The organism is Massilia sp. Root418 (assembly GCF_001425265.1).
Lineage (GTDB): Bacteria > Pseudomonadota > Gammaproteobacteria > Burkholderiales > Burkholderiaceae_D > Rugamonas.
Genome location: NZ_LMEC01000023.1, coordinates 340,432 through 386,054, shown reverse-complemented (window position 1 = coordinate 386,054; position 45,623 = coordinate 340,432). Strand labels below are relative to the sequence as shown.

Sequence of the window (45,623 nt, the reverse complement as noted above, 5' to 3'; positions counted from 1 at the left end):
ACCCACCACGGCAAGGACAAGGACTGGTATGGTCCCGCGCTGCGGTTGTAGCCCAGCTTCTGCTCGTATAGCCCGGCGTTGGCATTCATGCTCATGGCTTCTCCTCCATGCAATTGCGGGTAGCGGGATTCGCAAGTAGCCGCGCCTCCTCCAAAGTGGGCGGCTGCTCACCGAGAACGCCACCCGGATTCTCATATCCATGGAATCCGATACCGGCATTGATCTCGTGCCGCTCGGATTGATCGTCCGGTTCGATTGCGTAACGCTGACCATTGGCCAGTTCAAGCTGATATGCCGATTGCGCCTCAAGGTCATGCTGAAACACCAGCGCGCCCCCGTCATCGAACTTTCCTTGCTCGATCAAGGCCTCCCCTTTGAACAGCTTGAAGGGCTGGCCGGAACCCGTAAATCCCGCAGCGCTAGCATGACTGGCCAGGTTCAACGCACCCTGACCGTCCAATTTGGCCAATGGCGGCATGGCAAATTCGACCTTCAAATTCTTGGGTCCCGGCAGGCTGTGTTTGGCCGCATGGGCCACGTAGTTGCCATTGGTGCCATGCTCAATTCCATCAGCCGTGAACTTGGCGTAGCTGCCGCCGCCATTAATCACTACTTCTTCCTTGGCAGTGATGGTGATGCGGTTGGCCATGTGCGTGATCTCCAGCTTGGCCAGAAGCTTGATACTGTCGGACAGCGCCTGCAAGTCGATATCGCCCGCAGCTGCGACCATGCGCATTCCGGCCTTGTGAGCAAACAGCCGCAGTGCCCGGCGCGCGTTGGCGAAGATCCCGCCGCCGCTGGACAACGACAAGCTTTGGCCGCTCGTGACTGCGGCATGCCGCGCACTCGCCCAATGCATGCTGCCGCCGCTCGACGCCTCTATGCCGACAGGGCTGGCAAGCACGAGATGCGGAGCCGATAGTTCATGCGGGCCCGCCTTGCCGCCCTTGCCCTTGATGTTTTCACATTGTCGTTCGATGGCCTTGACCACTTCCGCCTGCTGCATTTGCGCATCCCGTGTATCGTGCGGATGCGACAACGCAGCGCCATCGACATGGGAACGATGTGCCGCGCCCAGCATGCGCGAGGTTTCGTCCATGCTCGTGATATGGGACCGGGACGCTGGCCGGGACTCTGTAGTTACCAGCATGCCGCCGGCGGCCCGCACCACGCCGTGGCCGTCGGTGCGCAGCTCGAATCCTTCCCCGCGCGCCTCCTGCCGCCCGGCGGTTTCGTCCACCCGCACGATGTGGCCCAGCGACAGCTGGCTGCTGAGATGGTCGCTGCGCAGCTGCGCCTGGATCTGGCCGCTGGTGTCGTCCAGCAGCAGGTGGTTGCTGCGCTGGCCGCCTTTCAGTTCGCGGCTGCGCCAGCCCGTCAGCGCGCGCTGCGACGGCAGCTTCCATGGCGGCTGGTGGTCCGCGTTGTAGGCAGCGCCGATGATGATGGGATGGTCCATATTCCCTTCCACGAACTGCACTACCACTTCCTGCCCCACACGCGGCAACGCGACCTGGCCCAGGTTGGCGCCCGCCATCGGCATCATCACCCGCGTCCAAGGCGTGCCGCCGGCGTCGTACTGGCCGACGCGGTCCCAGTGGAACTGGATCTTCACGCGGCCGTAGCTGTCGGCATGAATCTCTTCCCCGGCCGGGCCGACCACGAGCGCGGTTTGCACGCCGGAGAGCAGGCACGGCTCGCTGTTGTAATAACGCCCCGGGTGCCAGCGCCGGTCCTGGCGCACGCATTCGAAAGAATTCTCGTAGTGGGATGGAGCGCTGGCGCCGGCGTGGTAGTTGTTGCTGGCCGTGTGGAGTACCGACAGGATCAGGTAATCGCGCTCGCCGATGGAGGCGCGGTGCGGCCGGCCTGGCACGGAAGGCCTGGGCCCGGCGCTGAAGTGCCCGTCCAGCTTGAAGCTGCGGCCTGGTTGCGCGGCGCGGTCGTTGCCGCAGGCTTCGAAATACTGCGTGCCGCGTTCCCGCTCGTCCATCCTTTGTTGCGCCAGGCTCTCGCCATCGGCGCTGTCCGGCCAGGCAAAGGCGCCCGCATTTTCATACACTTCGTAGGTGGCCAGGTCGCCCTGCCCGTCGCGCGCATGCCCGCTGGCGCGCTGCGGATGGGGATTCTTGTAGTCGAAACTGGCCAGCGTCAACTGGCCGGGGCCCACGCGCCGCACGGCTTGCCATTGGTGGATGCTGTCGTCCTCGCTGGACCCGGCTTCGCTGCGGAAGGGCATGGCGTCCGCTGCGATGGCGCCTTCACGCGGGTCGATGGCGTCTGCCAGGGTACTGTCGTCGCTAAGGCACAGCGTGTGGCCGTCTGCGCGGTGCTCATACCAGTAGTACAGGCCCAGCGCTTCCCAGCGGCGATGCAAGTGGTTGTAGTCGGTCTCGTTGTATTGGTGCGCGCAGCGCAGTTCGGGGTCGCTGCCGTACAGGCGCATTTTCCAGTCGCGTTGCAGGTAGTGCTGCAGCGTGAGCTCGGTCAGTTCCTGCACAGTGCGGCCGTAGAAGGCGGCGCAGTTCTTGCGCAGCCGCGCAAAGACCAGCCACGGTTCCAGCACCATGTGGTAGCGGGCGAATCCGCCGTCCGTGCCGGCGAGACGGAATTCGGCCACGTAGCCGTTGAAGTAACGCAGCGAGCCGTCGTTGCGCACCAGGGATATGGTGACCATCCGGCCCATCATGGCTTTCAGTGGGATGCGCGCGTCGTCCGACAGCACCCCCACGTCGAAGCGAAAGTCCCGCGAGACTTCTTCGCGCGCGGTAAGCGTGTTAACCAGCAGGACGGCGTGCTCAGGACCGTCGCCACGAGGGAAGTCCATGCGCAGCAGGCGTGCCCCCTGGCTGTTGGCGCCCAGCGCGGAGAGCGACTTCAGTACGGCGAGTGCGGTGTTTGCATCCATGTCGAGTCTCCGGTCATAGCTGAAGCAGGTAGCGCACTTCGGGGCGCTCCACCTGGCCGCCGCAGCCGGGCAGGAAGCTGTCCCAGCCCAGCCGGCGGCGCGTGCCGGGCGGGCCCAGCACAATGGGTTGGATGGATGGCGTGTTCAGGATCAGGCATACCTCGTAGCGCAGAGCCGGCGCGGCCAGCATGGCCAGCATGCGGACCATAGCGGCAGCGCAAGCGCCGTACGGCAAAAAGCGGGCCAGCGCGGGCCGGTCGAGCGGGCCGATGGTGAGTGTGGCCTGCCGGTCCTGCCGCCATTGGCGCACGCCCAGCACGGCGCCGTAGCCGAGTGCCGGGCGCGTGCGGCCCAGCGTGCTGCGGCGCGCGGCGGGCAGATAATCCCAGCTGCCGGCAAACTGGCCGATCCGGACCGGCACGCCGAAATGCCTGGCCAGCACCCGCGCCATGTTCAAGGCGGAGACGGGACGGCTCCACAGCTGCGCTGCGTAATAGGCTGCGGTGTGACGATCGGTATCGTCGGCCAACCCGCCAGCGCCGCTCAGGGCCAGCAGCAGCGGCAGCTGGCCGTCGTTGCCTTGCAGGTCCAGCGTGGATTCAAGCCGGTACTTGCCCCACGCCTGGCAAAACAGCGCCACCATGCGGCTTGAGAACAGGTTCAGAAACGCCTGCGCAGCGTCCGCGTCCTCGCCGGGCGGCAGGGCGGCGATGCGCTGCGTGTCGTGCAGGGGCAAGGTGCCGCAGCCACCCAGCAAGCCAATGAAGGCCGGCGTCAGGTGGATGCGGCGGGGCACGCGGCTGCCTTCATCCGTTTCAACATGCAGCGACAGGATTTCGCTTGCCGGAAAAGCCAGCGATGTGCTGCTGTCGAACCGCAGCACGCTGGCATAGGCCTGCTCCGGCGGCACGCCATGGCGGCGCAGCCAGCGCAGCAGCAGGCGCACGGCCTGGCTCCACTGGTAGCGGTGCGGCGCGCCAGCCAGGCCGCCGATCAGGTCAGGCAGGTGTAGCCGCTTCTCGGTTTGCATCGTATCAGCTCCTTTCCTGATTTGTGCGACAGCGCCACCAGCTCGATAAAGCTGTTTACCTGTGCGTACATGCCCAGGAAGTGGTCAATCACCTGGACGAATAAATGGATCCCGCCCCCGACAAAGGCGTCTTCATCCAGCGTCATTCGCACTTCCAGCCCATGCGCCAGCGACGCGCCGCGTGGATGGCGCAGCCATGCGGTGGCGGGGACGTGCCGCAAGCCGGTGATACCGGCGATCTGGCGCTGCGACGTGGCGCTCTGCTGCAGGTCGTACAGGGCCAGCATTTCGCGGAACGCGGGCAGGCCTTCGTGGGTTAAGGTGTGGTGGTTCAGCGCCAGATGGGAGATCAGGCGCCATTGCAGCCCGGCGCTGAAGGCGATCCGCAAAGGCGGCGCTGGATGGAGTGCGAAGAACAGTTTTGCGCCGCCGGCGCCTGAGGCGACCGTCAAGCCGGCGCCGTGCGGGCAGTCGCGCAGCAGCAAGGGCAGGTCGCGGTTGGTGCAGGTCAGCTCCAGCGACAGTGTGTCCTTTCCGAGCGCTAGCGGCGCCAGGTCGGCGTCAACCAGCGACAGCCTTTTTTCGTAGCCCGGACTGCCGGCGGCGATGATTTCGTCGTGCCGCAGCACCCAGTAGTTCCCCTGCTGCGCGCCATCCTCGCCATGGCGCATGGAATAGAAGGGCCGGAATTCGGTGGCAGTGCCGTTCTTGCCCGCATGGCGCAGCAGCCTCACGGAGTCGACGGAGTACACCTCGTACGCCGACGCGTGATGCGCACTGGCCACCACCGGGTAGTCGCTGCTGCGCTGAGTGACCGCGATCGGTTCGCCCGGGCGGGAGAACAGGTTCACCACCGGTGCGCACCCCAGCCGCATGTTGGCTGCCGACAGGGTCTGCAGCATACGTGCCGCCTGGGAGTCCGGGCGGACGCCGGACAGGATGAGATGCAGCGTGAAGCGCCCGCAGCCTTTTGGCAAATGCGGCAGGATCGCCGCCAGGTCCAGTGCAAAAAAATTGAATTTCTCCGGGTAGGCGAAGTACTCGGTGAGCAGCCGGTACGCCGGCTGCGAGCGCGAGTCGAACGGAATCAGCGCGTCCTCTTCCGCGAAGCCCACCGGCGACAGCGGAATGCCCGGCAGCGCCGTCCAGCCGCCCTGCTCCGTCTCAACGCAGGCGCTTGCCACATGCATGAACAGCGCATCGCGCAGGGCGGCGCAGAACGACGGTTCGCCGTCCATGAACACGCGCAGCGCAACGGGCGCCGGGCAGGCCGCCGTTCCCTCGAAGGTGATGCGGATGGCGGCGCCGGCTTCGGCTGGCAGCCGCAGGTCGGCAGGCGCGCGGTGCAGCGCAGTGTACCCGGCAGCCGTCACCCACAGCGGCCCTGTGGCGATGTCATACGCCGAGCGGAATTTGCAGCGCACGCCTTGCACGGCGACCGACTCCATCTCCGTACCGCGCGGGATGCGCTGCCAATGCGTCCCTCTTTCAGCCGGCTCCGCGCAGACGACTGCGCAGGCTGGAAACGGCCGCAGATAATGGGGCAGCAGCATTTCCAGCAGCGATTCGGTAAATTGCGGATAGTCGTCGTCCAGCCGCTTGGAAACCCGCGCCGCCAGCAGCGCCACCGACTGCACCAGCCGCTCGACCTGCGGGTCGTCACCGCCGCCGCGTCCCATGCCCAGTTGCGCAGCCACCTTGGGAAAGCGTACGGCAAACTCGCGGCCGTAGTGCCGCAGCAGCACCAGCTCGCGTTCGTAGTAGGGCAGGAGGTCTTCCATGTACGCCTTTCGCCACCGCAGGAGGGCCCATTATTCACGGCGAAACGCGAACTGGTGTTGCGCCTGGTCAATAACCGGGCTGGCCAACGCGGCATGCTCCGGTAATCATCTGCGAAGGGAGCGCGCCATGAGCTTGCCGTTGAAAGTACTATGGTCGGAAGGGTTGACACTGGGACCGCAGCAATTCCAGCAGCTGGACCGCTATCACGAAGCGCGCCTGCAGCGCACGGCCGCCGCGCTGCAGCCCAACCTGTGGGGCATCCAGTCGGCACGGTGGAACGAAGACGCGCTGCGCAACAACCTGCTGCAGGCGGACAGCATGTCGCTGATCTTCCCGGACGGTGAAATCTACGACGCGCCCGGCGCCGAAGCGTTGCCGCCGCCGGTGGACCTCGGCAAGCTGCCCGGCGACGTGCAGGTGTTTACCTTTCACGCCGCCCTGCCGGCCCTGCAGGCGCACGGCGGCAACCTGTCCGCGCCCGGCCAGCGCGAAGCGCGCTACGCCGTGGTTGAAAAAGAGACACAGGACCTGTTCAGCGGCGCGGTTGAAATCGACGTCACCTATCTGGGCAAGTCGGTGCGCATGCTGTCCGATCTCGATACGCGCAATGCCTTCGTCAGCTTGCCGGCGATACGCCTGCGCCGCCTGGCAGCCGGCGGTTTCGAGGAGGACCGGAACTTCCTCCCTCCATCCGTCTCCATTGCATGCGGCTACCTGCAGCGCATGCTGGACAGCCTGCTCGCCAAGCTGCAGGCCAAGATCGCCGCGCTGCAGCTGCGCCACCGCCAGCCGTCGCGGGACATCCTGGAATTTCACAGCGGCGACATCTCGTCATACTGGATGCTCAACACGCTCAGTACCGCCGGCGCTGGACTGGTGCACGCGGCACGCCACGGCCAGCATCATCCCGAGCAGTTGTTTGACCGTCTGACCGCCCTGGCCGGAGGCTTGATGACCTTCTCCAGCAAATACACGCTGAGCGACCTGCCGCACTACCAGCACAGCGACGCCGCGCCCGCCTTCGCCCGGCTGGACGCCATCATCCGCGACCTGGCCGACACCGTCCTGTCCTCGCGCTATTTCCCGATACCGCTGGCGCGGGATGCGCAGAAGAGCACGCACCACCGGGCGCGCCTTGACGTGGCCCAGATCGACAGGTCTGCCACGCTGGGCTTGGCGGTGAGCGCCGACATGCCGCCGCTGGAACTGGTGGCGGCCGTACCGCTGCGCTTCAAGGTGGGCAGTCCGGACGACGTGGAGCGCATCATCGCCATGGCCCTGCCCGGCCTGGAACTGGTGCACATGGCCCAGGTGCCGCCGGACGTGCCGGTGCGGCCGAATACTTACTACTTCCTGATCGAGGGCAAAGGCAAGTTGTACGAAACCATGCTGGCGGCCCAGGCACTGACGGTGTATGCGCCTTCCGGAATGGCGTCGCTCAGGCTGGAACTGTTCGCGCTGAAAGGGAGCTAGGGCAGCTGCAGCCGGTAGCCGACCGCCGTTTCGGTCAGCAGGTATTTCGGCTGGGCGGGGTCGTCTTCCAGCTTGTGGCGCAAATGGCCCATGTAGATGCGCAGGTAGTGGCCGTTTTCGCTCTGCGACGGCCCCCACACGGCGCGCAGCAGCTGCGGGTTGCTCATCACGCGGCCGGCGTTCCCCACCAGTACGGACAGCAGCCGGTACTCGGTCGGCGTCAGGTGCACGCCTTCGCCGCCCTTGGAGACGCGGCGGTTCTGCAGGTCCACTTCCACCGCGCCGAAACGCACCACGCCGGCCATGTCCGCCTGCGGCTGCCGCTGGCGGCGCAGGGTGGCGCGCACGCGGGCCAGCAGTTCGCCCACGCCGAAGGGCTTGGTCAGGTAGTCGTCCGCGCCGGCGTCCAGGGCACCGATCTTGTCCGCTTCGTTTACGCGCGCCGACAGCACGATCACCGGCACGGCGGACCATTTCCGCAAGTCGTGCAGGAAGGCCACGCCGTCGCCGTCGGGCAGGCCCAGGTCGAGCACCACCAGGTCCGGCTTGCGGGTGCCGGCGTCGATCAGGCCGCGCTGCATGGTGGGGCATTCATGCACCTGCCAGCCTTCCTCCTCGAGTGCGGCCCGCACGAAGCGGCGGATCTGCGGTTCGTCTTCCACCAGCAGGGCGACGGGCGCGCTCTCGCGCGGCTTTTCGGTCGGTTGCGTATTCATCATTCCATCAATTCCGTAGGCGGGTCCGGCGGCGTGCCGAGCGGCAGTGCGATGGCAAAGGCGGCGCCGCCCAGCGGGGAAGGCTCCGCGGCTATGCTGCCACCGTGCGCTTCGACGATGGCGCGGCAGATCGCCAGCCCCAGGCCCACGCCCGGCTTGGCCGATTCGCGCTCGCCGCGCGTGAACTTCTCGAACAAGGCTTCCTCGCGGCCGTACGGCAGGCCCGGCCCGTCATCGTACACCATCACCTTCATCCACTGGCCGTGCAGTTCGCCGCTCACCACGATGCGCGAGCCGGGGGGCGTGTACTTGACCGCATTCTCCAGCAGGTTGCACAGCACCCGCTCGATCAGCACGGCGTCGTAGCGCAACAGCGGCAAGCCGTGCGGCAGCGCGGTGCCGACGGCGTGCTGCCCGAGCTGGGGCGCACTGGCGCGCAAAGCGCTGCCCACCACTTCCTCCAGCGGCTGCCATTGCAGGTTGAACGTCACTTCGCCGCTCTGGATGCGGGCCATGTCCAGCAGGTTGGACACCAGGGTGCTCATGCGCAGCGATTCGGCATGCAGCGCCTGCGCCTGCGCCAGTTGCTGCGGCGCCAGGTCCGGCTTTGAACCGGCCAGCGATTCGGACAGGCCAACCAGCGACGTGAGCGGCGTGCGCAGGTCGTGCGACAGCGCCGCCAGCAGCGAGTTGCGCAGCCGTTCGGACTCCATGCTCACCAGCGCGGCCTGCGCCACCTCGATATAGTGCACGCGTTCCAGCGCGATGGCGGCCAAGGCTGCGATGGTGTCGAGCTGCTGCCGCTGCTCGGGGATCAGCATCCAGCGGCGGTGCCCGGGTTCGATGGCCAGCACGCCGCGCGTGCGCATCGGCGCCACCAGCGGCAGGTAGAAGATGCGGCTGGCGGGCAGCGTGTCCGTGCCCAGGCCGGCGCTTTCGGCGCGCTCGTAAGCCCATTGGGCAATGCCGATGTCCAGCACGGACAGGTTGACGCCGCCGCCAGGCGCCGGCGCTTGCAGGCGGCCTTCCTCGTCCGGCAGCAGCAGCACGGCCCGGGCGCGGAATGCGGCCTGCACGGCGCTGCGGGTGCTGTCGAAAATCTGCCCGGTCTGCAGCGCGCCGGACAGCTCGCGGGCAAATTCGTACAGCGCGCGTGAGCGGGCTTCGCGGTGCGAAGCCACCCGCGCCTGGAAGCGCAGGCCGGCTGTCAGGTGGCCGGTGATGAGGCCCACCGCCAGCATCACGCCGAAAGTGATCACGTACTGCAGATCCGACACCGCGAAGCTGAAGCGCGGCGACACGAAAAAGAAGTCGAAGCACAGCACACTGACGCAGGTGGCCAGCACCGAGGGTCCGCGCCCGAGCCGCACCGCCACCAGCACCACCACCAGCAGGAACAGCATGGCGATGTTGGCCAGGTCCACATAAGGCAGCAGCGGCGCGGTGATCAGCGCGGTGGCCACGCTGGCGCCTGCAGCGCCCAGATAGGACAGGCCACGCCGCTTCGCAGCGCCGTCAGGCAGCACCTCTTCCTCGGCGGAGGCTGAGCCGGGGGCCGACGCCGGGGCCGCGCCGCCGGTGCGCGCGGCAGCCGCATCGGGCGGGTTGAAGGGGTTGACCAGGGTGCGTCCGAACGGCGACAGGCCGGCCAGTCCTCCGGCCTGCACCGCCTGGGAACTCTCGCGGCTGGCATCGCCGATTTCAATCAGGTCGACATCCGGCGCCAGGTCCGCCATGCGCTTGATGTGCGCGGCACGCCAGGGCCAGCCCGAGTGGCCGCGTCCCAGCGTGATCTTGGACAGGTTGTGGCTGCGCGCGTAGTCCACCGCGATGGCGGCGATATCGGCGCCAGCCAGCACGGCGGTGCTGGCGCCCAGCTCCTGCGCCAGCTTGAGCGTCTTCAGGATGCGCTCGCGCTCCGCTTCGGGAAGGCGCTGCAGGGCCGGCGTTTCCACGTACACCGCATGCCAGGGGGTTCCCAACTGGCCCGCCAGGCGCGCGGCGCTGCGCACCACGTGCTCGCAGCCGGGACGCGGGCCGACGCAGCACAGCAGCGAGGCGCCGGTTTTCCAGATGGCGTCGATGGACTGCTCGACCCGGTAGGCGCGCACGTCGTCCTCCACGCGGTCGGCGGTGCGGCGCAGCGCCAGCTCGCGCAGGGCAATCAGGTTCCCCTTGCGGAAGAAGTTCGTCCGGGCGCGCTCGGCCTGCTGTCCCATGTACACGCGCCCGCTCTTGAGGCGCGCCAGCAGTTCATCGGCCGGGATATCAACCAGCACCACTTCATCGGCCTGGTCGAACACCGTGTCCGGCACGGTCTCGTTGACGCGGATGCCGGTGATACCGCCCACCACGTCGTTCAGGCTATCGAGGTGCTGGACGTTGACGGTGGTCAGCACGTCGATGCCGGCTTCCAGCAGTTCATCGACGTCCTGCCAGCGCTTGGGGTGGCGCGAGCCGGGCGCGTTGGAGTGCGCCAGCTCGTCCATCAGGATCAGCGGCGGACGCCGCGCCAGCGCGGCGTCCAGGTCGAATTCCTTTAGCACCTTGCCGCGATAAGGGATCTCCTTCAGTGGCAGCACGTCCAGGCCGTCCAGCAGGGCGGCGGTTTCGCTGCGGCCGTGCGTCTCGGCCACGCCGATCAGCACGGACTCCCCTGCAGCCACCAGCTTGCGGGCGGCAGACAGCATGGCGTAGGTCTTGCCGACACCGGCCGAGGCGCCGAAATAAATGCGCAGCCGGCCGCGCGCGGCCTTGCGCTCCTGCGCCTGGACTTGCGCCAGCAGTGCATCCGGGTCGGGGCGTTGACTGTCTGTTGGAACCATGCTGTTCATATATCGATATGTCGTAGGGCGGGTTAGCGCAGCGTAACCCGCCGGGATTCGCGGCGGCGAACCGTCAGCGAGTATGCGCGGTTTTGCCATCCAGCGCCAGGTTCAGCGCCAGCACGTTCACGCGCGGCTCGCCGAAGAAGCCGAAACTGCGGCCGTGCGCCTCGCGCTCGATCAGCGCACGCACCTGTTCCGTGCCGAGGCCGCGCGCGGCGGCGATGCGGCCGGCCTGGTAGCGGGCGGCCGCCAGGCTGATGTCGGGATCGAGGCCGCTGGCCGAAGCGGTCACCAGGTCCACCGGCACCGGCGCGGTATTGCCCGGATCGGCGGCCATTAGCGCGGCGATGCGCCCTTTCACCGCGTCCGTCAACGCCGGATTCATGGGTCCCAGGTTGGAGCCGCCCGAGCCGGCCGCGTTATTGGCCATGGGCGCGGTGGCCGAAGGACGGCCCCAGAAGTACCTGGGCGAAGTGAAGGACTGGCCGATCAGTTCCGAGCCGACCGCCTTGCCGTCCACTTCAACGATGCTGCCTGCCGCTTGCGCCGGGAACACGGCCCGGCCGATGCCGGTCACGGCCATCGGGTACAGCACGCCGCAGATCAGGGTCAGTGCGCCGAAGATGACCAGCGCGGGGCGAATTGAGGTTTTCATCATGGTTCCTGGTTAAACGAAGTTGAATGCGGCCAGCAGCATGTCGATCAGCTTGATGCCGATAAAGGGCAGGATGATGCCGCCTACGCCGTACAGCAGCAGGTTGCGGCGCAGCAGCGCGGTGGCGCCGATGGCGCGGTACTGCACGCCCTTCAGCGCCAGCGGGATCAGCGCGATGATGATAAGCGCGTTGAAGATCACCGCCGACATGATGGCCGACGACGGGCTGGCCAGGTGCATCACGTCCAGCGCCTTCAGCTGCGGATAGGTGCCGACAAAGGCCGCCGGGATGATGGCGAAGTATTTGGCGATGTCGTTCGAGATGGAAAAGGTGGTCAGCGAGCCACGCGTCATCAGCATCTGCTTGCCGATTTCAACGATTTCCAGCAGCTTGGTGGGGTTCGAATCCAGGTCCACCATGTTGCCTGCCTCCTTGGCTGCCTGGGTGCCCGAGTTCATGGCGACGGCCACGTCGGCCTGCGCCAGCGCAGGCGCGTCGTTGGTGCCGTCGCCGGTCATGGCCACCAGGCGGCCTTCGGCCTGGTAGCTGCGGATCAGTTTCAGCTTTTCCTCCGGCGTGGCTTCGGCCAAGAAGTCGTCCACGCCCGCTTCGGCGGCAATGGCGGCAGCGGTCAGCTTGTTGTCACCGGTGATCATCACGGTCTTGATGCCCATGCGGCGCAGTTCGGCGAAGCGCTCCTTGATGCCGCCCTTGACGATATCCTTCAGCTCCACCACGCCCATCACACGGCCGGCATCCGCCACCACCAGCGGCGTGCTGCCCCGGCGCGACACGTCGTCCACCGCGCGCGCCACCTCGGCCGGGTACGGCAGGCCCAGCGCTTCCACGTACTTTTTCACCGAGTCGGCCGCGCCTTTGCGCACTTCCCTGCCCTGCAGGTCCACGCCGCTCATGCGGGTCTGCGCGGTGAACGGCACGAACCGGGCCTGCAGCGAGACCATGTCGCGCTCGCGGATATTGAACTTCTGCTTGGCCAGCACCACGATGCTGCGGCCTTCCGGCGTTTCGTCGGCCAGCGAGGCCAGTTGCGCCACGTCCGCCAGCTGCTGCCCGCTCACGCCGGGGGCCGGCACGAAGGACGAGGCCTGGCGGTTGCCCAGCGTGATGGTGCCGGTTTTATCCAGCAGCAGCACGTCCACGTCGCCAGCCGCCTCCACCGCACGGCCAGAAGTGGCGATGACATTGGCCTGCATCATGCGGCTCATGCCGGCAACGCCGATGGCTGACAGCAGGCCGCCAATGGTGGTCGGGATCAGGCAGACCAGCAATGCGATCAGCACCGTGATGGTGATCGGCGCGCCGGAGCCGGCAGCCTGCACCGAGAACAGCGAGAACGGCAGCAGCGTGGCGGTCACCACCAGGAACACGATGGTGAGCGCCACCAGCAGGATCGTCAGTGCGATCTCGTTCGGGGTCCTCTGGCGCTTGGCGCCCTCCACCATTGAAATCATGCGGTCCAGGAAGGTCTCGCCTGGATTGACGGTGACCTTCACCACCAGCCAGTCCGACAGCACGCGGGTGCCGCCGGTGACGGCCGAGAAGTCGCCACCCGATTCCCGGATCACCGGGGCAGATTCGCCGGTGATGGCGCTTTCGTCCACCGAGGCCACGCCTTCCACCACTTCACCGTCTATCGGGATGACGTCGCCCGCCTCGACCAGGATGAAATTGCCTTTGCGTAGATCCGGACCGTCGCACGGCAGCCAGGCGGTGCCGTGCTTCGGCGCGGCCAGCTTCTTGGCGACCACGCTCTTTTTCAGGCTGCGCAGCGACGCCGCTTGCGCCTTGCTGCGGCCCTCGGCCATGGCTTCGGCGAAGTTCGCGAACAGCACGGTGAACCACAGCCACACGGTGGTGGCCAGGATAAAGCCGGCGCTGGCCTCTCCCTGGCCAAACAGCGCCTGCACGTACAGCAGCGTGGTGATGATGCTGCCGACGTAGACCACGAACATGACCGGGCTGCGCAACTGGGTGCGCGGGCTCAGCTTCCTGAACGAATCGGCGATGGCCGGCAGCAGCAGTTCGGTGTCGAACATTTTCAGGCGCCGCGCAGGCGCGGTCGGGTGCAGCGCCATGTCCCTGGACGATGTATTAGCTTGCGACATGCGACACTCCTTATTTGTTATTCAGTTGCAGATGTTCGACTACGGGGCCAAGCGCCAGCGCAGGCACGTAATTGAGCACGCCTACCAGCGCCACCACGCCCACCAGCAGGCCGATGAACATGGCGCCATGTGTCGGCATGGTGCCGGCGTTCGCCTCCAGGCGCTGCTTGCCGGCCAGCGAACCGGCGATGGCCAGGATCGGCACGATCACGGCAAAGCGGCCGAACCACATGGCGGCTGCCAGCATGGCGTTGTAGAACGGCGTGTTGGCGGACAGGCCTGCGAACGCGCTGCCGTTGTTGTTGGCGGCCGAGCTGAAGGCGTACAGGATCTCCGAGAAGCCGTGCGCGCCGGGGTTGGCGATGCCGGCCTTGCCGGCGTCCGTCATCACCGCGATGGCGGTGCCGCCCAGTACCAGGATCGGCGTCACCAGGATGGCGATGGAGGTCATCTTCATTTCATAGGCCTGGATTTTCTTGCCCAGGTATTCCGGTGTGCGGCCTATCATCAGGCCGGCGATGAACACCGCCATGATGGCGAACACCAGCATGCCGTACAAGCCGGAGCCGACCCCGCCGAAGATCACTTCGCCGAACTGCATCAGCAGCATGGGGACCATGCCGCCGATCGGCGTGAAGGAATCGTGCATGGCGTTCACCGCGCCGCAGGAGGCGGCCGTGGTCACCGCGGCGAACAGGGCGGACGCACTGATGCCGAAGCGGGTTTCCTTGCCCTCCATATTGCCGCCCGATTGCAAGGCGTTCATGGCCTGGTCCACGCCCATCGCCTGCAGCGCGGGGTGGGCCTGCTGTTCGGCCACCAGCACCACCAAGGCGCAAGCGACGAACAGCACCGTCATCGCGCCCAGCACGGCCCAGCCCTGGCGGCGGTCGCCCACCATGCGGCCGAAGGCGAAGCACAAGCCGGCCGGAATGAGGAAGATGGCCAGCATCTGCCCGAAGTTGGACAGCGCGCTGGGGTTCTCGTAAGGATGGGCCGAGTTGGCGTTGAAGAAGCCGCCGCCGTTCGTTCCCAGCATCTTGATTGCCTCCTGCGATGCGACCGGGCCCATGGCGATGGTTTGCGTGGCCGCAGTCATGGTGCCACCTTCCGGCAGGGCGTAGCTTACCTGGTCCAGCAGCGCCACTTCCTTATAGGCCGAGAAGTTCTGGATCACGCCCTGCCCCATCAGGAACACGGCGAACAGCAGCGACAGCGGCAGCAGCACGTACAGCGTGGAGCGCGTAATGTCGACCCAGAAATTGCCGATCGACTTGGCCGAGCGCGCGCTGAAGCCGCGTATCAGCGCGTACGCCACGGCCATGCCGGTGGCGGCCGAAAAGAAGTTCTGGCAGGTCAGCGCCAGCATCTGGACCAGATAGCTCATGGTCTGCTCGCCGCTGTAGCCCTGCCAGTTGGTGTTGGCCGCGAAGCTGACGGCGGTGTTGAAGGACGAGTCGGGACTGACGTTGTCCAGCCCTTGCGGGTTAAGCGGTAGCCAGGCCTGCACGCGCTGAAGGCCGTAGACCACCAGCGCCCCGATGCCGTTGAACACCAGCAGCGCGACGGCGTAGCCCTTCCAGGCCTGGCCGCGCTCCTCGGACTTGAGCGGGATGCCGGCCGCGCGGTACAGCAGCTGTTCGAGTTTTTCCAGCCAGCCGAAGCCGGGTATGCGGCCGCCGTGGCCGACGCGCGCCAGCACCGCGCCAAGCGGCCAGGCCAGCGCCAACAGCACGGCCAGGAACACGGCCAGCAGAATGAACGATTGCGTGGTCATCACAGTTCCTCCGCTTTCAGCAGCGCCATTACCAGGTACACCAGCAGGCCCGCCGCAGCTACGGCGCCGAGTAAGTAAAAACTATTCATTTGCGCTCTCCCAGAACGCCGCAGCCGGCGGCAAAGCCGCAGCTCACGGCCAGAAGGACGACGATTGCGCCGATAAATACCACATCCATGTTGAACCCCTTACAGGTCTTGTTTTGATGTTTCCAGCTTATCGGCGGAGGTCTAAAATCGGTGTAAAGACTCGCGGGGGCGGTGTAAACAAACCGTAAAAATGCGCCGCTTAAAACGCTTCGCTGACGGTGAATACCAGCGCGGTCTTGCCCAGGAACTTTCCGTTGGCGGGCGACGCGTAGGCTGTCTTGCCGGCGTTGGTGCCGACGGCGGCCAGCGCGCCGGTGAACACGCCGAAGTCCTTGGTGGCGCCGACTTTCCAGTCGGTGTAGTCGGCTTGGCTGGAATGCTGCACCTTCTGGTGGCCCGCGTGCAGGTTGACGATGTAGCCGCCGCCCGCGTCCAGATTCGCGCCCACGTCCAGGTAGCCGCTGTTTTTGCTGTCGGCGAAGCCGAACAGATTGGTCACGGCGTGCGAGTACTTGACGTAGGCGGGGCCGTAGCCCAGCTGGCCGTAAACTTCGGTGGTGTCGGCGCCGGCGAAACCGGCCACGCGCTTCAACCCATTGGACGGATAGACATAGGTCAGCACGCCCACGTCATAAGCGATGTCTGCGCCGAGCTGGCCGCGCTTGCCGGCGTACAGGTCCAGCTCCACGCCGCCGCCGCCGCCCGCGTCCTTGGTCCACTTGATGGTGGAACCCCAGGCGCCGGCATAGAAGCCGCTCGGGTTGTGGACGTAATCCGCGCCCGCCTGCAGCGCCGGCTGCGAGCGTGTTTGCGAGATGCCCCGGTAGCGGTAGTCCGACGCGGCGGCCGCGTTAAAGCTGATGTCGTTGTCCGGCTTCTGTTCTTCGGCGTGCGCCGTGGCGGCAGGCAGGGCCAGCGCGGCGGAAAATGCCGCTGCGGCAGCGGCGGAGACCAATGGTTTCTTCATGATGCAGTCTTTCTTCGGTGGATAAGCAGGTTGCTCAGCTTATCGGCCGGGCCGTAAAAACGGCCTAAAAAGACCCATGGCGGGCGTAAACGCCGTGTATTGGTCGCGCGAAGGGAATCGGGATCAGGCGAGGCGCATCAGCTTCTTAAGCACCGTGCGCAGCGTGGCGTCGGAGACGGGCTTGTCGAGCAGGCCGGCGGCGCCGGCGGCGCGGGCGCGCGCGCTGTCGTAGCGATAGTCGTGCGACACGGTGAACACCACGTCCGGTGGACGCACCAACGCTCCCGCTTCCACCCCGCCCTGCTCGCGCAGCACGGCGCACAGGGCGTAGGGATCGATCTCGGACAGCGAGGTATTGATCAGCACCACCGCCACCGGCGCCAGCATCTGCGGCGCGTCCGCGCAGGCCGCCAACGCGGACGGTTCGTCGGATGCCCACATGGTGGGGATGTCCCAAGGCTTGAGCAGTTTGGCGATGTGCTGGCTGAAGCGCGCGTTGCGATCCACCACCAGCACCGCGCCGCGCCGCGCCTCGGGCGGGCTGCGCCGGTCCGCGTATTCGGCGGGATCGGTCAGGTCCAGGTCCAGCCGCTCGTGCGTGCGCCGCTCGGCCGGCGGCGGCAGGCCCGTGGCCGCCAGCCTGGCCAGCGCGTCGGCGCGGCGCTCCACCAGGCGCGCCAGCTCGGCATGCAGGCTGTCGTCGTCGCACGGCAGGGGCAGGGACGGATAGGCCAGCCGCAGCGCCGGCGCCGGAGCGCCCAGCAGCAGCGCCGGACGCACGCCGCCGGGACCGGGACCGGAACTAAGTGTTGTAGCGGGTGCAGGGCTGAGCGCCGCCAGCGTGGCCAGGGCCTTCAGGTCGGCGCCGTTCACCAGCAGCAGGTCCGGCTCTTGCAAACTGTCGGCCGACAGGCAAAAATACGCCGGCCCGCCGGCAGGCACGCGCCCGAGCGCCGCAGCCAGGGCGGCGGCCTGCGCCCCGGCGAAGCCGATCAGGCGCACTGCGAACGGATATGTGTCTGCATTCATGGGGACACGGCGTGCTGAACGTGGTGTTTTTTACAGCGCTTTTCCCCATTTAACCACAACCGCACGCCATTTCCAGCGCCTTGTTTCCCGCCGTTGCAGCCGGTTGCGGATAGAATGCGCAAGCAAGCGCGCCTGCCGGCGTTGCGCAGAAAGCACTTCCGGAGCGAAATAACTGTATATAATCACAGCATTTTGCACAGTATGTTGCAGACGAGCTGCCGCACCAATAAGAACCGCACAACCTAGCTTGATCACGTATGGCCACTAAAAAACCAGTTTCCGACTATAGCGAATCATCCATCCGCGTCCTCAAGGGCCTGGAGCCCGTCAAGCAGCGTCCGGGCATGTACACCCGCACGGAGAACCCGCTGCACATCATCCAGGAGGTGATCGACAATGCCTCCGACGAGGCGTTGGGCGGCCATTGCAAGAATATTATCGTCACGCAGAATGCAGACGGCAGCATCACGGTGGAAGACGACGGCCGCGGTATCCCGGTCGGCCTGCACCCTGAAGAAAACGTGCCGACGGTGGAAATCGTCTTCACCCGCCTGCACGCCGGCGGCAAGTTCGACAAGGGCTCGGGCGGCGCCTACGCCTTCTCGGGCGGCCTGCACGGCGTGGGCGTGTCGGTCACCAACGCGCTCTCGAAGCGCCTGGAGATCTCCGTCTGGCGCAAGGACGACAAGGGCAACGGCTACCACCACCTGGTGTTCGAGCATGGCGAAGTGGTGGAACCGCTGACCTCCATGCCGGCGCCGAAGGATGGCAAGAAGTCAGGCACCCGCGTGACCGCCTGGCCGGACGCGAAGTACTTCGACTCCTCGCTGATTTCTCAAGTTGAGCTGCAGCGCCTGCTGCGCTCCAAGGCCGTGCTGCTGCCGGGCGTGACCGTCACGCTGAACAACGCCAAGACCGGCGACTCCCAGACCTGGAAATACGACGAAGGCCTGCGCGGCTACCTGACCGAGGCGCTGGCGCAGGCGTCCGACGGCGAAACCCTGATCCCGCTGTTCGAAGGCGCGCAGTTCGCCGGTCCTGACGCGGAAGGCTTCGCCGAGGGCGAAGGCGCCGCCTGGGTGGTGGCATGGACCGAAACCGGCGCCGTGGTGCGCGAATCCTACGTCAACCTGATCCCCACGCCGAACGGCGGCACCCACGAATCGGGCCTGCGCGACGGCCTGTTCGGCGCCGTGAAGAACTTCGCCGAGATGCACTCGCTGCTGCCGAAAGGCGTGAAGCTGCTGCCGGAAGACGTGTTCGCGCGCGTTTCCTTCGTGCTGTCGGCCAAGGTGCTGGACCCGCAGTTCCAGGGCCAGATCAAGGAGCGCCTGAACTCGCGCGACGCGGTGCGCCTGGTGTCCACCTTCGCCAAGCCGCCGCTGGAACTGTGGCTGAACCAGCACATCGACTACGGCAAGAAACTGGCCGAGCTGGTGATCAAGCAGGCCCAGTCGCGCCTGCGCTCGCTGCAAAAAGTGGAAAAGAAAAAATCGTCCGGCGTGGCCGTTTTGCCGGGCAAGCTGACCGACTGCGAGTCGACCGACGTGACCCGCACCGAAATCTTCCTGGTCGAGGGCGACTCGGCGGGCGGTTCGGCCAAGATGGGCCGCGACAAGGAATTCCAGGCCATCCTGCCGCTGCGCGGCAAGGTGCTCAACTCCTGGGAAACCGACAAGGACCGGCTGTTCGCCAACAACGAGATCCACGATATTTCGGTGGCGATCGGCGTCGACCCGCACGCCAACGGCGACTCGCCCGACCTGTCCGGCCTGCGCTACGGCAAAATCTGCATCCTCTCCGATGCGGACGTGGACGGCTCGCACATCCAGGTGCTGCTGCTCACGCTGTTCTTCCGCCACTTCCCGGCGTTGATCCAGAAGGGCCACATCTGCATCGCCCGTCCGCCGCTGTACCGCGTGGACGCGCCGGCGCGCGGCAAGAAGCCGATCCAGAAGCTGTACGCGCTGGACGACGGCGAGCTGGTGGCCATCGAGGACAAGCTGCGCAAGGACGGCCTGAAGGACGGCAGCTGGTCCATCTCCCGCTTCAAGGGCCTGGGCGAGATGAACGCCGAGCAGCTGTGGGAAACCACCATGAATCCGGACACGCGCCGCCTGCTGCCGGTGAAAGTCGGCCGCCCCGGTCACAGCACCTCCTCCGCGCGCTTCAACATGCTGATGGGTAAAGGCGAAGCCGCCGCCCGCCGCGCATGGATCGAGGAACACGGCAACGAAGTCGAAGCCGACATTTAATACAGCACACGTTATCTGATATGACTCATCAAGCAAATCTCTTTGACGAACCGGCGCAGGAAGAAGCCACCGGTGCAGAAAAAGCCGGTCCCGGCGTCAATCCCGTGGCCGAGACCATGGACGAACTGCAGCCGCTGGACGACGCCGCGGCCGCAGCGGACATCGCAGCCGAAGGCAATGGCGGCGGCGACGGCGGAGGCGACGGCGGTGATGGCGAAGACGGCGACGATGGCGACGGCGGCGACGGCGGCGACACCCTGGTGCTGTCCACCTTCGCCGAGCGCGCCTACCTGGACTACGCCATCTCCGTGGTCAAGGGCCGCGCCCTGCCGGACGTGTGCGACGGCCAGAAGCCGGTGCAGCGCCGCATCCTGTATTCGATGAATGAACTGGGCCTGGGCCACACCGCCAAGCCGCGCAAGTCCGCCACCGTGGTGGGCGACGTGCTGGGCAAGCTGCACCCGCACGGCGACCAGTCGGTGTACGACGCGCTGGTGCGCATGGCGCAGGACTTTTCGCTGCGCTACCCGCTGATCGACGGCCAGGGCAACTTCGGCTCGCGCGACGGCGACGGCGCGGCGGCCATGCGCTACACCGAAGCCCGTTTGACGCCGATCTCGCGCCTGCTGCTGGATGAAATCGACCAGGACACGGTGGACTTCCAGCCCAACTACGACGGCTCTTCCGAAGAACCGAGCCTGCTGCCGGCGCGCCTGCCGATGGTGCTGCTGAACGGCGCCTCCGGCATTGCCGTGGGCCTGGCCACCGAAATCCCGTCGCACAACCTGACCGAAGTGGCGCAGGCCGCCGTGGCCATGATCCGCAATCCCAAGATCAGCCACGCAGAACTGATGGCGCTGATCCCCGGCCCGGACTTCCCGGGCGGCGGCCAGATCATCACCCCGCCGGCGCAGATCCACGACATGTACGCCTCCGGCCGCGGCTCGATGAAAGTGCGCGCGCGCTGGAAGATCGAAGAACTGGCGCGCGGCCAGTGGCAGGCGGTGGTCACCGAACTGCCGCCGGGCACCTCCTCGCAGAAGGTGCTGGAAGAGATCGAGGAACTGACCAATCCCAAGGTCAAGATGGGCAAGAAGGCGCTCTCGCCGGACCAGCTGGCGCTCAAGCAGCTGATCCTGGGCTCGCTCGACACCATCCGCGACGAATCGGGCCGCGCGGCGCCGGTACGCCTGGTGTTCGAGCCGAAATCGAAGAACCAGGACCAGACCGAATTCATGCTGATGCTGCTGGCGCATACTTCGCTGGAATCGTCCGCCTCCATCAACCTGGTGATGATAGGCAGCGACGGCCGCCCGCGCCAGAAGGGCATCGGCGACATCATCAGCGAGTGGATCGGCTTCCGTTTCGAGACCGTCACGCGCCGCACCCAGTTCCGCCTGCGCAAAGTGGACGACCGCATCCACATCCTGGAGGGCCGCGAGACTATCCTGCTCAACATCGATGAAGTGATCCACATCATCCGCAATTCGGACGACCCGAAGGTGGCGCTGATCGAGCGCTTCAAGCTGTCGGACCGCCAGGCCGAGGACATCCTGGAAATCCGCCTGCGCCAGTTGGCGCGCCTGGAAGCGATCAAGATCCAGCAGGAACTGGCCGAGCTGCGCAAGGAAAAGCAGACCCTGACGGACCTGCTGGAAAACCCGTCCTCGATGAAGCGCATCATCATCAAGGAAATCGAGAGCGACGCCAAAGCCTACGGCGACGCGCGCCGCACCCTGATCGAGGAAGCGCAGAAGGCCGTGGCAGAGCAGAAGGTGGTGGACGAACCGGTCACTGTCATCATCTCGGAAAAAGGCTGGATCCGCGCCCGCACCGGCATCGGCCACGACAAGGCCCAGTTCACCTTCAAGGTGGGCGACAGCCTGCATGAAGCCTTCGAGTGCCGCACCGTGGACACCCTGCTCGGCTTCGGCGACAACGGCAAGGTGTATTCCGTGCCGGTGGCCGCGCTGCCGAACGCGCGCGGCGACGGCGTGCCGATCACCACGCTGGTGGACCTGTCCGGCGGCGTGCGCATCAAGCACTACTTCGCCGGTCCTGCCGCCACCCAGCTGCTGCTGTCCTCCAGCGCAGGCTTCGGCTTCATCGCCAAGGCCGGCGACATGGTCAGCCGCCTGAAGGGCGGCAAGTCCTTCATCACGCTGGACGAGGGCGACCTGCCGCTGCCGCCGTCGGTAGTGGCGGACGACGCCAGCGCCGTGGCGGCGCTGTCCGAAAAAGGCCGCCTGCTGGTGTTCGGCATGAGCGAAATGAAAACGCTGACCAATGGCGGACGCGGCGTGATCCTGATGGAGCTCGATCCGAAGGAAACGCTGCTGTCGGCCGCGGCCATCAGCCAGAAGGGCGTGATCGTGCACGGCACCATGGCGGCCAAGCCGCGCGAGCTGGAAATGTCCGGCAACGTGCTGGCGCCGCACTTCGGCAAGCGGGCCCGCAAGGGCAAGGAGCTGGTGCAGCGTATCAAAGCGTCCACGCTGGCGCCGAAGTAAGGCAATCCCGGACCTTCACCCGGTTGACTTGGGCTATCCACATGCTCACAATGGCCTGATTCGGGTGGAGGATCGACATGACCGGCAGCCGTTCAGGCTTTGACCTCAAGGACGCGCTGCTGGTCGGCGCGCTGGTCTTCGCCTGCTCCATCTTCGGCATCTACACCGCCCCGCCGGGCGTGCTGGCCGCGTTCTGGCCCACCAACGCGGTGCTGGCCGGCCTGCTGCTGCGCCGGCAACATCCCCCCAACCTGCTGCACTGGCTGGCCGCCGCCAGCGGCTACATGCTGGCCGACCTCCACATGCAGCACGGCTGGCCCAAGAGCGCCATGCTCACCTGCACCAACCTGATGGGCGTGTGGGTGGCCTACTTCCTGTTCTCGCGCATGGACGCCGACTACCAGAACCTGCGCCACCCGCGTTCCATGCTGCGCTTCGTGCTGGTGGTGGTGTGCGCGGCGGCGGCGGCCGGCGTGGCCGGCATCTTCATCCATCCGGTGCTGTTCGGCGGCAGCCACGCCTACGGCTTTGCGTTCTGGTTCTCCACCGAGCTGGTGAACTACATTGCCATCCTGCCGGTGATGCTGACCTTCCCCGACCTGGGTCGCTGGATGAAGGCGCACCAGCGGCGCGCCGACTGGCCCGGCTGGCGCCCGGAGCAGCTCGCGCCGCTGGCCGCCTTCGCCGGCAGCCTGTGGCTGGGCACGCAGCTGGGCGGACCGGGCGTGATCCCCTACCCCATCCCCGCCATGCTGTGGTGCGCGCTGACCTACAGCCTGTTCGCCACGGCTGGCATCACGCTGTTCTTCTCCATGTGGACCCTGCTGGCCATCTCCAGCGGCACGCTGCTCATCGGCGCCAATTTCGACAGCCAGCAAGCCATCATGTCGCTGCGCGTGGGCGTAACGCTGACGGCGCTGGCGCCGCTCACGGTGGCCAGCGTGATGGTGGCCCGCAACGAGTTGCTGGACCGCCTGAAATACGCCGCCTCGCACGACCCGCTCACGCACGTGCTAAACCGGGGCGGCTTCATGCAGCACGCCGACGCGCTGCTGGCCGCGCCGCAGCTGATGCGGCGCCCGCTGGCGGTGCTGATGATGGACATCGACTTCTTCAAGAAGGTCAACGACAGCTACGGCCATGCGGCCGGCGACACGGTGCTGGTCAATTTCGCGCGCATCGCCGAAGGCTGCCTGCGCGGCGGCGACCTTCTTGGCCGGCTGGGAGGGGAGGAATTCGCCGTGCTGCTGCCCGGCTGCAGTGCGGAGGATGCCCGCATCATCGCCCAGCGCGTGTGCGACGCCTTCGCGCGGCACACGGTGGCGGTGGGCGACGGCAAGCTGCTCAACTCCACCGTCAGCATCGGCGTGCATTGCGCGGCCGGCAGCGGCACGCCGGTGGAAACCATGCTCTCGCGCGCGGACGCGGCGCTGTACAAGGCCAAGCAGTCCGGCCGCAACCGGGTGGAATGCGCATAAAAAAAATCGGAGTCAGAGACTCCGATTTCCTGGCTGTAGGGCGGGTCGGGCTCAGCCGCAACCCGCCGCGCGCGGCACTTACTTGACGGTGGCAGCCTTCACGTCGGCGGCCGCTTTCGCTTTCACCTCGTTGGTCTTGGCGGCGGCGATGGCTTTTTCTTCCGTCGCTTCAGCCTTTTCCTTGGCTACCTTGGCGTCCGCCTTGGCGGTGGTTTTATCCACTTTCATGTTGGCGTCGGCCAGCTTCTTGTCGGCCTTGGCTTCGGCCTTCACCTTGTCTTCCGGGTCGGCCTTGGCGATTTTTTCTTCGCCTTTCATGTGGGTCTTTTCCGCCTTGGCGTGGGCTTTGGCGACTTTTTCGTCGGCCTTGGCCTGGGCTTTCGCTACGTCTTCATCGGCAGCGGCGTCCTTTTTCATTTCCTTGGCTTCGGCTTTGGCTACCGATTTTTCAGCCTTGGCCTGGGCCTTGGCAACGTCGGCGGCGGGCGCCGGGGTTTGTGCCATGGCGGCGCTAGCGAACAGACCTGCGATCAGGGTAGCAATCAGCTTATTCATGGTATGGACCTTTCAGTAGTTTTCTGGGATGTGCTTGTTTCTTGTCACGGGTCCAGAATAAGCTCAGCAGCAATTCCCCTCTGTACGCTGGCGCACTCAGTATTCGTATCAATCGTTACCAAACGTTAACGGGATTTCGCCGGGTCCCGCGAATACAGGTCGATGGTTTCGCTCACCGCCTCGCTGCACACGGCGCAGAACTTCTCGCTGCGGTCGAACATCAGGCATTGCTGCGCCGGGCGGTAGTAGCCGGAGGCTTCGTAGTTCGCGCCTTCGAAGGCGCCCACTTCATGCTTGTGCGGCGCAGCTGAAAACAGCTTGTTGGTCCAGGCCAGGTCTTCCTTGAACAGCGCGCTCATTTCGGACTCCGGACGGTTGGCCTTGCGCAGCGCCGCGCGCGTCTTCTGGTATTCGCGCGAGTGCGCCTCGTATTCGGCCTTCGGCCACGGCGTGGGCAGCGGCGTGGCGGGGTTCACCAGGTGCTTCCATTTCAGCCTGGCCGGGTCGCGCAGCGCGGTGGCGTTGGGCTCCCACGGTTCCACGCGCTCGCCGCTGGACTGGTAGGCAACCGGCGAGGTGTAATACTCGTCCGCCAGGCCGGCGAAGTGGTGGCCGAATTCGTGCACGAACAGATAGTTCGCCCAGTCGCTGTTGGCAGCCGCCGTGCTGAACTGGCCGTAAATGCCGCCGCCGCCGTAGGTGTCGTTGTTGACGAGGATTTCAATGAACTCGTAGGGCGCATGCTGGGCGATGTCGCGCAGCGCGCGGTTGTCCAGCGCCAGCACGTAGCGCTCGCTGCCGAAGATGTCGTAGCGGGTGCCCAGCGCGCTGGCATGATGCACGCCGGTGGACGGGCGCGACACGCCGGATTCCTGGGTCGGCACGGCCAGGCCCCACACGTTGAAGTCCCTGGCGCGCTCCTTGAACGGGGACACGCTGAACAAGTAGTCCGCCAGCCGGCGCGCGGTGGCTTCGAACTTGGGCATGTCGGCTTTGGTGTAGCCGTCGCCCAGGATCAGCAGGTCCACCTTGTCCGGCGAGGGGCCGCTGACGCGGATCGGGATCGGCCTGGCGGGTGCCGGCTCCTGCTTGCGCACCACGTCCTGCGCGTCGGTGTCCACTTCCACGCTCCACACCACGGAGAAGGCGTTGCGCTCGTCGCGCTTGAGGATGCGCACCTTCACGGGGCGGTCCGGCTTGGGAAAGCGCACCGACTCCTGGAAGCCCCGGCTCATCTTCTGCGCCTCCTCGGTGCTGCGCCATTCGCCGAAGATGGTGGAGAAGCCGCGCGAGTACAGCAGCTCGCCGGTCCTGGCGTCCACCACTTCCACCCGGTTCACGCCGCGGTCGGTGTCGTCCAGATTGCGCGAGAGCTTGCCGGCCCATGGCAGCGGCTCGATCACCACGCGGTCCATCGCGTACTGCTCGTTCAGGGCGTTGCCGGTGTGGAGATAGTCGAGGCGGACGGTGGCCGGGGGCGCCGCTGCAAAGGAAGGAGAAGACAGGGCAAGCGCCGCGCCGAGCAATGCAGCGCGGGCCTTGGTGGTGAAAGTCATGGCGGAGTCCTTGTACCGGGTTGTGTGCCGGTATTCTAAGGCAGGCCCCGCCGACGCACCATGCCTGCGATTAGTTCTTGTATTTGTACAGCGGACGTTGCACTTCTATGGGACGGATGTCCAGGCGCAGGTTCAGGATCGAATACGCGTCCACCACCGAGGACAGGTAGCCCGTGCTCTCGGGCGTCTTGGAGAAGCGGAACTCGAAGCCGATTTCCGGCGCCGTGCCGCGCGGGTCGCCGCTGGCGATGCCGATGGCGTCCTGCTGGTCGCTGTCGATCAGCTTTTCCATCAGGTCCACCACGGCGCTGTTGCCCAGGATGTCGTTGCTGTACACCGCGCCGCGCCGCACCGGCCGCGTGTTGTCCAGCCGTCCGTCGGCCTTGTCGGGCGCCGGCGTGAAGGTCTGGGTGGCGATGTTGAACTTGTCGCCCCGGTCCAGGTAGCTGATCAGGATATTGCTGACGTTGAACGCGCTCGATTCGGAATCCATGGTGGCGCGCGACAGGTCCAGCAGCATGGCGCCCCGGTAGCCGATGATCTCCACCTCGCGCTTGGCGTTGACCACCATGGCGCTGTTCTCGTCGATGCCCAGGCCGAGCTGGTAGCCCTTCTTCAGCATGGCCGGGATCATGCGTGCGAAGCGGCCGCGGATCAGCAGATGCTGGTCGACGAAGATGTCGTCGCCGATGAAGCCCAGGCCGGGGGCGATGTCCTTGCCGTCGGCCACGCCCTCCTGCAGGGTGGCCAGCACGCGGCGCGCGTCGTAGAACATGGTGCTGCTCATGATGGCCGCGCCGGCGCTGGTGCCGGCGATGACGCCGCCGCGCCGGTAGATGTCCCAGATGGCGTCCAGCGCCGCGGTGCGGGTGCCGTCCGCGCGCACCAGCGCCTGGGTGATGCGGCCCTGGTCGCCGCCGGCGAAATACACGCCGTCGGCGCGCCGCACGCGGTCGGCCAGCGTCATGTCGTCGGCCGCCTTGCGGTAATCGCTATTGGCCAGCTTGACGGCGATGGGCACCAGGAAGGGATCGGCGCCATAGCGCTTCAGGTAACCGATGATGGCCTGGCCGGAGCGTTCCGGCGTGCCGGCGGCCGAGGGGAACACGGCGATGCGGGCGCCCTTGCCGCCCGCCAGCTGCACGATGCGCTGCCAGATGTCGGCATTGTCGCCGCGCAGGCCGCCGCCGATGATGACCAGCGAGCCCTTGGGCTGCGGCGGTTCGGCCGCGTGGGCGTGCGTATGGGCGCCGATGATGGCGTACCAGAGCAGGGAAAAGCGGCCTATGCTATGAATCAAAGTCTTGAGTACACCCATATGCTGTCCGTTTTACAGAGAAATTGCGGGGGAAGCGCCCGGAACGGTGCCTCCTGCTTGCAAATATACATCAAATGCGCATAATCCCCCGATACCTCACCAACGGGCCTTACCCATGCGAACCGTAAAATACCCCATCTCGGCGCCCCAGAGCAGCGCGCAGTTTGAACTGACCAGCTACCACTATGGCGCCACCGGCGCCGGCAAGAAGGTCTACATCCAGGCCGCGCTGCACGCGGACGAAGTGCCCGGCATGCTGGTGGCGCAATTCCTGCGCAAGCAGCTGGACGCGCTGGAGACGGCGGGCAAGGTGCGGGGCGAAATCATCCTGGTGCCGGCGGCCAACCCCATCGGCCTGGCGCAAGCCATCCACGGCGCACCGTTCGGCCGCTTCGACCTGACCACCGGCGTCAATTTCAACCGCGCCTACAAGCACGTGGCGGACGACCTGAAAACCGCGCTGGACGGCAAACTGGGGCCGGACGCGGACGCCAATGTGCGCACCATCCGCGAACACGCGCTGGCTTCGGTGGCCGCATGGCAGCCCAGGTCCGACGGCGAGGCGCACAAGAAGCTGCTGCTGGAAATGGCCATCGATGCGGACATCGTGCTGGACCTGCATTGCGATAACGAAGCCGTGCTGCACATCTACGCCGGCACGCCGCTGGCGGACGCCATCGCGCCGCTGGCGCGCCTGATGGGCGCCCACGCGGTGCTGCTGGCCCTGGCGGCGGGCGGCGAGCCCTTCGACGAAGCGTGCAGCCGCCTGTGGTGGGACCTGCAGGAGCACTTCGGCGACGCCTATCCGATACCGCCGGCCTGCCTGTCCACCACCGTGGAACTGCGCGGCGAGATGGACGTGAGCTACGAACTGGCGCAGCAGGACGCGGACGCGCTGGTGCGCTTCCTGGCGCAGGCCGGCGTGCTCGATGCCGAAGTGGGCGAGCTGCCCGCGCCGCTGTGCGAAGCCACCCCGCTGGAGGGCGTGGAACCGCTTCTGGCGCCGCATGCGGGGGTGCTGGTCTACAAGCGCGAGATGGGCGAGCGGCTCAAGGCCGGCGATGCCGTGGCCGACGTGATCGACCCGGCCAGCGGCCAGACCAGCACCGTCAGCTGCAGCGTGGACGGCGTGCTGTTTGCGCGCACCGCCCACCGCCACGTGCTGCGCGGCTGGAACATCGGCAAGGTGGCGGGGGCCGCGGCCTTCCGCTCCGGCGACCTGCTCAGCCAATAGAACAACAAGGACGCCATGAAACTCCGCATCCCGAATACCTATGTCCTCGTCTTCGCCATCCTGGCGCTGATCGCGCTGGCCACCTGGCTGATCCCGGGCGGCAAATACGACACCCACCTGGTCAACGGCAAGCAGCTGATCAACCCTGCCACTTTCCACTACATCGACAGCAAGCCGCAAGGCTTCACGGCGCTGATGATGGCGCCCATCAAGGGCTTTGCCGAAGCAGGCCTGATCATCGGCTTCATCCTTATCGTGGGCGGCACCTTCCAGGTGCTGCACAAGACCGAGGCCATCGACGCCATGATCAAGTCCATCGCCAAGGCGTACACCCACTCGCCCTTCGTGCGGGCCGCGCTGATCCCGGTGTTCATCACCCTGTTCTCGCTGGGCGGGGCCACCTTCGGCATGAACGAGGAAGCGATCCCCTTCATCCTCATCTTCGTGCCGCTGGCGCTCGCGCTGGGCTACGACACCATCACCGGCGTGTCCATTCCCTTCCTCGGCTCGCAGGTGGGCTTCGGGGCGGCCTTCCTGAACCCGTTCAACGTCGGCATCGCGCAAGGCATCGCCGGCATCCCGGTGTTCTCGGGCATGAGCTACCGGCTGATCTGCTGGGTGGTGGCCACCGCCATCACCGCCGCCTTCATGATGTGGTACGCGGCGCGCATCAAGCGCAACCCCGAACTGAGCCCGACCTACGTGCTGGACCAGGCCAAACGCAAGGAAAGCCATCTGGACCTGAGCAGCTTCGCCGGCATGACGCTCAAGCACAAGGTGGTGCTGTGGATATTCGCCGCCTCGCTGCTGGGCATGGTGATCGGCGTGGTGAAGTTCGACTGGTACATCGAGCAGATCGCGGCGCTGTTCATGACCATGGGGATCGTCATCGGCCTGATCGGCGGGCTGGACGCAGACGAACTGGTGGGCGCCTTCATCCAGGGCGCGAAAGACCTGGTCGGCACGGCGCTGATCATCGCCCTGGCGCGCGGCACCATGATCCTGGCGCGCGACGCCAACATCATCGACACCATGCTGCATGGCCTGCTGCCGCTGGTGCAGTCGTCCAGCCCCGTGTTCGCCGCGCAGAAGATGTTCGGCATCCAGACCGTGATCAATTTCTTCATCCACTCCGGCACCGGCCAGGCCTCGCTGACCATGCCCATCATGGCGCCGCTGGCGGACCTGGTGGGCGTGACGCGCCAGACCGCCGTGCTGGCCTTCCAGTTCGGCGAGCTGACCACGCCGATGATTCCCACTTCCGGCATCACGGTCGGCGTGCTGGCCCTGGCCCGCATACCCTGGATCACCTGGGCCAAGTGGATGGTCCCGCTGCAGCTGATCTACGCGGTGATGGCGCTGCTGCTGCTGATTCCGCCCTGCCTGATGCATTGGCAGTGACGGCGGGTTACGGCGCAAGCGCCTAACCCGCCCTACGGATGCTCGCCAGCAAGCGGCGCATGACGGCCCGGCGCAAGGGGCCTGCCGTATGAATGGACGCTTGGGAAACGGCGCGTAATGGCTGGCGCCAGGGGGCCTGCCGTATGAACGCACGCTGGGGAAACGGCGCGTGATGGCCGCCGCCCGGGGGGGCTGCCGTAGGGCGGGTTAGGCGCTGGCGCCGTAACCCGCCGGCGCCGCCACCGGCTCAAGCTGCTGATAAACATCCGGGAAGTAGCGCTCCATCAGCGTCTGCGGGCGCTGGGGCGGCGCAAAGCCGAATTGGGCGTACAGCCCGTGCGCATCACCGGTGGCCAGGGTGAAGCGCCGCAGCCCCTGCAACTCCGGATGCGCCATGACGGCCGCCATCAGGCGCTTGCTGTGCCCCAGGCCGCGGTGCTCGGGCAGCACGAACACGTCCACCAGATTGGCGAACGTGGCGCCGTCCGTGATCACGCGGGCAAAAGCGATCTGCTGCCCGTCCTGGTAGCCGCCGAAGCACAGCGAGTTGGCGATAGCCTTCTCCAGCAGCGCCAGCGGCATGTCCACCGCCCAGGTGGAGCGTTCGCTCAGGAAGCGGTGGATCAGCGCGATGTCAAGCGCCGCCTTGTCCGTGGAGATATTCAATGTTTGCCTTTCAGGTAGCGCGCCGGTAGCGGGTTCTGCTCCGTCTCGGCCTGCCACAGCAGCGACTGTATCCACCAGCGCTGGCCGTCGTTCACCAGCTGGATGCTGTTCACGCCGCGCTGGAAAGGCTTGGCCTCATCCGGCGCGTGGCGCGATTCATACGTGCTGAAAACGTGGGCGATCTGGCCGAAGGTCTCAGTGCTGCGCGCAAGTTCGGTTTCGTAGAAGCCTTCCTTGGCGAACACCGGCGTCACGCGCGAGATGTAATCGGAGATGGACAGCACGCGGGTGGTCATGTCACCGTTCTTGTTCGGGCCGTGCACCACCATGTGCCCCTCATGGGTGAACAGGCTGCGCAGGCGCTCCCAGTCGCGCGGCGCGCCGGCGGCGCCGGAGATGGTGCCGTACAGCGCGGACAGGATGCCGTCCAGCGTCTTCAGTTCGGGCGCAGCCGCCGGCGCGCTGCCGCTGCCCTGTGCGGCGGCAAGCGGTGCGGCGGGTGCGCCAGCCGGGGCAGCAGCAGTAGTAGCAGTAGCGGCAGCAGCCTCGCCAGCCGTGGCGGCAGCGCAGGACAGCGCGCCGGCCATCAACACGCACAACAAGCTGGCTTTGGCTGCCTGTTTCATGATCTGTCCTCCGCGTTTTTCATAGTGCCATCATCGGCGATTTCCGCCCGCCTGTCACGCCCGTGGCGGCCCGGAATCGGTGGGAATGCCCAACCTTGTTTATAATCGTCGCTAATCCGCACGCCCACCCTCTTATAAAAATCATGACTGATCAATTCTCCAAGAAGGGCGAAGCCTGGTCCGCTCGCTTCTCCGAACCGGTTTCCGACCTCGTCAAACGCTATACCGCCTCTGTATTTTTTGACAACCGCCTGGCCAAAGCCGATATCGAAGGCTCGCTGGCGCACGCCGGCATGCTGGCCGCGCAAAAGATCATCACGGCGGCCGACCTGGCCGATATCCAGCGCGGCATGGCGCAGATCAGCCAGGAAATCGAGGCGGGCAAGTTTGAATGGCTGCTGGACCTGGAAGACGTCCACCTGAACATCGAAAAGCGCCTGACCGAGCTGGTGGGCGACGCCGGCAAGCGCCTGCACACGGGCCGTTCGCGCAACGACCAGGTGGCCACCGACATCCGCCTGTACGTGCGTACGGCAATCGACGACGTGACCGGCCTGCTGAACCAGCTGCGCGGCGCCCTGACCGACCTGGCCGAGCAGCACGCCGACACCATCCTGCCCGGCTTCACCCATATGCAGGTGGCGCAGCCGATCACTTTCGGCCACCACATGCTGGCCTACGTTGAAATGTTCGGCCGCGACGCCGAGCGCATGGCCGACTGCCGCAAGCGCGTAAACCGCCTGCCGCTGGGCGCGGCCGCGCTGGCCGGCACCACTTTCCCGATCGACCGCCTGCAAGTGGCCAAGACGCTGGGCTTCGACGACGTCTGCCACAATTCGCTGGACGCCGTGTCGGACCGCGACTTCGCCATTGAATTCACGGCCGCCGCTTCGCTGATCATGACGCACGTGTCGCGCATGTCCGAAGAGCTGATCATCTGGATGAGCCCACGCGTGGGCTTCATCGACATCGCCGACCGTTTCTGCACCGGCTCGTCCATCATGCCGCAGAAGAAAAACCCGGACGTGCCGGAACTGGCGCGCGGCAAGACCGGCCGCGTGTACGGCCACCTGATGGGCTTGCTGACCCTGATGAAAGGCCAGCCGCTGGCCTACAACAAGGACAACCAGGAAGACAAGGAACCGCTGTTCGATACCGTGGACACGCTGATGGACACGCTGCGCATCTTCGCCGACATGGCCGGCGGCATCACCGTCAAGCCGGAAGCGATGCGCGCGGCGGCCCTGCAGGGCTACGCCACCGCCACCGACCTGGCCGACTACCTGGTGAAGAAAGGCCTGCCATTCCGCGACGCGCACGAAGCCGTGGCGCACGCGGTCCGTGCTTGCGTGGACCTCGGCATCGACCTGTCGGAAATGTCGCTGGACCAGCTGCGCGCCTTCTCCACGCTGATCGAGCAGGACATCTTCCAGGTGCTCACCCTGGAAGGCTCGGTGGCCGCGCGCGACCACGTGGGCGGCACCGCGCCGAACCAGGTGCGCAAGGCGATCGCGCGGGTGCGCGGGCAGTTGGGCAACTAAGCGCGGGCATCGGCGGGTTACGGCTGCGCCTAACCCGCCCTACGCGCACCGCGCGCCGTGGTATTTGGATTCCGTAGGGCGGGTTAGCGCAGCGTAACCCGCCAAGCGCCGTCGTGGTATCCGTAGGGCGGGTTAGCGCAGCGTAACCCGCCAAGCGCCGCCATCACTGCGCCACCAGCCGCGACAGCACCGCAATCGCCGCGCCGGTCTGGCGCTGCTCCAGCAATATCGTCAGCTCGGTGTGGGTGCAGATCATGTTCACCAGATTGATCTTGTCCCACGCCAGCTTCTTCAGGATGCCGTGGTAAATGCCCGGCATGTTGAACGTCTCCGGATCCAGGTGCAAGGTCACCGCGTTCAAATTCTCCAGCCGCGCCAGCTGGCGCTCGGTCACGAACACCTCGTCGATGGCGCTGGTGAGCGGGCGGCTGCACACCACCATCACCTCGTGGATGCCGCGCGTGACCGACACGAAGGCGCCCTGCTGCGGCGCGGCCAGCGCCAGCAGCTGGCGGTGGCACTCGTAGGTGTTCTCCGAATAGCGGAAGGTGTACATCGTCAGGTCGGTGCGGGTGGTCAGCTCGCCGGTCTTGCGCGCCAGCGACAGCTCGCCGTGCGCGGCCGCCTCGTGCTGCGGCAGGCGCTCGGCCACGCGCCGCAGGGCCATCACCACGGCGGCCTGCCCCACCGGCTTCCACAGGTCCGTCTCCAGCTGCGGCTGCAGCTGCCGCGCCAGTTCCGACAGGTTGATCAATCCGCGCCCCAGTCCTTCGGTAAGGAAGGGCGATTCCATGACGATCCGCTCAACTTTGGTAGATATCGAGAGCATAGTAAACAAAGAAAAAAGCTGTCCCTGCGAACCTGGCCGGGGTGGGCGAAGGCGCGCGATGGCACCGCGGAAGCCGGGTTGCGGCGGGCGGCGTACGGATGTGCTGGGGGCGGCGGCGAGGCCCGGCGTGGCCCTATGAGGGCTGGGGTGGCGCTGTGCGTGTGGTCATGTTCTCTGTTCCCTGTAGTTCCCGGTGCGCGTCGTTTTTGTCGGGTCTGGCCCTGCGCTTTGTGCTTCTAGTGTAGATCGCAACATTAAGAAATTGCAACCCGAGCGTGCTGAATAAATGGGCAATGTGTCGCGTACGTCACGAAAATAGAGTGTTACGTCTATTCCGTTGCGTGTAACACACAGTATCGTGCTGAAACCCACCTATCGTGCGCCATTAGGCGCCGATTTGTAGCCAATCAGCGCCCGGCAAAATCGGCAACTTTGTCCCATTCTTAACATTTCTCATCCCTGCGACTCATTTCCCAAGTTTTTTGACTTGCCGCATCGGCAAGGAATAGTGTCGCTGCGCTGGCCCGCCAAAAGCACCGCCAGAACACTAACGCTACCCTTGGAGAGAAGATGAATCTACGTAAGAACATGCTTGCCGCATCCATCGCCGCCCTGCCGATGCTGCTCGCCGCCCAGGCCTACGCGGCCGGTCCGCAAATGATGGCCGCACCCGTGGCCCAATCCTCTCCACAAGAGAGCGCCGGCCTGGCCGCCAAACTGGCCCACCGTCCCAGCTCGGCCGGCCTGGGCATGCAGCACGGCTTCGCGATCGGCGGCCAGCACCCCGGCGTAGCCGGCACCAAGATCACCCGCGCCCAGCACACCTACAACGGCCTGCGCGTGTTCGGCTCCGAATCCATCATCGTCACCGACGCGGCCGACAACATCGTGAGCGAATCCGTGTCCGACCGCCGCGCCGGCCTGAACGCGCCGCGCGGCGTGGCCGCCAACGGCAGCCGCACCGGCGCGCCGGAACTGACGCCGTCGCTGAGCAGCGCGGACGCCGTGGCCGCCGTGGTCAAGAGCGTGGCGCCGAACGGCGTGCACCGCTGGGCGCCGCACGCCGAACTGCTGATCTATCCGGTGATGAAATCGGTGCGCGTGGCCTCGGCCCTGAACAAGGCCGAGTCGGCCCTGAACGCCACCGACCTGGAAGAGGTGGTGGACCGCTACGAGCTGGCCTACCTGGTGAAAACCCGCATGGCCGACAGCCGCAAGCGCGTGCTGTACCACGACACCGTGATCAACGCCAAGACCGGCGCCGTGATCGCCCAGTGGGAAGCGCTGCAAACCGTGGTCGGCACCGGCAACAGCCAGTACAACGGCGCCGTGCCGATCAACACCACGCTGTCGGGCAGCACCTACCAGATGAAGGACGCCACGCGCGGCGTGGGCGGCAACTTCGGCGGCATGGCCATCACCAACGCCAACCACGCGCCGGAATCGAATCCGACCCCGGGCAACATCTACACCAACAGCAGCAACACCTGGGGCGACGGTCAGCAATACATCAGCGGCGGCAGCACCACCAACGCCAACGGCCAGACCGCCGCCGTGAATGCGATGTGGGGTCTGATGAACACCTACGACACCATGAAGAACACGCTGGGCTGGCAGTCGCTGGACGGTAACAACACCGCCACCTACATCGCCGTCCACGTTGACAACAACTACGACAATGCCTTCTTCGACCCGAACTGCAAGTGCATGTACATCGGCGACGGCGGCTCGTCCTTCAACAACCTGGGCTCGATCGACGTGATCGGCCACGAAATGGGCCACGGCGTGATCGACGCCACCTCCAACCTGACCTACTCGGGCGAGTCGGGCGGCCTGAATGAATCGGGCGCCGACATCGCCGGCGAGATGACCGAAGCCTACGCGCGCGCAGGCGGCACCGGCAGCGTGATCCCGGCCACCGGCAACGACTGGATGATGGGCAAGGAAATCTCCAAGAGCGGCCAGCCGCTGCGCTGGATGTACAAGCCAAGCAAGGACGGCAGCAGCCCGAACGCGTGGAGCACCACGCTGAAGAACCTGAACGTGCACTACAGCAGCGGCCCGAACAACCGCATGTTCTATTTCCTGTCGCAGGGCTCGAACGCCACCTCCAGCAGCGACTACTACAGCTCCTACCTGACCAAGCAGCCGCTGGCCATGACCGGCGTCGGCAACGACAAGGCCTACCGCATCTGGTTCAAGGCGCTGACCACCAAGTTCACCTCGTCGACCAACTACGCCGACGCGCGCACCAAGATGATCACGGCGGCCGAAGAACTGTACGGCGTGGGCAGCAAGGAAGCCACCGCCGTCAAGCGCGCCTACGCGGCCATCAACGTGGGCCTGGACGTGGATGAAGTGGCCAGCGGCGGCGTCACCATCGGCACCCAGCCGGGCAGCATCACGGTCGCCCCCGGCGCCACCGCGTCGTTCTCCGTGAGCGCCAGCGGCGGCACCGCGCCGTACGTGTACAAGTGGTACCGCAACAACACGCTGATCTCCGGCGCCACCTCGCCAACCTACTCGTTCACGGCGCAGTCGACCGACAACGGCGCCGTGTTCAAGGCCACGGTCACCGACTCGTCGTCGCCGGCAGTCACGGCCACGTCGAGCAACGCCACCCTGACCGTGTCCACGGTGAGCGGCATCGAGCGCGTGACCAACGGCGGCTTCGAGTCCAGCACCACCGGCTGGAGCGGCAGCACCGGCGTGATCGGTTCCTTCAGCGGCCAGACCGCGTTCGAAGGCACCCGCTTCGCCTGGCTCGGCGGCAACGGCACCACCGCCACCGAAACGCTGACGCAAGCGGTGGCGATCCCGTCGACCGCCACCGCCGCCACGCTGAACTTCGCGCTGCACATCGACACCGCGGAAACCACCACCAGCACCGTCTACGACAAGCTGACGGTCACGGTGAAAAACAGCAGCGGCGCGGTGCTCGGCACGCTGGCCACCTACTCCAACCTGAACAAGGCCACCGGCTACCAGACCCGCAGCTTCAACCTGCTGCCGTACAAAGGCCAGACGGTGACGCTGTCGTTCGCCATGACGGAAGACTCGTCGGCCCAGACCTCGTTCGTGGTCGACAAGGTCAGCCTGGTCACCCAGTAAGCGTAGCAAACCAGCCGGGCTGAGCCGCATTTTTGCCAACTTCGGGGTCTGACCCCGAAGTCGGCCAAATGCGGCTCAGCTCGGCTTCCGAGTACTTCCGGGAAAGATAGTGAAGGGCGGTAATGCAGTACCAGATACAGGTGCAGCCAGCCACCAGCGGCACGGCTGGCCGCCAGACCATAGCAATTGATGCTTCAAGCGAATCGGATGCGGTACGCCGCGCGCTGCGCCAGGGCTGGCGCGTGCTGGCTGTCGACGGCCCGGCGCAGGCTGCGGCCGGCGGCGCCGCGCCGCCCTCCCGCAATCAGCCCTTCCCGCTGCTGCAGTTCAGCCAGGAGTTGCTGGCCCTGCTCGAAGCGGGCCTGAACCTGAGCGAAGCCATCGCCACCTTGCACAACAAGGAAGCGCGCGGCAGCGCCAAGGCCACGCTGGCCGGCATCCAGCTCGCGCTCCAGCAGGGCAAGAGCTTTTCCGAAAGCCTGGCCGCGCAGCCGGCCACGCATGCCGCCATTTTTCCCGATATTTATGTCTCCACCGTGCACGCGGCCGAACGCTCCGGCAACCTGCCCGAGGCGCTGGCGCGCTACGTGGCCTACCAGCTGCAGTTCGACGCCATCCGCAAGAAGCTGGCATCGGCCGCCATCTACCCCGTGATGCTGCTGTGCGTGGGCACGCTGGTCACGCTGTTCCTGCTCGGCTACGTGGTGCCGAAGTTCAGCGTGGTGTATGAAAGCTCCGGCCGCGAGATCCCGTGGATGTCGCAGATGCTGCTGGCCTTCGGCCGCCAGCTGGCCGCCCATCCCTGGCTGTGCCTGGGCGTGCTGCTCGGTGCAGCCGGCGGCGCCGTGTTCGCCGCCACCAATGCCGCCGTGCGCGGCGCCCTGCTGCTGCAGGTGCTGCGCCTGCCGCTGCTGGCCGCGAAGGCCGCCGAATTCCGCCTGGCGCGCTTCTACCGCGCCCTCAGCCTGCTGCTGCACGCGGGCATACCGCTGCCCAAGGCCTTGTCCATGGTGTCGGCCATGCTGCTGCCGCAACAGCGCCAGGCGCTGGCGCAGGCCCGCCGCGCGGTCGAGGAAGGCCTGCCCTTCTCCACCGCGCTGGAGCGCCAGGGCCTGGCCACGCCGGTGGCGCAGTCGCTGCTCAAGGTGGGCGAGAACACGGGGCGCCTGGGCGACATGCTGGAGCGCTCGGCCAGGTTTCACGACGAGGAATTTGCGCGCTGGGTGGACTGGGCCTCGCGCCTGCTCGAACCGCTGCTCATGACGCTGATCGGCGTGGTGATCGGCGGCGTGGTGGTGCTGATGTATATGCCGATATTCGAACTTGCAGGGAGCCTGTCATGAACGCACGCGCACCTTCCACCCCGGCTGCGCTGGCGCCGGCCGTCACGCCCGAACTGCTGCACAGCGCAGGCGCCGCCGCGCAGTCCCAGGGCCGGCCGCAACTGGCCGTGCTGGAAGACATGGCGGGCCTGGCGCCGGAAGAATTCACGCGCCAGCTGGCGGCGCTGTTCTGCTATCCGGCCTGGCCCATGGCCAGCCTGCAGGCGGGACGTCCGGCATATGCCCTGTTGCCCTACACCGACTGCGCGCAGCGCGAATGCGTGCTGATGGAGGGGGCCGGCGCCCCGGTGCTGGTGATCGCCGATCCGTTCGCGGACGACGTGCTGCAGTGGGCCGGCTACACAGTGGGCGCGTTCACGGTGGCGCTGGCGCACCCGGACGACATGGCAGCCTACCTGGCGCAGCAGGAATCCGTGCAGCAGGCCATGGCCGGCATGAGCGAAGACGCCGCCGGCGAGGCCAGCCAGGACCAGACCATCGAGGACATTTCGCTGATCCGTATCAGCGAAGACAGCAGTCCCGTGGTCAAGCTGGTCAACTCCACCATCTACGACGCGCTCAAGCTGCAGGCCAGCGACATCCACCTGGAATGCGACGTGGCCAGCCTGGTCATCAAGTACCGCGTGGACGGGGTGCTGGTGCAGGCGGGCCAGGTGCAGGGCCTGCAGATGGCCGAACAGGTCATCTCGCGCATCAAGGTGCTGGCGGACCTGGACATCGCCGAACGCCGGGTGCCGCAGGACGGCCGCTTCAAGGTGCGCGTAAAAGGCAGCGAAATCGACTTCCGCGTCTCCATCATGCCGAACATTTTCGGCGAGGACGCGGTGCTGCGCCTGCTGGACCGGCGCGCGCTGACCGCCGCCGCCGCCGCGCTGCGGCTGGAGAGCCTGGGCCTGAACGCGGACGCCATCGTGCAGATCCGCCGCCTGGCCGCCAAGCCGCACGGCATGCTGCTGGTGACCGGTCCCACCGGATCGGGCAAGACCACCACGCTGTATGCCGCCATCACCGAGATCAACACGGGGCGCGACAAGATTGTCACCATCGAGGACCCGGTGGAGTACCGCCTGCCGCGCGTGCTGCAGATCCCGGTGAACGAAAAGAAGGGGCTGACCTTCGCGCGCGGGCTGCGCTCCATCCTGCGGCACGATCCGGACAAGATCCTGATCGGCGAAATCCGCGACGACGAAACCGCGCAGATCGCGGTGCAGGCGTCGCTGACGGGCCACCTGGTGTTCACCACCGTCCACGCCAACAACGTGTTCGACGTGGTGGGCCGCTTCCTGCACATGGGTGTGGACCCGTACAGCTTCGCGGCGGCGCTGAACGGTATCGTGGCCCAGCGCCTGCTGCGGCTGAATTGCGGGCACTGCACGGCGGACGTGCCGCCCGATCCGCAGGAGCTGCGCGACAGCGGCCTCACCGAGGATGCCGTGCGGGGATGGCGCTTCAAGGCGGGAACGGGCTGCGGCCATTGCCGGGGCACCGGCTACAAGGGGCGCAAGGCGGTGGCGGAGGTGCTGATGCTGAACGACGCCATGCGCGAAATGATCTGTAGCCGCGCGCCGGTCGGCCGCATGAAGGAGGAAGCCGCGCGGAACGGGTTCCGGCTGGCGCGGGAAGCGGCGCTGGAACTGGTGCGGCTGGGAGAAACCACGCTGTCGGAGCTCAACCGTGTCACTTATTAAACGCATCGCCGGGCTGCTTCCGGCGCGCCGCACGCTGCACGTGCATCTCGGGCCGCAAAGCCTGCTGGCCGTGCTGAGGCAAGGCGCCCGCATCGCCGAGGGCGGCACGCTGCACGTCGGGTTCGCCAATCCAGCCGGCCAGTGGCAAGTCCCGCTCGCCGCCCTGCGCGCCCTGCTGGCCCAGCCCGTACACGCCTATGCCGCAGACACGCTGCCGGCTGCCGGAACGGCCGCCGACAACAGAGGCAGCAGCGGTAGCAGCAGCGGCGGCACAGACGGTTCGGCGGGCGTGCGGGGCGCGCTGGCGGACAGGCTGCCGATGCACGTCAGCCTGTCCGGCCGCTGGTGCCAGATGCTGATGGCGCCGTGGAGCGATGCACTGCTGTCCGAAGCGGGCGCGGCGCACTTCCTGGAAACGCAGTTTGCCGCCATCTACGGCGAAGCTGCACGCGGCTGGACCGTCGGCAGCGACGACGCGCCCTACGGCCAGCCGCGCCTCGCGTGCGGCATCGCCACCGAGCTGCTGGACGCCCTGCACGCGCTGGCAGCCGACCACGGCACGCGCTGCGCCGCCATCGAGCCACTGGCCAGCACGGTCTGCGCCTCGCTCGCCCGGGATAAGCCTGAAGCCTTCGCCATCATCGAGCCAGGCCGCATCACCATGTCGGCACTGGCGAAAGGCCGCGTTGCCGCCGTCCAGCCGCAGCCCTGCAGCGCCGCCTGGCACGCGGAACTGGCCCAAGCCTGGCAGCGCTGGACCCTGCGCGAGCCCGGGCTGGCGGACATCGGCGACATAGCCGTGGTGGACCTGAGCGGCCAGCCTGGCGGCCTGGCCAGCGGCCAACTGCCCGGACGCTTCCGGCTCGCCGCGTCGCCGTTCGGCCAGGCGGCCAGCGCGCCTCCCGCCGAGGGCGCCCACGCCGGCGGCAAGTTACCGCTCTCCGTCGTTCCGGCAAGCGAACCAGCACGCAGCACACGGGAGGCGGCATGACAGCCACCCGCGTCGCCTTCGTCCGCGCGGCGCCGCCGCTGAACGGCTGGCGCTGCGCGCTGCTCGCCGCAGGCCTGATCGCCCTGCTCCCCTCGGCCGCGCGCTGGCTCCAGCAGGCCAATGCGCTCCAGCAGCTGGAAGCCCAGCTCGCGCAAGCGCAGCCGAGACGCGCGCCCCAGCCCACGCTTGCGCCCAGCCAGCAGCGCGAACAGGACCAGCAGACCAAGCTCGTAGCAGAAGCCGTGCGCCAGCTCAACCTGCCGGTTGCGCGGCTGCTGAAAACCCTGCAAGCGCCCGGCGACCTGCACGTGGCCCTGCTCGGCCTGGACCTGAACGGCCAGCCCGTGCAGGACGCGGCGACCGGCCAGCCGCCCGCCGCGTCAGCCGCCGACGTCACAGCCGCGACCAGGGCCGCTGCCGGCGTGCCCGCAGGAGCCCCCGCAGCCGCTTCAGCAACGCCGGCCGCCGGCAGCCCCTCCGGCACGCTCAAGATATCCGCCGAAGCGGAAACCGCGCAGGACATGCTGAACTACCTGGTCTTCCTGAACCAGCAGCAGATGTTCCGCTCCGTCTACCTTGTCAAACACGAACTGGCCGGCGGCGCCGCAGGCCAGTCATACCGTTTCCAGCTGGAGGCCCAATGGCGCCAATGAAAACCGGTGCAGCGCTCAAGCTGGCGCTGCCCGCCAAGGCAGGCCCGCGCCTGGCCTGGGAATGCAAACGCCTGTGGCGCAAGACCGGCAGCGCAGCCGCCGCCGGCATCGCCGCCCTGTGCGCGGCCCTGCTCGCGCAGTGGCACGCCGCAGGCATGCACGAACAAGAGATCGCCCTTCGCCGGCAACTGGCAACGGCCGTCCACGCCGCAGCGCAACCGCAAACGCCCAGTCCCACGGCGGCCGACGGCCTGAGCGCCTTCTACGCCTACCTGCCCGCACACGCCGCCATTCCCGAGCAGCTGCAAACGCTGGTCGACATCGCCGCCCGCCACAAAGTGCCGCTCGCCAAAGCCGAATACAAGGCCCAGCCGGAGCCGCGTGCCAGCTTCATGCACTACCAGATCAACCTGCCGGTGAAAGCCGACTACGCCAGCGTGCAGGCCTTCATGCTGGACGCCCTGCAGGAGCTGCCCGCACTGACGCTGGACAGCGTTGCCTTCAAGCGCGAACGCATCGACAGCGGCGAGGCCGAAGCGCGCATCCGGTTTGTGCTACTGGTGCGCAAGGCGGAGGGCGCGCGATGAGGAAGCTGATACTGGGCGGCGCCGCCGCCGCAACCCTGCTCGCCGCCTGGTTCGCGCCGGATGATGAAGGCATGATCGTTTCCCCCGCCGCCGCCACACCACGTCCGGCTTACGACGCCACAGGCATGGCGCACAGCGCCGCCATCGCAGCGCAGATCGCGGCAGCCAAAGCCGCACCGGGAATCGCACCCTCAATCGCAGCCGCTGCCGCAGCCGGCCCCTCTGCCGAACCCGCCTTCGCTCCCGGCTCCGCGCCCGCCATTCCCGCCGAGCTGCAAATCCAGCGCCGCGTGGCCAACGAAGACCAGGGCAACCTGTTTTCCAGCACCGGCTGGCAAGCCCCCTCCCCGCTCAAGCCCGCCGCCGCGCGCGCGCCCCAGGAGCAGCTGGCCGGCACCGGCGGCGCCAGGTCCGCCGGCGGCGCGCCGCCGCTACCGTTCCAGTTCGTGGGCCGCTTTATCGACGACGGCAAGGTGGCCTACTTCCTCCAGATGGAAGACCACAACATCGTCGCCCGCGTCGGCGAGAAGGTCGGCGACCACTACCAGCTGGAAGGCGCCGCCAACGGCGCGCTCACCTTCACGTATCTGCCGCTCAACCTGAAACAAACCTTAGCCGTAGGGGACCTGAATTGAACCACGCCGCTGTAAATCGCCTGCACATCCTCGGGCTGAGCGTCCTGCTCGCCGCCTGCGCCGGCACCCGGACCTACTCCGAAGGCACAGCCCTGCTCGACGCTGGCCACACCGAACAAGGCCTTGCCAAGCTTGAGCAGGCGCTGCGCGAAGATCCCCACAACGCCCAGTACCGCATTACGCTCCTGAACCGCAAGGCCGGCCTGGTGCACAGCCTGATCGCCCGCGCCGATGCCCAGCGCGCGCAAGGCAGCGATGCCGGCGCCGTGCAGGCGGACAGCCTGTACCAGCAGGCGCTGGCCATCGATCCCAACAACACCATCGCGCGCCAGGGACAGGCCGCGCTGGCGCAGGACCGGCGCTACCGCCAGGCCGTGGCCGAAGCGGACGCGCTGGCCCAGCGCGGCGGCGAAGCGAATCTCAGCGCCGCCCAGGAGCTGCTGCGGCCCGTGCTGCAGGAACGCCCCAACCAGCGCGACGCGCTGCGCCTGAAGGCACGCATCGCCGAAGAGCAGGCCCGCCGCAAGCCGGCCGGCCGCCTGGCCGCTGCCTACCGCAAACCGGTCACCTTGGAATTCCGCGACGCGCCGCTGCGCTCCGTGTTCGACTTCATCGGCAAAGTCTCGGGCCTGAATTTCGCCTTCGACAAGGAAGTCGACCCCGCCCTGCGCGCCACCATCTCCGTGCGCGACGCCAGCATCGAAGAAGCCATCGCCATGCTGCTCAGCTCCAACCAGCTGGAACAAAGCGTCACAGGCGAGCGTGCCATCACCATCTACCCCAGCACCGCGCAGAAGCTGAAGGACTACCAGCAGCTGGTGGTGCGCACCTTTTTCATCACCAACGCCGACGTGAAACAGGTGGCCTTCACCCTGAAGACGCTGCTCAAGGCACGCGACATCGTTACCGACGAGCGGGTGGGCATCATCATCATGCGCGACACGCCGGAGCTGATCCGCATGGCCGAGCGCATCATCGCCGTGCAGGACGTGGCGGACCCGGAAGTGGTGCTGGAAGTGGAAGTGCTGGAAGTGAAGCGCACCCGCCTGCAGGAGCTGGGCATACGCTGGCCAGAGCAGGCCAAGCTCAGCTTGGCCGGCGCCGCCGGCAGCATCGGCGGCCTGAAACTGGCCGACCTGCGCCGCGTGAGCAGCGAGACCACCAACCTGGAACTGGGCTCGGTGGTCGTCAACGCGCTGAAGACCGACACCGACAGCAACATCCTCGCCAACCCGCGCATCCGCGTGCGCAACAAGGACAAGGCCAAGGTGCTGATCGGCGACCGCGTGCCCGTCATCACCGTCACCACCAACAACGGCGTCAGCTCGGACAGCGTGAACTACATCGACGTGGGCTTGAAGCTGGACGTGGAGCCGAACGTCTATCTGGACGACGAGGTGGCGATCAAGGTCAACCTGGAAGTGAGCAACGTGGTGAAGGACGTGACCAGCAAGTCCGGCACGCAGGCCTACCAGATCGGCACCCGCAGCGCCTCCACCGTGCTGCGCCTGCGCGACGGCGAAACGCAGATGCTGGCGGGCCTGATCAGCGACGAGGACCGCAGCACCGGCAACAAGGTGCCCGGCATTGGCGAACTGCCCATGCTGAACCGCCTGTTCGGCAGCCAGAAGGACGACCGCTCGCGCAGCGAGATCGTACTGTCCATCACCCCGCGCCTGGTACGCGCGATCCGCCGGCCGGAGCTGAGCGAAGCGGAATTCCTGTCCGGGACCGAGTCCAACATCGGCGGCCGGGGGCCGCTGGCCGGCGGCGGCGATGGCGGCACAGGCAACGGCGGCGGTGCCGGCGCACCGGCCGGCAGCTACGCGCCGGCAGGCGCAGGCGCCTCGCCTGACGCGCTGCAGGCGCCCACCGCGCCCGCCGCGCCCCTGCCGCGCAACTCTCCCATGACCGGCGGCGAAGACAGCCAGGGCGGCGCCTTCGCCCAACCCTCCAGCGCCGCCAAGCCGGAACCGGCCGGACCGCTGCCGAACGTGCCGAAAAAGGGCCAGTAATGCCGGACCGCCGCCCGCATGCCGTCCAGCGCGGCTTCACGTTCATCGAGCTCATGATCACGCTCGCCATCATGGCCACGCTGGCGGCGGTGGCAGTGCCCATGGTGCAGGTGGGCGTGCAGCGCGAACGCGAGCATCAGCTGCGCGCCGCCCTGCTGGAAATCCGCGAAGCCATCGACGCCCACAAGCGTGCTGCCGACAACGGCAGCATCAAGCTCAATCTCGGCGACTCCGGTTTCCCGAAAAAGCTGGAGGACCTCGTGGACGGCGTACCCGACCAGCGCAGCCCGCGCAAGCAGAACATCTACTTCCTGCGCCGCCTGCCGCGCGACCCGTTCGCGCCAGCCAGCATCACCAGCGCCGGCGCCACCTGGCACAAGCGCGCCTACAACTCACCACCCGACAATCCCACCGAAGGCGAGGACGTGTTCGACGTCTCCTCGCGCTCGGACAAGGTGGGCCTGAACGGCGTCCCCCTGAAAACATGGTGACCGCAATGCGCACGCGAGGATTCACGCTGATCGAACTGCTGGTGGTGCTGGCCATCATTTCCCTGCTGCTGACGGTGGCCCTGCCGCGCTACTTCGGCTCGGTGGAGAAATCCAAGGAGGTGGCGCTCAAGGAAAACCTGAAAGTCCTGCGCATCAGCATCGACAAATTCTATGGCGACAAGGGCGAATACCCGGCCGGGCTGGCGGACCTGGTCACGCACCGCTATTTCAACAAGGTGCCGGTCGACCCGATCACGGAGTCCGCCGCCACCTGGCAGCTGGTCACCCCGCAGGACAGCGAGAAGTCCGGCGTGGCCGACGTGCGCAGCGGCGCCAAGGGCAGCACGCGGGACGGCATCCCGTACGGGCAGCTATGACCAGGCAACAGCAAGGCTACGCCTACATCTGGACCCTGATGCTGATGGCCTCCATGGGCGTGGGCCTGGCCATCGCCTCCGAAACGTACGCCACCGCCGCGCGGCGCGACAGGGAAGCGCAGCTGCTGTTCATCGGCCACGAGTTCCGGCAGGCGCTGGGCCGCTACCACGAGGCGCAAGGCGCGGGCGGCGCCGCCCAGTATCCGCTCACCCTGGAGGAACTGCTGAAAGACCCGCGCTTTCCCGGCGCCAAACGCCACCTGCGCCGCCTCTACCAGGACCCCATCACAGGGAGAGCCGAGTGGGGCCTGCTGCGCCAGCAGGGCCGCATCGTGGGTGTGTACTCGCTATCCCAACAGGCCCCCATCAAGCAAGGCGGCTT

35 protein-coding genes (1 of these 35 running past the window's edge) are annotated in these 45,623 nt (G+C 66.7%); 18 read left to right on the top strand and 17 right to left on the bottom strand.

The window, feature by feature from the left end:
* Positions 1 to 91: 91 nt before the first annotated feature.
* Genes ASC94_RS25115 through tssF form a run of 3 tightly spaced genes read right to left on the bottom strand, consistent with a single transcriptional unit; the run spans position 92 to position 5,719 of the window.
* Positions 92 to 2,908, bottom strand: coding sequence for a type VI secretion system Vgr family protein (locus tag ASC94_RS25115; protein ID WP_229417401.1), 2,817 nt, complete (start codon positions 2,906 to 2,908; stop codon positions 92 to 94).
* A 13-nt stretch (positions 2,909 to 2,921) separates the two neighbouring features.
* Complete coding sequence (tssG, locus tag ASC94_RS25110; RefSeq protein ID WP_056402423.1) at positions 2,922 to 3,938, bottom strand: type VI secretion system baseplate subunit TssG; 1,017 nt, start codon at positions 3,936 to 3,938, stop codon at positions 2,922 to 2,924.
* Positions 3,902 to 5,719, bottom strand: coding sequence for a type VI secretion system baseplate subunit TssF (gene tssF / locus ASC94_RS25105; protein ID WP_056402420.1), 1,818 nt, complete (start codon positions 5,717 to 5,719; stop codon positions 3,902 to 3,904). The genes tssG and tssF overlap by 37 nt, the downstream gene beginning before the upstream one ends.
* A 127-nt stretch (positions 5,720 to 5,846) precedes the next feature.
* On the opposite strand from tssF, the gene tssK reads away from it, so the two are divergent.
* Positions 5,847 to 7,193, top strand: a complete 1,347-nt coding sequence (tssK, locus tag ASC94_RS25100; protein ID WP_056402416.1) for a type VI secretion system baseplate subunit TssK — start codon at positions 5,847 to 5,849, stop codon at positions 7,191 to 7,193.
* Here tssK and kdpE read toward each other — a convergent pair.
* The 8 genes from kdpE to ASC94_RS25060 all read right to left on the bottom strand — a co-directional run bounded on the left by kdpE (position 7,190) and on the right by ASC94_RS25060 (position 17,381).
* On the bottom strand, positions 7,190 to 7,909 hold the full coding sequence (gene kdpE, locus ASC94_RS25095) for a two-component system response regulator KdpE (RefSeq protein WP_056402413.1): 720 nt from the start codon (positions 7,907 to 7,909) through the stop codon (positions 7,190 to 7,192). The genes tssK and kdpE overlap by 4 nt on opposite strands.
* The gene (locus ASC94_RS25090) at positions 7,909 to 10,734 is read right to left on the bottom strand and encodes a DUF4118 domain-containing protein (protein ID WP_056402410.1); all 2,826 of its coding nucleotides are present in this window, start codon (positions 10,732 to 10,734) and stop codon (positions 7,909 to 7,911) included. The genes kdpE and ASC94_RS25090 overlap by 1 nt, the downstream gene beginning before the upstream one ends.
* A 73-nt stretch (positions 10,735 to 10,807) precedes the next feature.
* Complete coding sequence (kdpC, locus tag ASC94_RS25085; protein WP_056402407.1) at positions 10,808 to 11,392, bottom strand: potassium-transporting ATPase subunit KdpC; 585 nt, start codon at positions 11,390 to 11,392, stop codon at positions 10,808 to 10,810.
* A 12-nt stretch (positions 11,393 to 11,404) separates the two neighbouring features.
* Positions 11,405 to 13,489 carry a potassium-transporting ATPase subunit KdpB gene (gene kdpB, locus ASC94_RS25080; protein ID WP_056402405.1) on the bottom strand — a complete coding sequence of 695 codons (2,085 nt, stop codon included), beginning with the start codon at positions 13,487 to 13,489 and terminating at the stop codon, positions 11,405 to 11,407.
* Between the two features lie 40 nt (positions 13,490 to 13,529).
* The gene (gene kdpA / locus ASC94_RS25075; protein WP_056402402.1) at positions 13,530 to 15,296 is read right to left on the bottom strand and encodes a potassium-transporting ATPase subunit KdpA; all 1,767 of its coding nucleotides are present in this window, start codon (positions 15,294 to 15,296) and stop codon (positions 13,530 to 13,532) included.
* On the bottom strand, positions 15,296 to 15,385 hold the full coding sequence (locus ASC94_RS25070) for a potassium-transporting ATPase subunit F (RefSeq protein ID WP_056402399.1): 90 nt from the start codon (positions 15,383 to 15,385) through the stop codon (positions 15,296 to 15,298). Before ASC94_RS25070 ends, kdpA begins: the two co-directional genes overlap by 1 nt.
* 199 nt (positions 15,386 to 15,584) lie before the next feature.
* Complete coding sequence (locus ASC94_RS25065) at positions 15,585 to 16,352, bottom strand: TorF family putative porin (RefSeq protein ID WP_056402396.1); 768 nt, start codon at positions 16,350 to 16,352, stop codon at positions 15,585 to 15,587.
* A gap of 123 nt (positions 16,353 to 16,475) precedes the next feature.
* Positions 16,476 to 17,381 (bottom strand): response regulator, encoded by a 906-nt coding sequence (locus ASC94_RS25060; protein ID WP_056402393.1) that lies wholly within the window; start codon positions 17,379 to 17,381, stop codon positions 16,476 to 16,478.
* 257 nt (positions 17,382 to 17,638) lie between these two features.
* Between ASC94_RS25060 and ASC94_RS25055 the strand changes: the two genes are divergently transcribed.
* The 3 genes from ASC94_RS25055 (at position 17,639) to ASC94_RS25045 (ending at position 23,624) form a co-directional block, all read left to right on the top strand.
* Positions 17,639 to 19,636: a DNA topoisomerase IV subunit B gene (locus ASC94_RS25055; protein ID WP_056402391.1), complete on the top strand. Its 1,998-nt coding sequence runs from the start codon at positions 17,639 to 17,641 to the stop codon at positions 19,634 to 19,636.
* Positions 19,637 to 19,656: 20 nt separating this feature from the next.
* Positions 19,657 to 22,146: a DNA topoisomerase IV subunit A gene (gene parC / locus ASC94_RS25050; protein ID WP_229417399.1), complete on the top strand. Its 2,490-nt coding sequence runs from the start codon at positions 19,657 to 19,659 to the stop codon at positions 22,144 to 22,146.
* A 77-nt stretch (positions 22,147 to 22,223) separates the two neighbouring features.
* The gene (locus tag ASC94_RS25045; RefSeq protein WP_056402388.1) at positions 22,224 to 23,624 is read left to right on the top strand and encodes a GGDEF domain-containing protein; all 1,401 of its coding nucleotides are present in this window, start codon (positions 22,224 to 22,226) and stop codon (positions 23,622 to 23,624) included.
* Positions 23,625 to 23,702: 78 nt separating this feature from the next.
* On the opposite strand, the gene ASC94_RS25040 is transcribed toward ASC94_RS25045, so the two are convergent.
* From ASC94_RS25040 to ASC94_RS25030, 3 genes are all read right to left on the bottom strand, one after another.
* Positions 23,703 to 24,179, bottom strand: coding sequence for a hypothetical protein (locus ASC94_RS25040; protein ID WP_056402385.1), 477 nt, complete (start codon positions 24,177 to 24,179; stop codon positions 23,703 to 23,705).
* A 125-nt stretch (positions 24,180 to 24,304) separates the two neighbouring features.
* On the bottom strand, positions 24,305 to 25,735 hold the full coding sequence (locus ASC94_RS25035; RefSeq protein ID WP_056402383.1) for an IgA Peptidase M64: 1,431 nt from the start codon (positions 25,733 to 25,735) through the stop codon (positions 24,305 to 24,307).
* Positions 25,736 to 25,805: 70 nt separating this feature from the next.
* Positions 25,806 to 27,053: a cyanophycinase gene (locus ASC94_RS25030; RefSeq protein WP_082616823.1), complete on the bottom strand. Its 1,248-nt coding sequence runs from the start codon at positions 27,051 to 27,053 to the stop codon at positions 25,806 to 25,808.
* 115 nt (positions 27,054 to 27,168) lie between these two features.
* Between ASC94_RS25030 and ASC94_RS25025 the strand changes: the two genes are divergently transcribed.
* Together ASC94_RS25025 and ASC94_RS25020 are read left to right on the top strand one after the other, a co-directional pair.
* On the top strand, positions 27,169 to 28,287 hold the full coding sequence (locus ASC94_RS25025) for a succinylglutamate desuccinylase/aspartoacylase family protein (protein WP_056402379.1): 1,119 nt from the start codon (positions 27,169 to 27,171) through the stop codon (positions 28,285 to 28,287).
* A gap of 15 nt (positions 28,288 to 28,302) precedes the next feature.
* Positions 28,303 to 29,688, top strand: coding sequence for a YfcC family protein (locus ASC94_RS25020; RefSeq protein ID WP_056402376.1), 1,386 nt, complete (start codon positions 28,303 to 28,305; stop codon positions 29,686 to 29,688).
* 207 nt (positions 29,689 to 29,895) lie between these two features.
* Here ASC94_RS25020 and ASC94_RS25015 read toward each other — a convergent pair whose 3' ends face one another.
* Positions 29,896 to 30,354, bottom strand: a complete 459-nt coding sequence (locus ASC94_RS25015) for a GNAT family N-acetyltransferase (protein WP_056402370.1) — start codon at positions 30,352 to 30,354, stop codon at positions 29,896 to 29,898.
* Positions 30,351 to 30,980: a hypothetical protein gene (locus ASC94_RS25010; protein WP_229417398.1), complete on the bottom strand. Its 630-nt coding sequence runs from the start codon at positions 30,978 to 30,980 to the stop codon at positions 30,351 to 30,353. The genes ASC94_RS25015 and ASC94_RS25010 overlap by 4 nt, the downstream gene beginning before the upstream one ends.
* A 143-nt stretch (positions 30,981 to 31,123) precedes the next feature.
* Between ASC94_RS25010 and argH the strand changes: the two genes are divergently transcribed.
* Positions 31,124 to 32,521 carry an argininosuccinate lyase gene (argH, locus tag ASC94_RS25005; protein WP_056402367.1) on the top strand — a complete coding sequence of 466 codons (1,398 nt, stop codon included), beginning with the start codon at positions 31,124 to 31,126 and terminating at the stop codon, positions 32,519 to 32,521.
* Positions 32,522 to 32,684: 163 nt separating this feature from the next.
* Here the strand turns inward: argH and ASC94_RS25000 are convergent, their stop codons facing one another.
* The gene (locus tag ASC94_RS25000; RefSeq protein WP_229417397.1) at positions 32,685 to 33,314 is read right to left on the bottom strand and encodes a hypothetical protein; all 630 of its coding nucleotides are present in this window, start codon (positions 33,312 to 33,314) and stop codon (positions 32,685 to 32,687) included.
* Between the two features lie 606 nt (positions 33,315 to 33,920).
* On the opposite strand from ASC94_RS25000, the gene ASC94_RS24995 reads away from it, so the two are divergent.
* The 11 genes from ASC94_RS24995 to ASC94_RS24945 all read left to right on the top strand — a co-directional run.
* Complete coding sequence (locus ASC94_RS24995; RefSeq protein WP_056402360.1) at positions 33,921 to 36,461, top strand: M4 family metallopeptidase; 2,541 nt, start codon at positions 33,921 to 33,923, stop codon at positions 36,459 to 36,461.
* Between the two features lie 122 nt (positions 36,462 to 36,583).
* The gene (locus ASC94_RS24990; protein ID WP_056402358.1) at positions 36,584 to 37,804 is read left to right on the top strand and encodes a type II secretion system F family protein; all 1,221 of its coding nucleotides are present in this window, start codon (positions 36,584 to 36,586) and stop codon (positions 37,802 to 37,804) included.
* Complete coding sequence (locus ASC94_RS24985) at positions 37,801 to 39,492, top strand: GspE/PulE family protein (protein ID WP_056402355.1); 1,692 nt, start codon at positions 37,801 to 37,803, stop codon at positions 39,490 to 39,492. The genes ASC94_RS24990 and ASC94_RS24985 overlap by 4 nt, the downstream gene beginning before the upstream one ends.
* Complete coding sequence (locus ASC94_RS24980; protein WP_056402352.1) at positions 39,479 to 40,483, top strand: hypothetical protein; 1,005 nt, start codon at positions 39,479 to 39,481, stop codon at positions 40,481 to 40,483. The genes ASC94_RS24985 and ASC94_RS24980 overlap by 14 nt, the downstream gene beginning before the upstream one ends.
* Positions 40,480 to 41,136, top strand: a complete 657-nt coding sequence (locus tag ASC94_RS24975; protein ID WP_056402349.1) for a hypothetical protein — start codon at positions 40,480 to 40,482, stop codon at positions 41,134 to 41,136. Before ASC94_RS24980 ends, ASC94_RS24975 begins: the two co-directional genes overlap by 4 nt.
* Complete coding sequence (locus ASC94_RS24970) at positions 41,124 to 41,723, top strand: hypothetical protein (RefSeq protein WP_056402348.1); 600 nt, start codon at positions 41,124 to 41,126, stop codon at positions 41,721 to 41,723. Before ASC94_RS24975 ends, ASC94_RS24970 begins: the two co-directional genes overlap by 13 nt.
* Positions 41,720 to 42,358: a hypothetical protein gene (locus tag ASC94_RS24965; protein ID WP_056402345.1), complete on the top strand. Its 639-nt coding sequence runs from the start codon at positions 41,720 to 41,722 to the stop codon at positions 42,356 to 42,358. Before ASC94_RS24970 ends, ASC94_RS24965 begins: the two co-directional genes overlap by 4 nt.
* The gene (locus ASC94_RS24960) at positions 42,355 to 44,373 is read left to right on the top strand and encodes a secretin and TonB N-terminal domain-containing protein (RefSeq protein WP_056402342.1); all 2,019 of its coding nucleotides are present in this window, start codon (positions 42,355 to 42,357) and stop codon (positions 44,371 to 44,373) included. Before ASC94_RS24965 ends, ASC94_RS24960 begins: the two co-directional genes overlap by 4 nt.
* Positions 44,373 to 44,864, top strand: a complete 492-nt coding sequence (locus ASC94_RS24955) for a type II secretion system protein (protein WP_056402332.1) — start codon at positions 44,373 to 44,375, stop codon at positions 44,862 to 44,864. The genes ASC94_RS24960 and ASC94_RS24955 overlap by 1 nt, the downstream gene beginning before the upstream one ends.
* 5 nt (positions 44,865 to 44,869) lie before the next feature.
* Positions 44,870 to 45,241 carry a type II secretion system protein gene (locus ASC94_RS24950; RefSeq protein WP_229417396.1) on the top strand — a complete coding sequence of 124 codons (372 nt, stop codon included), beginning with the start codon at positions 44,870 to 44,872 and terminating at the stop codon, positions 45,239 to 45,241.
* Positions 45,238 to 45,623: the 5' portion of a type II secretion system protein gene (locus ASC94_RS24945; protein ID WP_056402326.1), read on the top strand. It continues 136 nt past the right edge of the window; 386 of the gene's 522 nt are visible here — the first part of the coding sequence; the start codon lies at positions 45,238 to 45,240; its stop codon lies beyond the right edge, outside the window. Before ASC94_RS24950 ends, ASC94_RS24945 begins: the two co-directional genes overlap by 4 nt.

What these genes read in the sequence shown, in the direction of transcription:
- ASC94_RS25115 (WP_229417401.1), bottom strand. Translation starts at nt 2,908, where the DNA reads ATGGATGCAAACACCGCACTCGCCGTACTGAAGTCGCTCTCCGCGCTG.
- tssG (WP_056402423.1), bottom strand. Translation starts at nt 3,938, where the DNA reads ATGCAAACCGAGAAGCGGCTACACCTGCCTGACCTGATCGGCGGCCTG.
- tssF (WP_056402420.1), bottom strand. Translation starts at nt 5,719, where the DNA reads ATGGAAGACCTCCTGCCCTACTACGAACGCGAGCTGGTGCTGCTGCGG.
- tssK (WP_056402416.1), top strand. Translation starts at nt 5,847, where the DNA reads ATGAGCTTGCCGTTGAAAGTACTATGGTCGGAAGGGTTGACACTGGGA.
- kdpE (WP_056402413.1), bottom strand. Translation starts at nt 7,909, where the DNA reads ATGAATACGCAACCGACCGAAAAGCCGCGCGAGAGCGCGCCCGTCGCC.
- ASC94_RS25090 (WP_056402410.1), bottom strand. Translation starts at nt 10,734, where the DNA reads ATGGTTCCAACAGACAGTCAACGCCCCGACCCGGATGCACTGCTGGCG.
- kdpC (WP_056402407.1), bottom strand. Translation starts at nt 11,392, where the DNA reads ATGAAAACCTCAATTCGCCCCGCGCTGGTCATCTTCGGCGCACTGACC.
- kdpB (WP_056402405.1), bottom strand. Translation starts at nt 13,489, where the DNA reads ATGGCGCTGCACCCGACCGCGCCTGCGCGGCGCCTGAAAATGTTCGAC.
- kdpA (WP_056402402.1), bottom strand. Translation starts at nt 15,296, where the DNA reads ATGACCACGCAATCGTTCATTCTGCTGGCCGTGTTCCTGGCCGTGCTG.
- ASC94_RS25070 (WP_056402399.1), bottom strand. Translation starts at nt 15,385, where the DNA reads ATGAATAGTTTTTACTTACTCGGCGCCGTAGCTGCGGCGGGCCTGCTG.
- ASC94_RS25065 (WP_056402396.1), bottom strand. Translation starts at nt 16,352, where the DNA reads ATGAAGAAACCATTGGTCTCCGCCGCTGCCGCAGCGGCATTTTCCGCC.
- ASC94_RS25060 (WP_056402393.1), bottom strand. Translation starts at nt 17,381, where the DNA reads ATGAATGCAGACACATATCCGTTCGCAGTGCGCCTGATCGGCTTCGCC.
- ASC94_RS25055 (WP_056402391.1), top strand. Translation starts at nt 17,639, where the DNA reads ATGGCCACTAAAAAACCAGTTTCCGACTATAGCGAATCATCCATCCGC.
- parC (WP_229417399.1), top strand. Translation starts at nt 19,657, where the DNA reads ATGACTCATCAAGCAAATCTCTTTGACGAACCGGCGCAGGAAGAAGCC.
- ASC94_RS25045 (WP_056402388.1), top strand. Translation starts at nt 22,224, where the DNA reads ATGACCGGCAGCCGTTCAGGCTTTGACCTCAAGGACGCGCTGCTGGTC.
- ASC94_RS25040 (WP_056402385.1), bottom strand. Translation starts at nt 24,179, where the DNA reads ATGAATAAGCTGATTGCTACCCTGATCGCAGGTCTGTTCGCTAGCGCC.
- ASC94_RS25035 (WP_056402383.1), bottom strand. Translation starts at nt 25,735, where the DNA reads ATGACTTTCACCACCAAGGCCCGCGCTGCATTGCTCGGCGCGGCGCTT.
- ASC94_RS25030 (WP_082616823.1), bottom strand. Translation starts at nt 27,053, where the DNA reads ATGGGTGTACTCAAGACTTTGATTCATAGCATAGGCCGCTTTTCCCTG.
- ASC94_RS25025 (WP_056402379.1), top strand. Translation starts at nt 27,169, where the DNA reads ATGCGAACCGTAAAATACCCCATCTCGGCGCCCCAGAGCAGCGCGCAG.
- ASC94_RS25020 (WP_056402376.1), top strand. Translation starts at nt 28,303, where the DNA reads ATGAAACTCCGCATCCCGAATACCTATGTCCTCGTCTTCGCCATCCTG.
- ASC94_RS25010 (WP_229417398.1), bottom strand. Translation starts at nt 30,980, where the DNA reads ATGAAACAGGCAGCCAAAGCCAGCTTGTTGTGCGTGTTGATGGCCGGC.
- argH (WP_056402367.1), top strand. Translation starts at nt 31,124, where the DNA reads ATGACTGATCAATTCTCCAAGAAGGGCGAAGCCTGGTCCGCTCGCTTC.
- ASC94_RS25000 (WP_229417397.1), bottom strand. Translation starts at nt 33,314, where the DNA reads ATGGAATCGCCCTTCCTTACCGAAGGACTGGGGCGCGGATTGATCAAC.
- ASC94_RS24995 (WP_056402360.1), top strand. Translation starts at nt 33,921, where the DNA reads ATGAATCTACGTAAGAACATGCTTGCCGCATCCATCGCCGCCCTGCCG.
- ASC94_RS24990 (WP_056402358.1), top strand. Translation starts at nt 36,584, where the DNA reads ATGCAGTACCAGATACAGGTGCAGCCAGCCACCAGCGGCACGGCTGGC.
- ASC94_RS24985 (WP_056402355.1), top strand. Translation starts at nt 37,801, where the DNA reads ATGAACGCACGCGCACCTTCCACCCCGGCTGCGCTGGCGCCGGCCGTC.
- ASC94_RS24975 (WP_056402349.1), top strand. Translation starts at nt 40,480, where the DNA reads ATGACAGCCACCCGCGTCGCCTTCGTCCGCGCGGCGCCGCCGCTGAAC.
- ASC94_RS24970 (WP_056402348.1), top strand. Translation starts at nt 41,124, where the DNA reads ATGGCGCCAATGAAAACCGGTGCAGCGCTCAAGCTGGCGCTGCCCGCC.
- ASC94_RS24965 (WP_056402345.1), top strand. Translation starts at nt 41,720, where the DNA reads ATGAGGAAGCTGATACTGGGCGGCGCCGCCGCCGCAACCCTGCTCGCC.
- ASC94_RS24955 (WP_056402332.1), top strand. Translation starts at nt 44,373, where the DNA reads ATGCCGGACCGCCGCCCGCATGCCGTCCAGCGCGGCTTCACGTTCATC.
- ASC94_RS24950 (WP_229417396.1), top strand. Translation starts at nt 44,870, where the DNA reads ATGCGCACGCGAGGATTCACGCTGATCGAACTGCTGGTGGTGCTGGCC.